The following is a 57,671-nucleotide window of genomic DNA, read 5'->3' as shown; positions in this document are numbered from 1 at the left end:
GCACGCCCCTAGGTGACCAGCTCTCCGACCTGCCGTGATCACCTGGCGCCCGATGAAAGCGATTTGAAAGCGGGGTCGGGAACCCTGGGGCGACTGTGAACGCCGAACGGGCTCAGGAGGAACCGAGAGATGGCTGGTCAGCGATGGGACATGAGTCAGGGCGCTTTCGACCAGGCGGCGAAGGGCACCGCCGGGCGGGCGCAGGACCTGGGCGGACTGGTCAAGCAGCTCGTGGAAGCCGCCGCCCCGCTGGAGGGGAAGTTCGGCGGTGAGGGCAAGAAGCAGTTCGACGCCTTCAAGCAGAACGTCGACAGCGTCGCCGCGAGCCTGAACGCGGGGATGGCGCACCTGGCCGTCGGCCAGCACGGCGTCGGGACCGCGATGAACACCGCGCAGAACGAGCAGGTGACCACGGCCAAGCAGAAGATGGGCAGCGCCGAGGGACAGTCGGCCGCCGCCCGCCGGTTCCGCGGCCGCTGACGCTGATCGCGACGAGGAGAGCTTGGGGACATGAACGAGCGCAACAGCTACGACATCGGCGCCTCCGAAGAGGTACAGACCCGGATCAAGCAGCTGTCGGGGCAGATCAACTCGCTGATCGGCCAGCACGAGCGATCGGTGCAGGCGTTGCTGTCGGACGCGTCGATGACGAACGTGACCGAGGAGTACCGCGGTATCGAGTCGGAGTTCAGCAAGGCCGCCGAGGACGTCCGGGCGATCATCAAACTGCTGACCGACACGTTGCAGGCCAACGACCGTACGGCGGAGGCCGCGCTGAAGAAGGCCAGCGCTGCCGTCAACCAGATCCCGCACTGACCGAGGGGCCATGACGGACTGGGACATCGACCCGGAAGGGGTCAGCCGGGTGCTGCAGGCGACGTACGACGAGGCTCTGAAGCTCGAGACGTACGCCGGGAACTACGGCTCGTACCTGGGGGGTGTGGCCGGTAACGCCGGCGGCCTGATCGCCGACGCGCTGAACGGGTTCGCGATCGCCTACAACGGATCGTTCAACGCGATCGCGGCGCAGATCATCGCGTCGATGACCGGGGCCAAGGACGCCACGATCGCCTACCTGGACGGGCATCAGGAGATGGCGCTGAACGCGCAGCGGGCCGCGAACGGTGTGTTCGACCGGGAGTCCGAGGTAGCGCAGCGCAAGTCGGAGGAGCAGATGAAGTCGCGGGAGGCGGAGCGCCCGGAGCCTGAGGCTCCCTCCACCGGTACGGGCAAGTTCGAGAAGTCCGGCGGTCTTGGTGGGGAGGAGTTGGGCCCGACCGAGCCGTACACCGGCACCGGGGCCACATCGACGGTGGACTCCGGCAAGACCCCGGGCGGAGCTGCCTGATGCCACTGGTCAATCCCGACGGTGTACCGGACCTGATCCCCGGCAACCTCGACTACGTCGAGTCCAACGGCAGGAATCTGTCGGACGTCGGGCAGTTCATCACCGACACCGGCGCGGCCGTCAGCCGGAACTTCTGGCAGTTGCAGGGCGTGTACGTCGCTCCGGAGGCGTACCAGCTGATGTGCACCATCAACCCGGCGTACAACGAATGCGCCCGGGTCGGGAACGCGATCAAGGACGCCGGTGACGCGATCCAGGCGTACGTGCGGGAGGTCCGGCCGCTGCACGAGCGGCTCGAGCGCACCAAGCGGGAGGCGTACACGTTCCTCGAGGTCATCGACCGCGAGGTCACGTCCGAGGGCGAGGACTGGAACGACTACGAGAACATCATTGCCGACAACAACCGGTTGGGCGAGGAGATGGGCAACCTCGTCCTGGCGATCCTCGACTGTCAGGTCAAGTGCGCCAACAAGATCGAGGCGTTGTACGGCGGAGCGGGCTGGAACCCGGAGACGCTCGACCGGAACTGGCAGCCGGGGATGCCGATGCGGACCGGCCCGAAGGTGCTGGTCCACAACGAGGATCCGGTCTACCCGCCGTGGGGCGGGTACGAGGACTGGGACAAGCCGTGGATCATGGACGTCGGCGATTTCGCCGTCGACGCCGTGGACGCGCTGACGGTGATGTTCGGCGTGCAATGGGCGGCCCGGGAGTGGTTCCACGTCGACTCGATGTTCGGGCACCCGCCGGCCGACATGTACCAGACGTTCGACGCCTGGGGCCAGGCCGCGATGGACTTCGTGTCCTTGCTGCACGCCATTCCCGGCGTCGGCGACGCGATCGACCTGGTCACTCCGGACAGCTTCGGCAAGGAGATGAACTCCAGGTTCGCCTCGCAGATCGACGACATCCGCGAGGACTGGAACTCCGGTAATCAGGCGCGTGCGGTGGCCGGCGTACTGGGCTTCGTCCCTGGGGTGGGCAAGCTCGCGACGCTCGCGACGAAGGTGGGCCGGTTCGCGGGGCTCGCGAGCAAGGTGCCGGCGATCGGCAAGATCGTCGATCACGCCGGCACGTACCTGGACTTCAAGGCGAACATCCGCGCCTCGGCGATCCGCGGCGCCACCAAGCTCCCGGTCCTCGGCGATGTGCTGAAGGGCATCTCCCATATCCCGATCCTGGGCGAAACAGTACGCATCGAACGCGGCGTACCTCTCACCAAGACCCTGACCCCCGAACTACCCCAGGTCCACATCACCGACCCCCACCACATCCCCCACAACCCAACCAACCCCCGCCACCCCATCGACCCCCACCAGCCCGTCAATCCCCCCGGAACGGTCGATCCGCGTGGGACGGTCGATCCGCGTCATCCGGTTGATCCGCGGGGGACGGTTGACCCACGCCAGTTGGCGGATCCGCGCAATCCTGTTGATCCACGTCACCCTGTCGATCCGCGCAATCCTGTTGATCCGCGCCAGACTGTCGATTCGCGCCACACCGGCGACCCGGGTCGGGGGGAGCCGGGGGACCGGCGCGGGCGCGAAGAGACCGAGGTGAAGCCGACCACGGTGGACCCGAGGGAGCGCCCCGACGGCCGCCACGAGCCGCAAGGCCGACCGAACGAGCCGCGCCGGCCCGGCGAACCTGAGCAGTCCGGCAGACCCGAGCAGTCGGGCAGGCCGGAGCAGCCCGGTCGCGAAGGTACGCCGACCCCGATCGGCAACCCGACTCCGATTCCGGCAGGCAGAGTCGACCCGCCCGCGCCGGTGGGTTCCCGACACGGCGGCGACGTGCCGTCCACCCACACCCGCCCCGACGACGGCCCGGACCAGACTCACCCGAACGACGACGGCAAACCCAACCGAACCAAACGCCGCCCCGAAACCCCCACCACACCCCGCGAACACACACGCCCGGACCACCCCAACCACCCGGACCACACAGATCGTCCGACCCGTCCAGACCGTCCGGAGCACACGGACCGTCCGACCCACCCGGACCGCCCCAACCGTCCGGAGCACACGGATCGCCCGACCCACCCGGATCGCCCAACTCGGCCGGAGCACCCGGATCGGCCGGATCGACCGGACCAAACGGATCGGCCGGATCGACCGGACCAAACGGATCGGCCGGATCACACGTCGGAGCCGGGCAAGACTATGTATCCCGAGCCTGCGCCGTTCGCGCCGGTTGCCGCGACGGCCGGGGTCGACACGGGTCGTGTGGCCCGCTCCAGCCAGGGCGGTTCGCCGGTCGACGACCCACACCACCGCGACCGAAGCGCGGACCACGAAGCCGACCGGACCGCGGATCGCAATCCCGACCCCGACGCGAGCGCGGATCGCAGTCCCGACCCCGACCGGAGCGTGGATCGCAATGTCGGGAACGGCGTGCCCGAGAAGGCGTTGCGGTTCATCAGTGAGCGGGTGCAGAGGTTCTACGAGCACCCGGGTGCAAGGGTCGAGCTGCTCGATCGCGGCAGCGAGCGGTACAAGAGGTTCGCTGAGCAAGCCCGCCGCGGGCTGGACACCGGCGACCTGCCGGAGCGTCAGCGCAAGGGCCGCGAGTACCTGTCCGAAGCCCTCGACGGATCGCATCCGCACGCCGTGGTCGCGAGCGTCGGCGACCGGATCGTGTCCGCGATCTCCCTCGACGTACGCCATGGTGAGGTCCAGCTCAGCAAACTCGGCAGCGCCCACACCGGCTTGAAGGGCGCGGCGACCGCGGTCGAGCACTTCGTTGCGCGGTACGCCGCGGACAACGGCGGCCTCGCGGTCACGTCGGAGATGCCGCTCGCCGATGCGCACGACTTCCACCACAAGATCGGCCGTCGTACGGACCGGATGCCCGGCAGCGGCCTGTCCGAATGGTCGCCGTCCGACGTGCAGCAGATCGCGCGGCGGGCGGATTCGATGTTCGACCCTCAGACGCTGGATCTGGTACGCCGGGATTTCGCGGAGCTGCACGCACGCCGTACGGAAGGTTCGCCGTACGGCATCGACCCGGGTGCGACCGCGAACAGACTGTCGCGCGCTGCCGACGAGTTCCGCCGTGAGGGCGGCCGCGTCGAGGTCGTCGAGAACGACACCGACGCCGACGCGCACGTCGATCTCGGCGACGGCAACGGCGTCAACGTGCCGGCGGGGGGCCGGACCTTCGTCTCGTACGGCCGGCACGGCCGCCCGGCGTCGGTGCTGGCGATCCGAGACACGCCAACGCACGTCGAGATCGAGGAGCTGCGGCTCGGCGGCACGCCGTCGCACGGTTCGGTGGAAGCCGGCGTACGCGAGCTGGTCCGGCACGCGTCCCGCAGCGGACGCGACATCCGCGGACGGGTGACCGGGGACGCGGGTACGGCGTTGGGCCGGGCACTCGGGACGGAGCACGGCCGTACGCCGACCGGAGGCCTGCCGTCCCGCTCGGCCACAGAAATCACCCACCACCTACCCGAAGGAGACCGCCCCCCAGTACACGTCGTACGAGAAGACGGCACGGTCCAACACCCCCAGCCGTCTCACGTCGGCGAGCCGTCTCACGCGGGTCAGCCGTCTCACGCGAGCGAGCCGTCTCACGCGAGCGAGCCGACTCACGCCGGCGAGCCGGCCCACACCGATGGACTGCATCGTGCTGATCGGCCGGGGCAGTCGGAGGGGCACGAATGGCCTGGTGCGGATCCGGATCATGTCGCGCCGCGTCGTGGCGACGGATCGGGGCACGGCGACGACGACGGTGGTATTGCGGAGATCGGGCGGAGGCTGTCGGGGGACGACGACGGCGGCTTCGCGGAGATCGCGCGGAAGCTGTCGGGGGATGACGACTCGAGTGCCCGTCCTGCGACGGAGGGGTCTGAGAGGTCGGAGGATCCGGGTCGTCATGCCGAGCAGCCCAAGCACGTGTGGCAGCCGGAGCATGCGCAGCGGTCGGGGCGGGAGGAAGCGTCGCGGCGTGCGGGAGAGCCGGGGCGCGCGGCAGAGCCAGGGCGCGCGGGAGAGCCGGGGAATGCGGACGGGTCTGGAGGTGCGAACGGGCCCGGGCGTGCGGACGGGCCGGGGCGTGCGGACGGGCCCGGGCGTGCGGAAGAGCCGGCGGATGGTGGGCAGGCTGGGCGTGGTGGGGATGACGACGGGCTGGGAGAGATTGCGCGTCGGCTTCTTGGGGAGGACGGGGGCAAGGGGCGACGTACGCAGGGGCGTTCTGAGGCGCCGGGAGGGGTAGGACGGCGCGGGGAGCGTGGCGAAGAAGCGAGTCAACGTGGTGCGGAAGCGGGTCGCCATGGTGGGGACTCGGCCCAACGTGGTGGGGAGTCGGCGCAGCGCCGTGGGGACTCGGCGCAGCGCGGTGGGGATCCGGCGCGGCGTGGTGGGGATCCGGCGCGGCGTGGTGGGGAGCCGGATATCGGTCGGGCTGCCAAGTGGCGGCCGGGTGATGAGAAGTTGATTGAGTCGTTGCGGTCGGATCGGCAGCGCACCGGGGATCCGGGGGAGCCGCGGTCGGACGTTCGGCCCGTGTTGTGGGAGAACCCGGATCCGGACGGCCGGAAGCTGGACCGGCTCCGGGCGGCTTCGGCCGGCGATCGGCTGGCGCGGGTCGACGAGTGGTCGCGCATCCTCGACGACGGGTCGCCCGACGCGCTCGCTACGCGGACGGCTTGTGCCGAAGCGTTCCGGGTGTTCGCCGACATGATGAACGGTGGCGAGCCGCGACTTGCCGTCGGCAACGCATTCGGTACGGGAGAGCCGCGGTCGGAGATGTGGGAGTGGTTCGGCGGCCGACCGGCGCATCGATTGCATGACCCGCGGCTCGGTACGCCGGAGCAGTTCACCGCCGACGCCTACCAGCAGTTGGAGCGGTCGTTGCGCGGGAGTCCGCCGGGGACCGTGGTCTATATCGGTGTCGATTGGCATGAGGGCAGCGGGCACGCCTTCGGTGCGTTCGTCGACCGAGGCGGGCGGGTTCGGTGGTGGGACAGGAATCAACGGCTGTACGACAAGCACGCGCCGGTGACCGGTCCGTGGCCGCCGCGGACCCGGGCGCTTCGGTCGATCGAGGTGGCGATGCGGCGACCGGGTGAGCGGTGGTTGACGCCCGGCGCCGATGGTCGGTGGGGCGAACTCGGGCCGCTGCCCGACGACTCGCAGTTGATCGACTATCGCTACCCGCGGCCGGAACGCCCGACGACACCAGGAACCACACAGCAAGCCGGCGAACCCCAGCACCCACAGGCCAACTCCGGGCCAGGCGAGCACGAGACACCGCGCCCGGCGGTTGGCTCGGCGAGTGGTGACGGCAGCTCGCCGCACCAGCCGGTTGGATCCGGTGATGGCGATCCGTCACGGCAGCCGGTTGGTTCGGTGGGTGGTGATGGTGAGTCTTTGCGCCGGTCGGTTGGATCCGGTGGTGGGGAGCCGTCGCGGCGGCCGGTTGGTTCGGTGGGTGGTGATGGTGAGTCTTTGCGCCGGTCGGTTGGATCCGGTGGTGGCGGAGGCGAGCCGTGGCGGCGGCCGGTTGGTTCGGTGGGTGGTGATGGTGAGTCCTCACGCCAGCCGGTTGGTTCTGGTGGGGATGTTGTGGCTTCGGGTTCGGTCGTTGGGTCTGAGGGGCCTGCGGAAGCTGGGGCTGTTGGGCGGTTGGGGCGGAACGAGTTTCGGGCTCGCGTACCGGAGGGTGGGGCGCCGAGGTTGTCGGTGACTGCGCGGGAGGCGGTGGGTGCCGATCCGTGGGGGCGGCATGTGCCTTGGTCTGCGGTGGATCGGTTGGTGCCGCGCGAGGTTCGGGTGAACCCGGCTGCCTGGGAGCGGATGGGCGACGAGTGGGACAGGTGGATCGCGTCCGGGCACGAGGTGCGGGCCGAGCTCATGCCGTCTGTGCCGGGCGCGGAGCCGGGTGCGCTCAGGGTGCGGTACGAGGTTGTCGACCCGCGTACCGGTCGGACCGTCTGGGACGGTGGGCGCGCAACGTTCGACCACACCGGCGGCGCCGTACTACGGCACCCGGACGGCAGCGTCGAGCAGTTCGAGCCAACCGGTACGTCGACGTACAACCAGCTCCCCGACCCGCAGCCGACGGCGCACAACAAGTTGCCCGAGGCGCCCAACCCGATGCCGGAGGTGCACAGCAAGTTGCCCGGGGCCGGGGTGCATGCCGCGGTGCCTCAGGTGCATAGAGGTAATGGGCGTGGGGTGGACTTCGAGCGGTTGTTCCCGGAGTTGGTCGAGATCAATCCGGATCGGCCGGGGTTGCCGGCCCGGAGGAAGTGGCAGAACTGTGAGGCTTCGGTGATTGCGGCCGAGTTGACCTTGCGGGGGCAGCCGTCTTCGGCGGTGATGGTTGAGCCCTGGGAGCTCGAGGGGAGTCAGCGGCTGCGGATGACGCAGCGGGTCGGTGTGCCGTACGCGACCTTCCGCGAGGTCGGTGACTTCGAGGAGATCGCCCAGGAGATCTATCACGCCGGTGACGGGGCCCGTGGCCTGGTGTGTGGTTATCGCTCGTTTCTCGGGATCCCGACGTCGGGACACGTGTTCATGGTCGTCAATCGCCACGACCGCGTGTACTTCGTCGACCCGCAACAGCGCACCTGGGCACGGCTCGAACGGTTCGGCGCCGGGCTCGAGTTCCTGCGGACGAACTACGGAAGCAACGAAGGACAGTCGCATGGAGCTGAGTGAAGCGCGCGCAGTCGCAGCCGCGTTCCTGGAGAGCATGGAGTCGCCGGGCGAACCGTTGCGGTTGGCAACGAATGACGAGCAGGTCGCGGATGTCGGCTGGGCGTGGGTCTTCGCCTGGTCGACAGCGCAGTGGTTCGACACCGGTCAGGGCAGGCCACCCGTCGGCGGCGGTCCGATCGTGGTCGTGAAGGCGACCCGCGACAGCTGGATGCTCGGCAGCGGTACGCCGTACGACGAGCAACTCACGGCGTATGCGGCCGAACGCGGCTGGGAGCACGTGGATCCCGGCGCAGAGCCGGCGACGAAGCTCGCTGCCTGGCTGACCGTGCAGTCACCGGCACGTCCGGATCCGGTGACGGCGGCCGACCTGGCGACCTGGCGCCGTCGCGAGGTCCAGGGCTGGTGGCTGTTCGAGATGCCTGGGTTCACCGACACGATGTTCCTGGTCGGGGACGGCACGGTTCACGAGTTCCACCCGAGCCGGACGTCCGTCGACGAGGCGCTGGCCGCGGCCGGCGGGACGGGGTGACCGGCCGTGCCTCGGGAGTACAACAACCAGGTCATCGAGTCGGTCAGCGTACGGCGGCAGCGGCTCCGTGATGCCGCTCTGTTCGGGGCCGACCGGGCCCGGCACAGCCTGGACGAGGGCGTCGGCAAGTTGTTCGCCAGTGTCGCGCTGGCCGCCGTGATCTGCGCCGGGTGCGTGGGCTGGTCGTTCATCGATCGCGAGCTGGCCAAGGAGAAACAGCACCAGAACCAGCCGACGCAGACGGTGGCCCCCAGCCCGTCACCAACCTCATCAGGAACGCCGTCAACCAGACGACCCACGGCGAGCCCAACCCAAACGCGCTGAGCGCCATATCTCCCGGAAGGAGATCCCCGTGTCTACCCTCGTGCACCGCCCGGCGCGGAGCACCCGGCATCTCGGCGAGCAGCCGCCGAAGGTGATCGAGGCGCCGCCGACGCTCGGCCAGGCCGGCGGCGGTGGCGGGGCGATGCAGGCCCTGCTGCCGATCACCGGCGTACTCGGCTCGGTCGGCATGATGGCGGTCACGCGGAGCACCTTGTTCATGGTGGTGGGCGCGGCGATGCTCGTGGCCACGCTCGCGGGCGTACTCGGCTCGGCGATGTCACAGCGCGGTCGTGCCGGCCGGGACAGGCGTAAGCAGCGCGAGCGGTACCTCGACTACCTGGAGCGCCTGCGCGACGAGTTCGCCAAGACCGAGCGGACGGTACGTTCGGAAGCCGGCCTCCTGGACCCGCCGAGCGACGCCCTGGTCGACTGCGCGCGCGACCCGGCGCGGTTGTGGGAACGCCGCCGTACCGACTCGGATTTCCTCAAAGTCCGCTGCGGCACCGGCCGGATCCCGGTCGGCCCGGCCACCGTGACGCAGAACCCCGGTGCCACCATGGATCCGCCCGATCCGTTCATGATGGCGGAAGCGCAGGCCGTCGTACGCCGTTTTGCGCTGATGCCGGAGATGCCCCTCACCGTGCCGGTGGACCAGGTCGGCAACGTCAGCATCGTCGGCGATCGTGACGGCGTGGTGAACGTGGCCCGGTCGCTGTTGCTGCAGACCGCGGTGTTCCACGCGCCGGAGGACGTCGAACTGGCGGCGTGTTTCCCGCCCGCGGCGATGCAGGACTGGGAATGGCTGAGCTGGTTGCCGCACGTGCTGGATCCGGAACGCCAGGACGGCCCGCACCCGTTCCGCAGGATCGCGCCGTCACCGGTCGAGCTGGCCGGCCTGATCGCGAACGACCTGGCGGAGCGGACGAAATGGGCGAGTGAGGCCCGCCGCGGGTCGATGGGCCAGCTCGACAGCCGCCGGCTGACCCAGCGTCTCTTGGTGCTCCACGACACCTACGGGCAGGTCAGTGCCGAGGTCCGCGCACCGGGCGAGAGCCAGGACACGGCGGCACTCGGCCTGACTGTTCTGCATCTGGTCGCCGACCGGACCCAGGAACCCAGCAACGTCGCGGTCCGGATCTCGGTCCAAGGCGACGAGCTGGTCGTCGAGGATCTCCGGGGCGCTCAGCCACTGGTCGCCACCGGCCAGCCCGACCGCACTGCCGCTGCCGTCGCCGAGGGGATCGCGCGGAGGCTGGCGCCGCTGCGGCTGTCGAAGGAGTCGGCCGAGGAGGACGCGTACACGTCCGACATCGACGTCATGGGCATGCTCGGCATCGACGACCCGGGCCGGCCCGACCGGGCGAGGATGTGGTCCGCCCGGAGCGAGCGCAACTTCCTGCGGGTCCCGATCGGTCTCGACCAGGCCGGTGCCCCGGTGATGCTGGACCTGAAGGAGTCCGCCCAGCTCGGGATGGGCCCGCACGGTCTGTGCGTCGGCGCCACCGGATCGGGCAAGTCCGAGCTGCTGCGTACGTTGGTGCTCGGGCTGCTCGCGACGCACAGTCCGGAGGACCTGGCGATGGTCCTGATCGACTACAAGGGCGGCGCGACCTTCGCCCCGTTCGACGGCGTACCGCATGTCGCCGGCATCATCACCAACCTGGTCGACGACCCGACGATGACCGAACGGGCGTACGCGAGCCTGGCCGGTGAGGTCCAGCGCCGCCAGCGGGTACTGCGGGATGCCGGGAACATCGCGAACATCACCGATTACCGGCTGCTTCGGCAGCAGCGGCCTGAACTGGATCCGTTACCGCACCTGTTCGTGATCATCGACGAGTTCGGCGAACTGCTGACCGTACGGCCCGACTTCATCGACCTGTTCTTGTCGATCGGCCGGATCGGACGATCGATCGGCGTCCATCTGCTGCTGTCCAGCCAGCGGATCGAGAGCGGTCAGCTGCGCGGGCTGGAGACCTACCTGTCGTACCGATTGGGCTTGCGCACGTTCTCCGAGGACGAGAGCCGCTCGGTCCTGGACACCACCGACGCATTCCACCTGCCACCGCTGCCTGGGTTCGGCTATCTCAAGGTGGACGTCTCGGTGTACCAGCGCTTCAAGGCGGCGTACGTCTCCGGCCCGTACACCGGTCGGATCGACCACGAGCCGGAGAAACCAGGCCCAGTGGTCCGGCCGTACCTGCTCACGCCGTACCAGCAGGACCTCGCAGCACTTGCGCCGGCAGCCGACGACGATGACGGCGCCACCGAGCGCACAACCGGCCCGACCGTCCTGGACATGTTCGTCGGCCAGATCAAACCGGCGGCCAAGAAAGTCAGCCAGATCTGGCTGCCGCCGCTGCCGGTTGCCTGCACACTGGACCAGCTCGCGGGCGACCCGAGGCCAGGTCCGCGGGGACTGCAGTTCCCGGCCGGGTCGCCGCAGCTGGCGCCGCCGATCGGGGTGCTCGACGACCCACGCAGGCAACGGCAGGAAGTGCTGCGACTAGACCTGACTGCGGCCGGCGGGCACTGCGCGCTGATCGGCGGTCCGCAGTCCGGCAAGACCACCACGATCCGCACGATCGTGACCGCCCTCGCCCACAGCCACACCCCTGCAGAAGTGGCGATCTACGGCCTCGACCTGGCCGGCGGCGGGCTGCAGCCGCTGCGCGATCTGCCGCACGTCGGCGGGATCGCGATCCGCACCGACCGGAACCGGCTGCGCCGGACGCTGGAGGAGATCCGGGGCATGATCGACCACCGCGAACGCGTTTTCCGCGACCGCGGGATCGACACCATGGAGACCCTGCGCGAACTCCATGGGGCGGGCGAGGTCCCCGAGCTGCCCTGTGCGGACGTGGTGCTGCTGGTCGACAACTTCGGCGCGATCCGGACGCAGTTCGACGAGATCGACGAGCCGATCGCGGACATCCTCCAGCGTGGCAGCGGGTACGGCGTTCACGTGGTGGCGGCCATGCTGCGTTGGAACGACGTACGGATCCAGTTGCAGTCGCTGTTCGGCACGGTGCTCGAGCTAAGGTTGAACGATCCGTCCGACTCCATGATCGACACGCGCCTGCAGAAGACGATGCGCAGCGCCCCGCCCGGGCGGTTGCTCACGCCGCAAGGCAAGCTGTTCGCCCAGGTCGCGCTGCCACGCGTCGACGGCCACGTCGACGACGATCGCCTCAGCCAGGTCCTCGAGGCACAGTCGGTCGCGATCAGGTCCGCCTGGAGCGGAGCGCTCGCGCCGCAGGTCAGGGTGCTGCCGTTCCAGGTCGGACGTCGGGCGCTGCCGAGCTCGGTGACCGAGCCGGAGCGGGTGCCGATCGGGCTGGACGAGGCCGGGCTGGCGCCGGTGCTGCTCGACCTGTCCGGCGACGACGGCAATTTGGTTGCCTTCGGCGACAACGAGTGCGGCAGGACGAACCTGCTCCGGCTGGTGATGCAGCAGCTCGCCGACCGGTACGCCGCGTCCTCGGAGCTCGTGTTCGGGGTGATGGATCCCAGGCGCTCCCTGACCGACGTGGTGAAGTCGCTGCCCGAGGACTACATCGGCGGCCACGCCACCAACATCCGGCAAGCCGCCGGGCTGGCGAGCGCGATCGCCGAGGAGCTGGAGCGGCGGATGCCCCACGGCTCCGGTACGCCGGCCGGCACCGGACCGCGGATCGTTGTCGTGGTCGACGACTACGACCTGCTCACCACCGGCGGCCAGTCGCCGCTCGAACCGTTGCTGCCGTACGTCGCGTCCGGTCGCGATCTCAAACTGCATTTCGTCCTCGTACGACGTGCCTCGGGCGCGTCCCGCTCGATGTACGAACCGTTCCTGCAGGCCGTGCTCGAGTCCGGTTGCGCCGGCCTGGTGATGGCCGGCGACCGCGGCGAAGGCCAGATCTTCACCGGCGCCCGGCCGGACAGCTACCCGGCCGGACGGGGACTGTTCGTCCGGCGCGGGGACAGCCCGGTGCTGATCCAAACAGCGCTTGCCGACGGCAACGGTCCGCTGAGACATGGAGGTTCTTCGTGACGTACGACGTGGTGGCGCTGCTGGAGCGGATGCCGTCGGACGAGGACGTGCTCGCGTCGCTCGCGGCCAGCGGCACCGAGCATCGGGTCCGGGCGGTGTCGGGCGGCATGGTGATCCAGCTCTGCGACGAGAACGAGGTACCGCTGGTGTCGATCGACACCCCGATGTACATCCAGGTGCCGGGCGAGCCGATGCGGCAGTTCGGGGCCGCGTACGCCGACGTACCGACGCCGACCTGGTGGGTGGAGATCCGCGCCGCGACGCACGACGCCGGCTCGCGGCTGGCGTGGCGGTACGCCGAGCAGCTCGTCGAGCGCGCCGGCGGCCGGATCTGGGCACCGCCGCCCGCCGCCGCGACCCGGAATGGAGCCGAGCATGCCTAACGCACTGGACTACAGCCCCGGCCTGGACCTCATCACCGACGAAGTCGCCGTGATGATGCAGGACCGCCCGGTCGTCGGCCTCTCCGCCTGGTTGCTCGATGCGGTGGCGGCCGCCGAACGTGAGGGTCGCGGCGTCCAATTGGTGACCCCCGCCGGCGTCCGGCTCAGCTATCCGGCACGGACCCGCCTGTTCTCGGGACGGAACACCCGCTGGGTGGTGCAGGCCGCCGGCGGTGACGAGGCGTACGACGGGCTGACGGGTGTGAAACTGAGCTGGGACGGGAAGAAGTTCGCCCCGGTCGCAGGGACCGACGGCCGCGGGGAACTGGCCACTGCGTGGACGGCCGATCCTCAGCAGCTCGATGTCCGCGCGAACCTTCAGGTGCTCGCGCGCGTCCGCTACCCGGCATTGGACAGCACGATCGTTGGCCGGGCCACCGAGTTGCTGTTCACCGAGCTGACCGGCGCGCCGCCGATCGGCTGGGGTACCGAGGAGCCGGTGAACCGTCCGTGGAACACCGAGGCCAGTGCCTCGCTGACGGCGTACTGCCATCGCCGGTCTCCGAGACCTTCGCTCCTCACCGTGGTCGGCGCATCGACCGATGGAGTCCGGCCCGCGACCGGATCCGCCGTGATCAGCAGCCGGCCGGCCGGCATCGAGGAGACCGTGATGCTCGCGGTCGCACAGCCGGGACTCGAACCGCCCGACGCCGACACGGTCCGGGACGTGATCGGGCAGCTCGCCGAAGAGGTGGAGCTGGTGACAGTGCTGGTGAGCGCGGCGGGTGCGGCCGCCGACACCACGTCGTACCCGCACTTCACCGGATTTCCCGGGCCGATCGGTCTCGCGATCGGTCCGCAGGAGGCGCGGATCGGCGCGACAACCAAGCCCGTCCCGATCGGACCGGCCTCGCGTCCGGCGGCCTGGTACGGGCTCGGTGACGGCACGCGGCTGCCGGACTGGGAGCGACTCGGCGACCTGCTGCGCAGCGTCATCTCCGGAACAAGCAGGGCCGGTACTAGCAGAGAAGGATGAGTTGATGGGCGCGACGTACAGCAGAGTGACAGTGGTCGGTCGGCGGCGGCGGATGGACGCCGTACTGCCGGTCGACGAGCCACTCGGCAAGCTGTTGCCGGACCTGATGCAGATGCTGGACGAGCCGGTGGAGCGGTGGCCGCGGCGCAGGTTCCTGACCACCGTCACCGGGGAGCAGGTGGCGCCGGAGTACAGCCTGGCCAGCGCCCAGCTCGGCGACGGCGCGGTGCTGCGGCTGATGGCCGAGGGCGAGCTGCCTCCGCCTCCGACGGTGTACGACATCACCGAGGAGACGGTCGACGACCTGGATCGGCGAGCGACCGCGTTCCAGCCGAGGCACCGCCGGGCGCTGGCCGGTGCCGCCTTGGTGGTCAGCGTGCTGGCCGGCGTGATCGCGCTGGTCACCCAGACGGACTCGGACCTGGCGTTGTTCCTGCTGCTGGTGCTCACCACGCTGACAGGCTTCGTCGGCGTTGTGCTCGGCCGCTATCAGCGACCGGTGGTCGGCATCCCGTTGCTGTCGATTGCCACCGGATGCCTCTCGATCGGGCTCGTGGTCTGGGCAGTCGCCGGCGGCTGGTCGGTGCCGATGGCGTTCGCGGCCGGTGCGGCCGGGGTCGGAATTGGCGCCGTACTGTTCGCCGGAGCCGGACTGGCCCGCGGCGGGGTGCTCGGCGGCACCGTCACCGTGGCGTTCGCGGTCTGCTGGATCGGTGGTGTGCGGCTCGGCATCGACGCGGATCGGGTCGGCGTGGTGGCCGGCGCGTTGTCCGTGCTGGTGCTCGGGTTGCTGCCGAGGCTGGGGCTGGCGATGTCGGGCCTGACCGCGCTCGACGACCGGCGGGCTCAGGGCGTCGAGGTCCAGCGCACCGACGTACATTCGGCGATCAACGCGGCGCACCTCGGGATCGCGCTGGCCACGGTTCCGGTTGCGGTGTCGTCGGTGGCGTCGGCCGTCGTGATGCTGCGGGCCTGGAACGGCTGGTCGATCAGCGTCGCGGTGCTGCTGGCGTTCCTGCTCGCGTCCCGAGCGCGGCTGTACCCGCTCCTGACCGAGGTCGCGGTCCTGTGCGCGGCGGCGCTGAGCATCATGCTGGTGCTCACGTTCGTCCTGTCCACGAAGGAAGCCGGAGGCGCGCTGATCGCCGTCGGCCTCCTGGTCGTGGTCGGTATGGTCGCCGCCTTCGGCATGCGCCCGGAGTCACCCCAACACCTCCAGGCCCGCGCCGCACAGATCCTCGACGCGATCGAGGTCGCCGCGATGATCGCCTTCGTGCCACTCGCGTTCGGAGTCTTCGACCTGTATGCGAAACTTTTGAACGTCGCCTAACAGGAGGTTCCCGCAGTGAGTGGTACTGCGGGATTGCTCCTCGGCGGGGTTGTCCTGCTCGGGGCCTTCGTTCAGTGGCTGACGGGCATGGGCTTCGCGCTGGTCGCGGTGCCCGCGCTCGTGATGGTGCTCGGACCGGTGGACGGCGTCTCGTTCTCGAACTGTGCGGCCGGAGTCGTATGCCTCCTGGGCCTGTCCCGCGGCTGGCGCCAGGTGCGCTTGCAGGCGATGGTCCCGCTGGTGATCGCGGCCGCGTGTACGGCGCCGCTCGGCGCCTGGTTCTCCCGAGTCCTGCCCGAGCCGGTGCTCCTCGTGGTGATGGGCGGCCTGGTGACAGTGACCGCGGCGCTGCTGATGAGCGGTCTGCGGGTGCCGGCGCTGAAAGGACTCGCCGGCGCGCTGACCGCAGGTGCGGCCGGCGGTTTCATGAACACAGCCGCCGGCCTGGGCGGACCTCCGGTGTCGCTGTACGCCGTCAACGCGAACTGGACGATCCGCGAATTCGTGCCGAACGCCCTCTTCTACGGCACGATCGTCAACGTCTTCTCACTCGTCACCCGCGGCGTGCCTCCACTCGCGGGCGACGAATGGCTCGTGGCGGCTGCCGGACTGATCCTCGGCGCGGGCCTGGGGGCACTGCTGGCCGGCCGGATCCCGGACCCGGTCGCCCGCGTGCTGGTGCTGTCCCTGGCCGTTGCCGGCGGCATCATGACGGCGATCAAGGGACTGTTGGCGATCTAAAGGTCGGTGAAGCCCAGCCGCAGCGACCCGGTGAAGGTTGCTGTCGGGGTTTCGAGGACCTCGAGCTCGAGTACGACGAGGTTGTTGGTGCCCTGCTCCAGGAGCGGCGCCGGGACGTAGAGGGTTTCCTGGGGGCCGCGGCGCCAGTAGCGGCCGAGACAGAAGCCGTTGATCCAGGCGAAACCCTTGCCCCAGGCATCGGTTCGCAGGAACAGGTCGGACTCGCCGTCGGTCTCGAACGTCGCGCGCCACGCGGTCGGCCCGATACCGAGCACGGACGGGGTCGGGCCGGCGGATTGCCACAGCTGCGGAACCCTGTCGAGGTCGATCCCGCAGGCGGTCCACCCGGTGAGTTCCTCGGCGCCGACGCGGACCGGCCCGATGAGGCCCTTGGGCTCACCGATGCGCGGGCCGTAGTTGACCCGGCCCTGGTCCTCGACGACGAGCTCGAGCCGTCCGCGGGTGTGGGGGAGCATGATCGCGCGATCGTGCCGTTCGCGTTCCAGGATGCCGACCGGTGCACCGTCCAGGAACACCTGCACGCGGTCGCGGACCTCGCCGAACGTCAGCAGCGCCGGCCCACCCTGACGCAGTTCGGTCCGGAAGATCGCAAGCCGCGCGTCCAGATCGTCGAGCGTCGGCAGTTCCTGGTGGTCCGACCATGTTCCACAGAAGCCCGGGAGGAGCCCGACCGGATCGGACAGGGCGACGGTGAACTCCGGCGCAGCCGGCTTCGGGGCCGGCACAGTGTCCGGCACCGGCGCGTATCGCGAGATCACCTCACGGAACGCGTGGAACTTCTCCGTCGGATTCCCGGCCTCGTCGAGCGGTGCGTCGTAGTCGTACGACGTCACGGTCGGCCGGTACACGCCCTTGTCGTTGGCCCCGCTGGACAGTCCGAAGTTCGTACCGCCGTGGAACATGTAGATGTTGACCGACGCCCCGGCCGCGAGCAGCGTGTCGAGCTCCGCAGCGGCATCGGCCGCGCTCGTCGTGTGGTGGCGTCCGCCCCAGTAGTCGAACCACCCGTCCCAGAACTCCATGCACATCAAGGGTCCGGTCGGCTGGTGCTTGCGCAGCGTCTCGAGCCGCGCCGTGACACGGGATCCGAACGAACCGGTCCGCAGTACGCCGTCCAGTCCGCCGGCGGCCAGCATCGAGTCCGTCGGCTGATCCACCGTGACGAGCGGAACGGTGACACCGGCGTTCCGGATCACGTCGGCCAGCGCCTTCAAGTAGGTCTGGTCGTCCCCGAATGCGCCGTACTCGTTCTCGACCTGAACGAGCAGCACCGGTCCGTCCTGGTCGATCTGCAGCGGCCGGACGATCTCCAGCACATCCTGCAGGTACTGCGTGACCGCGGACATGAACCTCGGCTCGTAGCGGCGTACGCCGACCCTGTCATCGGTATTGTCGTCGCGGAAGAGCCACGCCGGGAGCCCGCCGTTGTCCAGCTCCGCACAGATGTAGGGCCCGGGCCGCACGATCGCGTACATCCCGGCGGCCGCGACCTCGCGGAGGAACCGCCCGAGGTCGAGCATCCCGGAGGTGTCGAAGACGCCGGGGCGCGGGCTGTGCGCGTTCCACGGGACGTAGGTCTCGATGGTGTTGAGCCCCATCAGCCGCGCCTTCTCGATCCGGTCCGCCCAGCAGTCCGGGTGCATCCGGAAGTAGTGCAGCGCACCGGAGATGATCTGCAACGGACGGCCGTCCAGGACGAAGTCGGACTCACCGATGGCGAAGCCGGGCATGGGCTCTCCTTCTTGTTTACGTAAACATCTCTGACGGTAACCGGACCGGCCGGCGACTGTCCACCCGGGATCAGCGGCGGGTACGTCGACGCTTGCGAGGTGCTGCCGTGCTCTGCCGAACGATGAGCGGCGCGGGCACCGTGCCGTGGTATCCGGTCAGCTGCTCCCGCCCGCCGAGTTGCCGCATGATGACCTCGACGAGGTCGTGACCGATCTGGTGGAACTCCTGCCGGACGGTCGTCAGCGGCGGCCAGAGATGGGCGGCGAGGTCGATGTCGTCGAACCCGACGACGCTGACGTCGTCCGGCACCCGGCGGCCGGCTTCGTGCAGTGCGTGCATCAGGCCGGCTGCCATCTCGTCGTTCGCCGCGAAGACCGCCGTCACGTCGTCGCGCTGCGCGATCTCGTTCCCGATCTTGTAGCCGGTCTCCGCGGACCAGTCACCGCCGAACGGTTCCGGGACCTCCCGTCCGGCGTCGACCAGCGTCTGCTTCCAGGCGGTCGCCCGCAGGTCCGCGGGACCGGAATCGCTCGGCCCGGCGATGTGGTGGACCACTCCATGCCCGAGATCGAGCAGGTGCTGGACCGCGGCGCGACTGCCACCGACCTGGTCGGCGCCGACCGCCGGATGGTGCCCGATGAACCGTGAGTCGGACACCGCGACCGGCATGGTCGGCGGCAGCGCCAGAGCCGCCGGGGTCGCGGTTTCGGCCCGGATGATGATCAAGCCGTCGATCGCCTGGTGGCTGAGGTGCTGCACCGCCTCGCTGACGTCGCTCGACGAAGGACTCTCGACGTCGACGAGGCTCACCGAGTACCCCTCCCGCCGGGCGGCCTCGATCACCGCCTCGATGGTCTTCGACTCACCGGTCCGGATGACCTGGTGTGCGATCAGACCGATCGACCGGAAGTTGCCTCGGCGTAGCGCCCGGGCGGCGAGGTTCGGTGCGTATCCCAGCTGCCGCATCGCGTCGAGCACCCGTTCCCGGGTCTCGGCCTTGACCGGCTCCGAGCCCGTGGACACGCGGGACACGGTCTGCGACGACACACCGGCCAACCGTGCGACGTCGCCGATGGACGGTCCCGACTTCGGGTGTCCCTTGACCCCGCGGCGTTCGCCCCTGACCTCGCTCGACATGGCATCAGCATAGGTGGGGCGCTAGTTGTCACGGGCGACCATCAGCCAGCTGACCTGGATGTCGGGGGACCGGGTGGGCGCGATCGACATCGTGATCTTGCCGTCGGCCCCGACCGAGATTCCGCCGTACGACGCCGCGACGCCGGTCGCGGTGAACAGGCGCTGCTGGTCGACGACAGCTCCGTTGACGGTCACCTCGGCCGCGCGGTTGGCCCACGGCCACGGGTCGTAGTAGCCCGCGTGGACCGTGTACGTGCCCGGCTCGAGGCCTTCGAACGTGTAGACCAGCGGCTCGTGGTTCTTGGCGTACCGCAGGGTCGTATAGAGGTCACCAGTCCCGGCCGGTGCGCTGGACCCGGTGAAGCCCCACGTCGTCCCGGTGGCCGGGTCGGTGCCGAGCGGCTGTTCGGGTGCCGAGTTGAGCAATGGCTGTTCGGTCGACGCGACCTGGGTCAGGCGGGTCCAGTCGGGCGTGGCGGTCCCGCCGGCATTCACGGCGTACCGCAGACCGTGTGGCACGACGACGATCGAGCGGCTGAACGTCCTGCCGTCCGCCAACGTGCCACGCAGCGTCGCGGGTCCCGGCTGCGCGATGCTCGACGGGTCCCAGGTGACAGCGACCTGCTGCGACCCGCTCGCGGTCGTCACGGTGACGGTGGTGGGCAGTGTGCTGGTGTCGTTCAGCCAGACGTTGTCGGGGATCGTGCTCGTGACGGTCCAGCGGGTGTACGGCGTCAGGTCGCCCAACGTCCACTCGGTGTCCGGGCCGATCGTGAGTGCGCCGCCTTCGCCGAAGCTCATCGGCATCCAGACGTACGGCGCGTTCGCGAGGTCGCTCGGGGTCCACCGGTCACCCATGAAGACGAACTTGTTCTGCTTCGGGTCGACCGGGATCACGTTGGTGCTCTGCGACCGGTACGTGGTCGCCGCGCCGTCGCCGGTGATCGGGACCCCGCGGTCGGTGAACTGACCCAGGACGTTCTGCGAGGTCGCGTAGTGCGCCGGGTTCGGGTCCCAGCCGGTGGCACCCGACGTCACCAGGTAGTAGGTGCCCTCCGACTTGAACATCGCCGGCGCCTCACGCTGGTTGCACGCGAGCGTCCGCACGAAGTCCTTGCCCTGTACGGCGTTCTCCGGCGCCGCGGACAGGTACGTGTAGGACCGGTTCAGCTTGGAGATGTACATCGTCCGGTTCTCCTCGGAGGAGTAGATGATGTACGCCGTACCGTCGTCGTCCACGAACAGGTTCATGTCGCGCGCCATCCCGCCGGCCGGGTCGAACGCGGACGACGTACCGCACCACGGCACGGAGTCGCTCGGCACCCGGTTCAGGCGGTACGAGTCGATCCAGCGGAACGGGCCCTTCGGTGAGTCGGCGATCGCCACGCCGGCCTCGGCGCGGGCGTACGTCGACGTACTGGTCGGCGACGACGGGCCGTCGGAGTGCACCCACATCACCCACTTGCCGGTGCTCTTGTTGTAGATCACCTTGGGGCGTTCGAGGATCGACGGGCGGGCCCAGCCGTCGGTGCGGACGCTGTTGGTCGACAGGTCGCGCCAGACGACGTCCTTCTGCGCGGGCGTGTACTTCTTGTAGAGCTTCGCGAAGTACGGGTCGTTCTCGAACTGATCGGGGGAGTTCATCGCGCGGAGCGCGAGTCCCTGGTCCTTCCAGTTGTAGAGGTCGTACGACGAGTACAGGTGCACACCCGGGCTGTCGTAGTAGCCGTTGCTGCGATCCTCGCCGTACCAGTAGTAGATGCGCCGGCCGTCGTCGTCCTTCGACGGCACGACCTGCCCGCCGTGGGCCTGAACGACCTTGCCGCTGGTGTCCAGCCAGGGCTCACCCGGCCGGAAGGAGGTGTACGCCGATGGCTCGGCGGAGTTGGCCGGCGCCGCCGGCACGCTGACCCCGACTGCGGCGAGCACCACGCTCACCACGGCCCCAATCACTCTTCGCTTCACAGGCTGACCTCCGGGCGGGGAGAATGTTTACGTAAACAGAATGCCTCTGATTACAACGCCCGGCTCCTCCAGCGTCAAGAGCCCACCTGCCCCCTAGTCTGTTGCAATGATTGCAATAGTCGTCGCGGCGGTGTTCTTCGCGGGTATGGGGATCTACGGGCTCGTCATGCCCGCGACGCTGGTGCGGCCCTTCGGGATCGTGGCGGCGGGGCCGGACGCGCGTAACGAGGTGCGCGCCGTGTACGGCGGGTTCGGGCTTGCGGTTGCGGGGCTGCTGGTCGCCGCGGCGCTCGACGAAGGGATCCGGCGCGGGGCAGTGATCGCGGTTGCGGTCGCGCTGGGCGGAATGGCCGCAGGGCGATTGATCGGTGCGTTGCGGGACCGCCCGCGAGCCTTCTATCCGTCGTGGTTCTACTTCTGCGTCGAGGTTGTCCTCGGCGGAGTGTTGTGGATCGCAGTGAGTTGAGCCGCGCATTCGGCGGCTACTGCGATCGCGAGGGTCTCCGCGGTGTCGGTGTCGTGTTCGGGGACCAGGTGGTGGATGGTGCCGGCGGCGTGCAGGTCGGGCGCGGTGATGTGCTGGGCGGCGGCGAGCTCCGGAGCATGAGCGGTGTCGCGGTACACGATCGCGCTGGCTCCCTCCGGCGGAAGTGGCGCGAGCCACGCGTGCTCCGCCGCGATGACGGTGGTTGCCGGGAGCAACGCCAGCGCGCCGCCACCGGTGCCTTGACCCAGAAGGACCGACAAGGTCGGCACGGTCAGCGTCGTCATCGTCGAGATGCACAGCGCGATCTCGCCGGCCAGGCCGCCTTCTTCCGCGGCGCGGGAGAGTTCGGCGCCGGCGGTGTCGATGACCGTGACGAGTGGGAGGCCGACGGTTTGAGCGAGGTTCATGCCGCGGCGGGCCTGGCGTAAGGCCGCCGGTCCCATCGGCTTGCTCTGCGAACGGTCTTGTCCGACCAGTACGCATGGTCGACCGTCGAGCCGGGTCAGCGCGACGAGGACGGCCGCGTCCGGTTCGGTCAGCCGGAGTGTTCCGGTCGCTCCGTAGCGGAGCAGTTCGCGGACCCCGGCGCGGTCGGGCTGACGAGTACGCAGGACGGAGGTCCAGGCGTCAACCGGTCCGGCGGCTCCGGTACGGCGGGGGAGCGTCGGAGCGACCGGGGGATCGACGAGGACTCCAAGCGCCCGGTCGAGCAGGAACGGGAGATCGCTCGTCTCGACGACGCCGTCGATCACCCCGTGCGCGGCGAGGTTCTCGGCCGTCTGTACGTCGGACGGGAACGGTTCGCCGTGGAGTGCTTCGTAGACCTTGGGGCCGAGGAAGCCGATCAACGCTCCGGGCTCCGCGACGGTGACGTGACCGAGGGACCCCCACGAGGCGAACACGCCGCCGGTCGTCGGATGCCGGAGATGGACGAGATAGGGGAGGCCAGCCGCGCGGTGATCCATCAGCGCCTTGGAGATCGTGATCATCTCGACGAAGGCGGCCGCTCCTTCCTGCATGCGGGTCCCGCCGGACGCGGTCGACGCCACGATCGGCAGCCGTTCGGCCGTCGCACGCCGTACCGCCGCGGTGATCCGCTCCGCGGCAACCCGGCCGATCGACCCGGCCAGGAACGCGAACTCGCTGACCAGTACGGCGACCTGTCGCCCACGGACCGAACCCCGGCCGGTGACCACCGACTCGTCCGTCCCCGCCCGCTCGGCGGCCCGCCGCAACTGCTGCTGATAGGTGTCGTCGGCCGACTGCGTGCCTGGCCGATCCCACGACTGGAACGATCCTGGGTCGAGGACGGCGTCGATCAAGTCGCGGGCGCTCATTCGTCCAGCCAGGCACGGATCGAGGCGCCGTGCTCGTCGAGTGTCGGCGGCGGCCGGTGGTCACCTCGGGTGGTCTCCTGCGATCCGTCGAAGAACCGCAGCGGCGGACCGGGCAATCGCAGCGGCCCGAGCGTCGAGTGCTCGACGTCGATCAACAGCCCCTGGCTCGCGGTCTGGTCCCAGGTGTACACCTCGTCCATACTCCGGACCCGCCCGGCGGGAATGCCGGCGTCAGCGAGTTTCGCGAGCAACTCGGCACTGGTCAGACCACTGAATGCCGCCTCGATCACCGCGATCAACCGGTCCCGGTGCGCAACCCGGTCCGCATTGGTCGTCAGGCCGTCCGTGGCGAGTTCGAAGGCGGCGCTGAACCGTTCCCACAGTCCCTCGCTGCCCACCGCGATCTGCACCGCACCGTCCGCGCAACGGAACAGTCCGTACGGCGCGATCGACGGATGATGGTTGCCCTGGGCCACGCCGACCTCGTCGGCCACTGTGTACCGCGTGCCCTGAAACGCGTGTACGCCGACGATTGCCGCGAGCAGCGACGTACGGACAATGCAGCCGACACCGGTGGCCGACCGTTCATGGAGCGCCGCGACGACGCCGTACGCGCCGTACATCCCGGCCAGTAGGTCGCCGATCGGTACGCCGACCCGTTGCGGATCCTCCGGCCCGGACCCGGTCAGCGACATCAGTCCTGCCTCACCTTGAGCGATCTGGTCGTAGCCGGCTCGTCCTCCTTCCGGTCCGTCGTGGCCGAATCCGGTGATCGACAGGACGACGAGGCGTGGATTGCGTTCGCGCAACAGGTCGAGGCCGAGTCCCAGCCGGTCGAGTACGCCGGTCCGGAAGTTCTCCACGAGTACGTCGGCGCGCTCGATCAACCGGAGTACGACGTCGCGATCGGCGTCGTCCTTGAGGTCCAGCGTGATGGATTCCTTGTTGCGGTTGGCGGACAGGAAGTATGTCGACTCGTCGCCGGCGAACGGCGGCCCCCAGCCGCGCGTGTCGTCGCCGCGGCCCGGTGCCTCCACCTTGATCACGCGCGCGCCGAGGTCACCCAGCATCATCGTGGCGTGCGGCCCGGCCAGTGCCCGGGACAGATCCACGACCAGTACGCCGTTCAACGGCCCGTGCATCCGCATCACCAGCCCGGGAGTACTAGCGCGGCCCAGACGAGCAACGGGCCGGCTACGACCACGATCACGCTGTAGGTGAGAATCTGCTTGTAATACACGGGTTCTGCGATCGTGTCCGGCCGGTTCGCGAGCATCAGCGCACCATTGGTGGAGAACGGACTGACATCGACGATCGTCGACGCGATGGCCAGGGCCGCGACGAAGAGACCGGCGCTGATCCCACCGTGACCGATCAGCGGTACGGCGATCGGAATGATGACCGGCAGCAGTGCGGTCGACGAGGCGAACGCCGACACGACACCGCCGACGTAGCACAGGACGAGCGCGCCGATCACGGCCGCTCCGAGTCCGGCGGCCCACTTGCCGACGAACTGCGGCGCGCCGGATTCGGTGAGGATCGCGGCGTACGTGCTGACACCCGCGACCAGCAGGACCGTCGGCCACGCGACCTGCTTGACGGCATCCTTGTGCTCGGTCGGCGACAGGATCGCGAGCAGTACGGCGGCGGTGATCGCGACGAACCCGATGTTCCTGTCGAACGCGAGTGCGACCACGGCCACGCCGACGAAGGCGATCAGCGTCAGCACCTGGTCCCGGCGTACGCCGCGCGCGAGCGTGCCGGTCGGCGCCGAGGCGCCGGTCCCGCGGGCGGTGACTGTCGCGCCGCCGTGGTGCAGATCTTCGGTGAGATGGTCCGGACTGTTCGGGTCGACGCGCTGGTCCATCAGCTTCCGGCCGCCGAACAGGATGAACAGGATCGTCGCCATCACCAGGTTGACGACGAGGCTGGCCAGGAAGACGGTCAGCTCACTGGACGGCAGCTTGGCGTCCTCCATCACCGAGTTGGTGATCGTGCCGTAGATGCTGATCGGCGAGAACCCACCGCCCTGGGCGCCGTGCACGACGAACATGCCCATCATCAGCGGATTGATCTTGTACCGCGCGGCGAAGCCGAGCGCGATCGGCCCGATGATCGCGCACGCGGCCGGGCTGGCGGCGCCGATCGCGGTCAGTACGGCGGTGACCGCGAACATCACCCACGGGATCAGCGCGACCCGGCCGCCGACGGCGCGGACGGCGCTGGCGACTATCAGGTCGACGGTGCCGTTGTTCTTGGCTATCGCGAACAGATAGGTGACGCCGATCAGCGTGAGGATCAGGTCGCCACTGACGCCGGCCAGGATCTCCTTCTCACTCAGGTGCAACGAGTACATGCCGACCAGCCACGCCGCGACGTACGCGAGCGCGCCCATGTTGATCGGCAGGACCGTTCCGATGACGAACAGCGCGACGAGCGCCAGGATCGCAACCCACTCTGGTCCCATGACGGAATCCTCTTCCGGGCGGTTGACGGGGACATACCAGTTAGTAGCTGGCTCAGTGGCCTAGCCAATAGCCCAATGGGCCACTTGTCAATAAGCTGTGGGTATGGAGTCGCCGCCAGCTCGTCCCGCACCGCCTCGACCGGTCCCGCGATCGCGCCTGTACGAACAGGTCGCGGACCAGATCAGCACCTGGATCATCGAGAACGGTCTGGTGCCCGGCGATCGGCTGCCGCCGGAGCGGGAGCTTGCCCAGCGACTCGGCGTGAGCCGGGCGACGCTGAGCCAGGCGTTGGTGGCGCTCGAGGTCATCGGTGCGGTGGTGGTTCGGCACGGCGACGGCACGGTGCTGACCGAGCGCGCCCGGACCGCGCCGGTGATCGAGGCGATCCGCGCGCACGCCGACCGGCTGCCCGAGATCATCGAGGCCCGTGACGCGCTCGAATCGAAGCTGGCCGCGCTGGCGGCATCCCGTCGTACCGATGCCGACCTGACGGCGATCCGGGCCGCGCTGGACACGATGGAGCGCGACATCGAGGCCGGGGGCCGGGGCGTCGAGGGCGACGAGGCGTTCCACGGCGCGGTGACCGCGGCGGCGCGATCGGAGTTGCTGGCGCAGATGATGACCGCCATCCACGACCTGATCCGGGAGACCAGGCTGGAGTCGCTGTCCCAGCCGGGCCGGCCGCGTGAGTCGCTCGCCGGGCATCGGAAGGTCGCGGATGCGATTGCCGCCGGTGATCCGGTCGCCGCTACGCAGGCCATGCACGAGCACGTCATGCTGGTGTCCGACGTCGCGTTGCTGCGAGACAGGCCGTGACCGGTGTCGAGCATCTGGCGATCGTCGCGGCAGGTCTCGGAGCCGGCGTGCTCACGTCGACCGTCGGAGTCGCGTCGCTGATCAGCTTCCCGGCCCTGATCGCGCTGGGGATTCCGCCGGTCGTGGCGAACGCCTCGAACACGATCGGCCTCCTTCCCGGCGCGCTCAGCGGCTCGTTCGGCTACCGCCGTGAGCTCCGCGAGGTCTCCCGTCCCACGACGATCGCGGTCGTGCTGACGTGTGCGATCGGCGCGATCGGTGGCGCCGTACTGCTGCTTGCGCTGCCGCCAGGCGTGTTCGCGGCGGCGGCTCCGTGGCTGATCCTGTTCACCTGCCTGATCGTCGGCGTGCAGCCGTGGATCTCTCGCTGGCTGCGGTCTCGGCACGAGGAACCGCAGGAGACGCGGACGACGATGACACCGGCGACGACGTTCTTCGCCGCTCTGACCGGCGTGTACGGCGGGTACTTCGGCGCCGGTGCCGGCGTGATGATGATGGCGGTGCTCGGCCTCGGCCTGGACCTCGAATTGCGCGTCGTGAATGCCCTCAAAACCCTGTCCCTGCTGGCCGCGAACCTCGTCGCCAGCGTCATCTTCGTCTTCATCGCCGATCTGAACCCGACCGCGATCGTGCTCCTCGCGATCGGCTCCGTGGCCGGCGGGTACGTCGGCTCACACATCGGCCGACGGCTCCCGAGCGGCCTGCTCCGCATCCTGATCGTCCTGGCCGGCATCACCACTGCCGTCCTGATGCTGACGTAACCAACGATCTCTGGCCGATGGTTGCCCCAGAGTCAGCGGGTGACGCGGTCTACTCGGTGGCCGGTGCGGTCGAAGAGGTGGATCCGGGAGGTGTCGAGGGCGAGGTGGACGCGGGTTCCGCGGGCCAGTTCGGTATCGACCGGGAGCTCGACGACGAGATCGGCGCGGCGGTGGGTGGCGCCGTGGGTCTCAGGCGGGGGAGCGGGCGGCGTGGCCAGCCCGAGCCGGGAGCGGATCCTGGTCAGGAACGACGGTGCATGCTCGGCCGCGGGGGACGCGTGCGCCGGTGCGACGCGGCCGATCTTGTCCGGGTCGACGACCTCGATGCCGCACTGGACGAACGCGATCGACTGCTGGCCGTGGAACTCGAAGGCGCGGATCGTGCCGGTCAGCTGGTTCGGCGCGTCCTCGGTCGTGATCAGGCTGAACGCGCTCGAGCGGGCGCCGACGATCACCTCGGCGCCGTCGTGGTGCCGCAGGATCAGCGAACGGCGATCGGTGGGGTCCAGAGAGATCGACTGGCTGCCGAGGTCGAGGGCGACCCGGTGGTGGGCGGTGACGCGTACGGTCGCGGCCATCAGATTGATCCGCGGCGTCCCCAGGAAGCCGGCCACGAACGCGGTAGCGGGGTCGTTGTAGACCTGCGTCGGCGTACCGACGTCCTCGATCCGGCCGTCCCTCATCACCGCGATCCGGTCGGCCAGCGTCAGCGCCTCGACCTGGTCGTGCGTCACGTAGAGCGTGGTCACGTTGAGGTCCCTGGTCATCGCACCGATCTCCTGACGGAGCTCGGTGCGCATCGTGGCGTCGAGGTTCGACAGCGGTTCGTCGAGCAGGAACACCTGTGGCCGCCGTACCAGCGCCCGCCCGATCGCGACCCGCTGCCGTTGACCGCCCGACAACGTCCGCGGCATCCGGTCGAGCACCGACTCGATGCTGAGGATCTGCGCGAGCCCGGCCGCGGTGGACCCGGCCTGTACGTCGTCCTGCCCGGCGATCTGCAGCGGGAACATGATGTTCTCCTGCACCGTCCGGTTCGGGTACAGGGCGCCGGTCTGGAAGACCATCGCCACACCGCGCTCGCGCGGCGCGAGCCGGGTGCCGAGGGTCCGCCCGAACCAGATCTCGCCGGCGGTCACGCGTTCGAGGCCCGCGATCATCCGCAGCAGCGTCGTCTTCCCGCACCCGGACGGCCCGAGCAGCACCATGAACTCGCCGTCGTCGATCTGCAGCGACAACTCGTCCACGGCCAGGTGTTCACCCTCGAACACCTTGGACACCGCATCGAGCCGGATCGCCGTCATGTGAGCCTTATACGGGAAGTTCCGGTTCACCGGCAAGCGCTGAGCGCCTGGCGAACTGGTTGCGGCCGGCACGATCCAGAACTCAACTGTTGCCGGGGGCAATCAATCTGCCGTTGACAACGACGGTGACGAGGTCGCCGACGGCGCGGTCCGGGGTGCTGGTCAACTGGACCAGGTCGGCGCGGGCGCCGACGTCCAGGCGACCACGGTCGTGCAGACCAAGGAGGTCGGCGGGGGTCGTGGTGGCCATCGTGACAGCGGTTTCCAGGGGCAGTCCGCCGGGGCCGGTGGCCCAGCGGAGGCAGTCGAGGAGGGAGGCGCCGCTACCGGCCAGGTACGGCGTACCTTGCAGGCGGAGGCTCCCGTCGGAGCCGACGGTGACTGCGCCGCCGACCGCGGTTCGGTAGTCACCGGGGGCGCACCCGGCCAAGGCGGCGGCGTCGCTGGTGAGGACGCAGCGCGTCGCGCCCTTGGCGCGGACGAGAGCGGCGAACGTGTCGGCGGGGAGATGATGGCCGTCGGCAATCAGCCCCGCGGTGAGCGCATCCTCCGTCAGCTGGGGCCAGATCGGGTTCTCGTGACGGTCGATCTGAGCGGGCAGTCCATTACCGAGGTGGGTCGAGAGCCGTCCGCCGGCGGCGGCGAACGCGTGGACGTCGGCGGCGGTCGCCAGCGAATGCCCGACCGAGGGAACCACCCCGCGCGCCGCGGCCGGCCCTGACGACGGTTGTACGAGGTGGCGGGTGAACTCGATGGCGCCCTGGCGTTCGGGGGCGAGAGTCATGATCGCGATCGCGCCGCCGGCCGCGGCCTGCCAGCGGTCGAACTCGTCGGCATCCGGGTCGCGGATGATGGCCGGGTCGTGCGCACCACGGGCGCCCTCCGCGGACGAGATGTACGGACCCTCCAGGTGCAGGCCTGGTACGCCGTACGCCACGTCGGAGTCGGTTGCGCGCGCGGTGGCGGCTCGCCTGACGAGCGTGGTCGTGGTCGCGTCGTCGGCGGAGATGATCGTCGGGTAGACCGTGGTCACCCCCTGTCCCCACAGTGCGCGGACGAGGTCAGCTAGTTCACTCGCCGGGCGGGACGGGTCGTTGACGTCCAGTCCGCCGTACCCGTTGAGCTGGATGTCGACGAGACCGGGAATCAGGAGCAGGTCCGGTGCCGACGGATGGTCGGTGATCTCCTCGATGCCGTCGGCCGAGAACCGCACCCGCACACCGCGCCCACCGGCCGTGCGACCTTCCAACACCTCGCTCATGACACTTGGCCTCCTAGGGCTTTCAAGGTTCGGAGCTGGCGGCGGGAGGTGATGCCGAGTTTGGCGAAGGTTTTGCGGAGGTGCCACTCGACGGTTCGGGGGCTGATGAACAGTTGCGCGGCGATCTCCGGGTTGGTCAGGCCGTCGCGGGCCAGGCCGGCGATCTGGGACTCCTGCGCGGTCAGGTCGTTGGTGGTCTCGGGCGTGCGTTTCCGGACGGTCTCACCGGTGGCGAGCAACTCGTGGCGGGCGCGTTCGGCGAAGGCATCGGCACCCATCGCGGCCAGCTGTTCGTGGGCGGTGCGGAGGTGCGCGCGAGCATCCTGGCGGCGGCCTTCGCGGCGCAGCCATTCGCCGTACAGCAGTTCGGCGCGGGCCGACTCGATGCGGAGACCGGTCCGGCTCAGGTGGTCGATCGACGCGCGGTACGCGTCCTCGTCGTTGCTGAGCAGCGCTCGCGTACGGGCCTCCATCCCGCGACCCCAGTCCGACGGCGTGGCGGCGACTCGCTCGTTCAGCCAGGCCAGTGCCGTCTCGACCAGCTTGGTGTCGCCGGTCCGCGAGGCCGCCTCGACCAGTTCGCCGATCACGAGTGCGCCGTACGCGACGACGTCTTGTTCGAACACCTGCAGCGCCGCGTCCCGGGCCGCGTCGTACCGGCCGAGGCCGTTGTTCAGCAGTGAGCTCGTGTACGTCGCGATCGCGGTCATCCGGCCCTGGTCCTGAGCGCGTGCCTCGCGGATCATCGCGTCGATCAGCGGTGCCGCCTCGGCCTCGTTCCCGCGCAGCGCGGCCAACTGCATGCTGCCGATCCCGAGCACGCGGTTCCCTGTCGCGGCCGCGATCTGCCGCTCTTCCTCGACGTACGCCGTGGCGGCTGCGAGGTCGCCGGTCATCGACACCACGTTGGCGCGGAAGTTCAGCGCCCACTGGAGCTGGACGAGCGCACCGCTGTCGCGGGCGATCCGTTCGTGCCGTGCGGCCAGTTCGAGCGCGGCGTCGAGGTCCCAGACGTCGATCGCGACGATGCCGCTGGCTCGGTTGCCGGCCAGCCACAACCAGCCGCGGACGTCCTCGGCGTCGCTCTCGCTCTGCCGCGCCTGGTCGACAGCTTTGACGAGTTGCGTTGCGGCAGCGGCGTACCCGCGGGTGAAGCGGAGCGCGAGCGCCTGGAGGAGGAGGTCGCCCGGCGGGTCCGACGGTGCCGGTGCGGGTGCGGTGGATGCGGCCTCGCCGAGGATCCCGGGTGTCTCCGGGCCGCTCGCCCAGATCGCGGCCGACATCGCCTCCAGGTACGCGACGCGCGCCTGCTCGTGGTCGAGCGGGTCCAGCTGCTTGGCGGCGACGACGAGCGTTCGGGCCGCCTCGGTCGCGTGTCCGCGGTCGAAGGCGATCTCGCCGCGCAGGCGCATGACTTCTGCCTCCCGTACGGCGTCCGCGGGGCCGGCGGACGCGGCGCCGAGCAGGTCCAGTGCTGCGTCGAGTGCACCGGCGCTGCGTTTCGCGGTGGCGGCGGCGAGCAGGCGGTCGGCTCGGAGACCGGGGTCGATGGTCAGCGCGGCCGAGCGTTCGAGGAACGTGGCGGCCGCGAAGAACCCGCCTCGTGCTCGCGCGCGCTGCGCGGACCGTTCGAGTTCGGCGGCGACGCCCTCGTCGGGGGCCATGGTCGCCTGCGCGCGATGCCAGGCCCGGCGGTCTGGGTCGGTCTCGGGATCCGTGACGTCGGCGAGTGCCCTGTGCACGGCCAGCCGTTGCTGCGGCGTGGCCGTCCGGTAGGCCGCCGAGCGCACCAGCGGGTGCCGGAACCGGATGTGCTGGTCAAAGGTGATCAGCCCGGATTCGACCGCATCCACCGCAGCTTCAGCGCCGAGCCCGAGTTGCTCAGCCGCTCGCCACAACAGCGTCGGGTCGCCGAGCGGCTCGGCGGCCGCGGTCAGCAGGAGCAGCCGGGTATCGGGCTGCAGCGCTTCGATGCGCCGTACGAAACCGTCTTCGAGCCTGCTCGTCAGGGTGCCTGCGGTGAGGCCGTCGGCCAGCTCCGCCGCGGTCCAGGCGCGGGGGAGCTCGAGCAGGGCGAGCGGGTTGCCGCGGGTCTCGGCCACGATCCGGTCGCGGACCCGCGGGTCGATCGGTCCGGGGAGTACGGAGTCCAGGAGATCGCGGGCGTCGGCGTCGTCGAGGCCGCGGATCTCGAGTTCGGTGAGCCCGCTGAAGGCGTGCTCGATGCCGTCGCGGACCGCGAAGACCATCAGCACCGACTCGGCCGCGAGCCTGCGAGTGACGAACGCGAGGATCCGGGCAGACATCAGGTCCAGCCATTGCGCATCGTCGACCACGCACAGCACGGGCTGCTCCGCGGCCGCGTCGGCGAGCAGGTTGAGTACGGCGAGACCGATCAGGAACTTGTCCGGGGCGGGGCCGCTCACCAGGCCGAACGCCGTACCGAGCGCTTCCCGCTGCGGTGCGGGCAGCCGGTCGAGGTGATCCAGGAACGGCTGGCACAACTGGTGCAGACCGGCGTACGCGAGCTCCATCTCGGACTCGATCCCCGCGGTCCGGGTGACCCGGCAACCGTCCGCCCCGGCGACCAGTGCGTCCAGCAGAGCCGACTTGCCGACCCCGGCCTCTCCGGTGAGCAACAGCACCTGGCTACGCCCGGCCTTTGCCTCGCGAACCAACCCGTCCAGTACGCCGGTCTCCCGCCGCCGGCCCCGAAGCCCTCGATCCGCGATCCCCACAGCGGGCAGCCTATCCGGGCCGCCCGGCGTGCACTGGTCAGACCAGTACTACCGGACCTCCGGCGAGTCGGGCGACTGTCGCGCTGCCGGTCTGTTGGAGCCAGGTGCGGTCGGCCGTCAGGACGGTGAGGGCTGCGGCGGTGGACTCGGCCAGGACGGCGCTTTCGACCGTTCCGGTCACCGGGCTTCGGCGTACGTCGACCTCTGGGTACGCCGTTTGCCACGCGGTCACGTCGGCGGGAGTGGTTTGCAGGATGGTCAGGCCAGTGCCCCGGCGGCGTGCCGCACCGAACGCGAAGCCCAGGGCGTCGGGGCGGTCGTGGCCGCCGACAGCTACGACGACCCGGCCCGTGGACGGCCCAACCGTGTGGTCCGACGTCAGCCCGACAACTGCCAGCGAGGCCGTCGTACGGCGGGCCAGGCGGCGGGACAGCGCCCGCTCGAACCGCCGGCCGCGGCTGATCACCACAAGCGCCCCGGTGCTCTCCCGGGCCTCGTTCAGCAGGGCGGTCAGCGGGCGGCCGGGGAAGACCGTCGACGAGATGCGCAGGCTCGGAAAGATCGTCTGCACGTGCTCGATCGCCTCGTCCACGACTGCGTCTGCCGCTTCGAGGTCCCGCTCTTCGACGGTCAGCTCGCCGAGCGGGTCGAGCAGATGCGGCCACCGGAACGCGTACACGATGCGCAGTTCGGCGCCACGGGCCGCAGCCTCGGCCGCCGCCCACTCCAAGGTGTCCTGGCCGTCGTTCTCGAGTAGGACCACCACTGGGCCGTAGTACTGCTTCATCGGACTGCCTCCCTGGACGTTCTTCGGTGTGACACCACCGTCTCGTCGCAGGCAGGTGCATCACACCAGGGAGAACCACGGGTCGTTACCCCAGGGACTCACGTGTCCAGCAGCCGCAGCGCCTCCGTGATCGAGGCGGTGACCGGTGCACCTGTGGCCTGCAGGGCCTCCAGGGTCATCGCGCCGGTCGTGACGAGGACGCAGCGGGCGCCGGCTGCCTGGGCGGCGTTGGCGTCGTCGACGACGTCACCGATCAGCACTACATCGGACGGGTCGAGCTGCTGTGCCTCCAGGTGGCGGATCAGGCAGTCAGCCTTCGAGCCGCCACCTATCTCTCCCGGCAGACCGTCGACCCGGGTGAAGTACTGCGTGAGGCCGTAGTGCTCGACCGTCGGTGTGAGGCGCGAGTGGAACCACATGGACAGCAACGACTGAGTCCGCCCGCCGGCGGTCCAGGCTCGCAGTACGTCGTGGGCGCCCGCGGCGAGCTCACAGGTGTGCAGGAGAGCGTCGTACCGGTCGTGGTAGAGCTTGTCGACCTGCGCCCACTCCTCCTCGTCGAGCGCGCGCTGCAGGATCTGCTCGTACGAGAGCCGCATCGGCCGCGCGTACGCCGCCTGCCACTCGCCCCAGCTCAGCTCCGCGCGCCCGAACCCCGCACAAACCTCGTTGACGGCAGCCAGTACGGCGTGATTGTCATTGAGCAGCGTCCCGTTCCAGTCCCACACCACATGTTTCACCGGGCAACTGTAGACGGGCACACCGAGGCGAAAGGCTCGCGAATGGGACAGATCACAGAGCTGGTGCGGCTGATTCCGGCGGACCCCGGCAAGCCGGCCCGTAAGGAGGCGGCCGCCAGCCGGCGGATGTCCCTCGACCTGGCACTGCATCCGTCCACGTGGTCCGCCGAGCAGGCTGAGGAGACGGTACGGCGCTACACCGAGCTGGCGCCGGTCTGGGACGACGAGCGCGGTGGCTACCGGCCTGTGCCACTCGCTGACGCGTTGGAGCGTGGTGGTCCGTGGCCGCAGGGCCTCTGCCTGGAAGTCGGCTGCGGGACCGGTCTGCTGTCCGGTCTCCTCCACGGCGTCTGGTCCGAAGTGATCAGCCTGGATCTGACGTGGGCAATGCTCAGCCGCTCGACGGAGCCGTGGCGGATCGTGGGTGATGCGTCGCGGCTGCCTGTCGCAACTGCGTCGGCGCGGGCTGTGGTGCTGGCCGACGTACCTCTCTTTGCTGACGAAGTCGTGCGCACCTTGGCGCCGGACGGCGTACTGGTGTGGTCCAACGCGCTAGGGGAGGACGCGCCGCATCACGTGCCGATCCCGACGGTGCTCGCCGCGTTGGAGAGTGTGTCCGGTGAGTCTTGGTCTGCGGTCACGTCCCACGCTGGCTGGGGCCTGTGGGCCGTCCTTCGGCGCAATGGCTGAGTTCCGGCAGGCGGCTGAGGTCGCGGAAGGGTTCCACGCCGAGGTGGTCGCGCCTCTGGTGGGAGACGTGGACTACGCGGCCGGGCTGCTCGGGTGGGGCTCGGACGTGCTGGGGTACGACACCGTGCGCTCGACGGACCACGGGTGGGGGCCGCGGCTCGTCCTACTCGTAGACGCGGGCCAGGTCGAGAGGGTGCGTAGGGCTGTCGACGACGGGCTGCCGGACGAGTACGCCGGATACCCGGTCCGCTTCGGCTGGGACAGCTACGAGCCGCGGCACCACGTGACGGTCACAACCGTGGGGGACTGGTTGCGCGAGCAGCTCGGGTTCGACGCGTCGCAGGGGATCGGGGTCGACGACTGGCTGGTCACGCCGCAGCAGCAGCTCCTCGGAGTGGTGGCGGGACGGGTGTACGCCGACGACGGCCGGCTGGCACGGGTGCGTGACGCACTCGCGTGGTACCCGGACCAGATCTGGCGGTGGACGCTCGCGTGCCAATGGTCGCGAATCGCACAGGAGGAGGCATTCGTCCAGCGCACGCACGAGGTGGGTGACGAGCTCGGGTCACGTGTCGTGGCCGGTCGGCTGGTGCGGGACCTCATGCGGCTGGCGATGCTGCAGGCACGGACCTATGCGCCGTACAGCAAGTGGCTCGGTACGGCGTTCGCTCGCCTCGGTCACCCGGACGGGCTCGACGTGGCGCTGGCCGACGCGGTGGCAGCCGAGTCGTACGTCGATCGCGAGCAGGCGCTCGTCACGGCGTACGAGCTGGTCGCCCGTCGCCACAACGCGCTCGGGATCACCGACGAGCTCGACCCGGCGCCGCGGCCGTACTTCGACCGGCCCGCGCAGGTGCTCCATGCTGGGCGGTTCGCGGACGCGTGTCTGGCGACGGTGACCGACGACGCGGTCTCGCGGCACGGGCTGATCGGGTCGATCGACCAGTTCGCGGACAACACCGACGTACTCAGCAACCCGGCCGCGTTCCGGAAGCTGATTGCTGTCTATCGTTGACCGATGACCCTCGCCAGGCACGTCATCAGCTCCGTCACGACCACCGAGATCCGCTACGAGTACCTGCGGACGATCGGCCGTAACGCGTTCCTCGGGAGCCACGGGAACGGCGGCAGCACCACGGCGTACGTCGTGGAGACCGACCGCGGCGCGACGGGTTGGGGGCTGCCGTTGTACGACGCGGATCCCGGGCAGCTGCTGGGGCGGTCGTTGGCCGAGCTGATCGATCCGGAGCAGGGCGTGATCGACCCGGCGGCGGAGTTCCTCGACTATCCGTTGCACGATCTGGCGGCGCGGATCCTCGACGTGCCGGTGTACGCGATGCTCGGCGCAGCCGGGTCGCCGCGGGTGCGCTGCTACAGCGGCGGCATCTACTTCGACGACCTCGACGGCGGTCTCGAGGCGATCCGGGCGAATCTCGCACAGGACCACGCGTTCGGGTTCCGCGACTTCAAACTGAAGATCGGCCGCGGTCATCGGTGGATGGACACCCGCGCCGGACTGCAGCGCGACATCGAGGTGACCCGGCTGGCGCGCGAGCTGTACCCGGACGCCGGGATCCTTGTCGACGGCAACGACGGCTTCACGCTCAACGGCCTGTTCGAGTACCTGGACGGCGTCGCGGACTGCGATCTGTACTGGATCGAGGAACCGTTCGCCGAACGCCGCCCGGACCTGGAGGCCCTCCATGATCACCTGCAGACCATGCCTTCCCGCCCGAAGGTCGCCGACGGCGAGTACGACCCGAACGTGGAGCACGTCCTCGAGCTCGCTCGCGAAGGTCTCGTCGACGTGGCCCTGATGGACGTCACCAGCCACGGCCTCACGGCCTGGCGCCGCACCATGCTGCTCCTGAAGGCCGAAGCCTCACCTCACGCCTGGGGCCAGCCCCTCAAAACCTTGTACGCCGCCCACCTCGCAGCCGGCCTCGGCAACACCCCCATCATCGAAGGCGTCCCCGGCCCGGGCTACTACGTCCTGGAGGACGGCCACGTCGTACTCCCCGAAACCCCCGGCTTCGGCCTCAACCTGCCGTAGCCCGGCGGATCACATGTCCAGGATGAGGTCGGTTGTCGGGCGGGAGCAGCAGATCAGGGCCTGTCCCGCCGGGGGAGGTTCTAGCGGGGTGGGGGAGTAGGTCAGGTCGCCTGAGAGCAGTGGGGTGATGCAGTTGTGGCAGACGCCGGTGCGGCAGCTCCACCGGGCCGGTACGTCGCAGGCCTCGGCCAGCTCGAGCAGACTGCCGTCTTGCATGGGTGTAGAGATACCGCTGCGGGCGAACGTGACCAGTGATCCTGTGCCGAGTACATCTGGTTGGTGCGGCGGTCTGCTCGTCTGCCCGACCACACCTGGGTTCAGCGACGCCAACGCTCCGAACAGCTCCGTCCGGATACGCGTCACCCCCAGCGCGTTCAGCGCCTCCCGCATGTCCGCCATGAACGATTCCGGCCCGCAGACGTACGCCGTCGCGTCGGTCGGCAGCGCCAGTCCGGCCAGCTTGTCCTTGGTCAGCCGGCCGTCGACCGAGCTGTAATACACGTGCTCGTGGGCGCTAGGAAGCCGGGCGAGCAACTCATGTGCCTCGGCCGCGAACGCGTGCTCGCCCGGCCCGCGGGCCGCGTGGATCCACCAGACCTCACGGGAACTACCGGCAAGGCTGTGGAGCATCGCGAGCACAGGCGTCACGCCGATGCCCGCTGAGATGAGCAGCACCGGCTCGGTCCGGTCATCGAGGACGAACTCACCACGTGGTGCTGCGACTTCCAGCAGACTGCTGGGTGTCAGCTGCGTGAGGTATTCACTCCCAAGACCATGAGGTTCGCGCTTGACGCTGACGCGATAGCCGCGGGAGGTGGAGAGCGAGTAGCTGCGCACCCCACCTGGCAACCGAAACGTGAGGTACTGACCGGCCCGAGTCGCAGGCAGCTCACCACCGTCAGCTGCCGCGAGGTGCACCGAGAACACGTCGCTGGTCTCGGCGACGACATCTGTCACCCGCAGCGGCCGAAAGCCGTTCCAGGCTGGCTTGGGCGCGTCAGCCTCCTCCAGCAGGTCGCGGAACGACCCCTGCCAGCCGGGACTCATCGCGGGGATCTGTACGGCGAGCCGCAGCTTCTCCTGGTCCCGGTCGGGCAGATAGAGCAGCGCGTCGGTGTCCGACACGCTCAACGCACCAGGGCCGGTCGCCGTCCTGACGATCGAATCACCGGCCGAGATCTCGCCTTCCGTGATCACCCGGCAGTAGAAGCCCGGCCGATGATGGCTGACGAGGAGCGCGGGCAGCTCCGGCTCACCCATCCGCAGGCCTACCCGGTAACAGGTGACGCGCGGCTGAGTGACCTCCAGTTCGACGCTGCCGATCCGGTACCGGTCCCCGATGCAGACCTCGTCGTCGGGCAGTCCATCGACCGTCAGGTTCTCGCCGAACTGCCCGTAGCCGAAGTCGTCTCGACCGAAGTACTTCTCCCAGTAGCGGTAGGAATCGAGCTGGTACACGAGCACCGCGCGCTGCTCACCACCGTGGCCGGCCGTGTCGCCCTGGCCGTCGCCGGCCAGGTTCAGCCGCCGGACCGTCACCGGCCCGTCGACCGGCTGCTTCCACACGCCGGTGTAGACGGTCTTCCCGTTCCACTCGACGTTCTTCGGCAGTCCGACATTCACCGACAACACAGTCGCTTCACTCATCCGGACCCCCTCCACGGTCCTAAGCTACGCCTCCTGGGACAGGCGCTTGGTGTACTCGGCTACCTGGCGGAGGGACTTCTCGTCTGCCCATGACCAGGTTGGCGCGGGTGTTGACGGGCCTTCGTAGGGGAGGTCCTCGTAGTGGGCTTGTAGCTCGGCTAGCTGGGCGGTCAGGGCAGCGCGTGTGTCGGCGTACGCCGGGTCGTCGGCGACGTTGACCAGCTCCTGCGGGTCTTTGCGCAGGTCGTACAGCTCCCACTCGGACTCGAAGAGTCGCTCCGACGACCCCGGTACGCCGAGACCGGCGCCGTAGTAGTGGATGAGCTTGAACTCCTTCGTCCGTACGCCGTAGTGCGCGGGAGCGTGGTGGATCGGGTCATCGTGCTCCCAGTACCGGTAGTACACGGCTTCCGGCCAGTCCGGGACCTCTTCACCACGCAGTACCGGCAGGAAGCTCCGGCCCTGCGAAGTGGGCAGCGCCGGCGCGCCGGCCATGTCGAGGAACGTCGCCGCGAAGTCGACGTTGGTGACCATCGCGTCACAGGTGCTGCCGGCCGGGATCACCGACGGCCAGCGGATCATCATCGGCATCTGCAGCGACTCGTCGAACATGAGCCGCTTGTCGAACCACCCGTGATCGCCGAGGAAGAACCCCTGGTCGGACGTGTAGACGACAACGGTGTTGTCGCTGACCCCCTCCTCGTCCAGTACGTCGAGGAGCCGCCCGACGTTGTCGTCGATGCTCTGGACGCACTGCAGGTAGTCGCGCAGGTAGCGCTGGTACTTCCACCGCATCCGCGCCTCCCGGTTCTCCGGGCCGCGTAGCTCGTCCGGCAGCTCCTCACCGAGCTCGTCCGCTCCCAGGTCGTCCGCAACGGACATGCGGACGCCACGGACCGCCTGACTCCGCGTGCTGTGGTCGTCGAACAGTGTGCTCGGCTCCGGGATCGAACCGACCGGGTAGAGGTGCTTGTGCTTCTCGTCCGGTACCCAAGGCCGGTGCGGTGCCTTGTGGTGCACCAGCAGCAGGAACGGCCGGTCCGGGTCCCGCTGCCGGATCCAGTCGATGCTCTGGTCAGTCACGATGTCTGTCGCGTATCCAGGGACCGACGAGGCACCGTCCGGTCCGAGCATCAGCGGGTCGACGTACTCACCTTGCCCGGGGAACACGCGCCACGCGTCGAAGTGCCGTGGCGCGGACTCCGGTCGCTCACCCAGGTGCCACTTGCCGAACAGCGCGGTCTGGTAGCCGGCCTCCTTCAGCACCTCGGCGAACGTCGGCACGCGGTAGTCGATCTCGGTGAAGATCGACGCGACCCCGTTCACGTGGCTGTACGTCCCGGTCAGGATCGACGCCCGCGACGGCGAACAGATCGAGTTCGTGCAGTACGTCGCGTCCATCCGCACCCCGTCCTGCGCCAGCCGGTCCAGGTGCGGCGTGCTGTTGATCTTGCTCCCGTACGCCGAGATCGCATGAGCGGCATGGTCGTCGGACATGACGAAGACGATGTTGGGACCGGAGCTCGAAGCAGACATCGTTTCACCCTAAATCACCCGCGGCCGGTTTTGGACATCGCTTTCCGCCGGATGCTTGGTGGGCGTAGGTTTGGCGCTTATGGCCATGTTCGACCTTTCCCTCGACGAGCTCCGCGAGTACCGGCCCGAGGTGGCCGCTCCCGCCGACCTGGTCGACTTCTGGCGCCGGTCCATCGAGAAGGCGCGCACCGACGACCTGTCCGCCACGTTCACCCCGATCGACAACAAGCTCGCGGTGATCGACACCTACGACGTCACGTACGCCGGCTTCGGCGGCTCGCCCGTGAAGGGCTGGCTGCACGTTCCGGCCGGCACCGACGGCCCGCTGCCGACCGTGGTGCAGTACCACGGGTACTCCGGTGGCCGCGGCTTCCCGCACGCGACCACGCTGTGGGCGCAGGCCGGCTACGCCCACTTCGTGATGGACACCCGCGGCCAGGGCTACAGCTCCGGCGGCCCCGACGGTACGCCGGACGACACGCCGTACGCCGGTCTGAACCACACGCCCGGGTTCATGACGGCGGGGATCACCGACCCCGAGACGTACTACTACCGCCGCGTGTACATCGACGCGGTGCGGGCCATCGAGGCGGCGCGGACGTCGCCGTTCGTGGACCCGGGCAAAGTGATCGTCAGCGGCGGTAGCCAGGGCGGCGGCATTTCGATCGCCGCGGCCGGCCTCGCGCCGATCGCGGGGATCGAGCTGCTCGGCTGTGCTCCCGACGTACCGTTCCTGTGCCACTTCCAGCGGGCGCTGCAGATCACCGACAAGGACCCGTACGGCGAGATCACGCGGTACCTGAAGGGATTCCGGCACGACGTCGACGCGGCGCTGAACACCCTCAGCTACTTCGACGGCGTCAACCTCGGCCGGCTGGCCACGGTGCCGGCGCTGTTCTCGGTCGCGCTGATGGACGCCACCTGCCCGCCGTCGACGGTCTTTGCGGCGTACAACCACTGGGGCAGTGCGGACAAGCAGATCGAGGTCTACCACTACAACAACCACGAGGGCGGGCAGACGTACCAGCAGCTCGCGCAGCTCGACTGGTTCGCCGGGATCTTCGAGGCCGCCGGAAAATAGTCATCGGCGGACCGATGAGTTTTCGGTCCGGGCGGCGTTACACGGTCATCGATGTCGGTCAGACTGGACCGACCGTGACCGCGGGAGGCCGCAATGGACTGGAAACTCGAGCTCGTGATCGTGCCGGTGTCGGACGTGGACCGGGCGAAGAAGTTCTACACCGACCAGCTCGGGTTCGCCGAGGACGTCGACCATCGGGTGGGCGACTCGTTCCGGGTCGTGCAGCTCACCCCGCCCGGGTCGGCGTGCTCGATCACCATCGGCGTCGGGGTGACCTCGGCGACACCGGGCAGCTACCAGGGCACGCACCTGGTGGTGACCGACATCGAGGCGGCGCGGGCCGAGCTGGTCGAGCGGGGCGTCGACGTGAGCGAACCGTTCCACTTCGGCGCCTCGGGGAAGCAGCCCGGGCTCTCGCCGAATCGCGCTGACTACGAGACCTTCCTGTCCTTCGAGGACCCGGACGGCAACGGCTGGACCGTCCAGGAGGTAGGACACCAGCCGTGACAACTCTGGAGGAGGCGGCGTTCGCGGGTGATGAGTCCGCGTTCGCCGCCCTGGCCGGGCGGTACCGGCGGGAGCTTCATGTGCACTGCTACCGGATGCTCGGGTCGTACGACGAGGCCGAGGACGCGGTGCAGGACACGCTCTTGCGCGCTTGGCGCGCCCGCGACTCGTACGACGGGCGCACGTACTTCCGGGCTTGGCTCTACAAGATCGCGACCAACATCTGCCTGGACGTCGTACGGCGGCCGACCGCGCGAGACCTGGTGTGGCTGCAGCCCTACCCGGACCGGTTGCTCGACGAGATCGCCCCGTCCGACGATCGGCCCGACATGGTCGCCGTGGACCGGGAGACGATCGAGCTGACGTTCCTGATCGCGCTTCAGGCGTTGCCTCCTCGACAGCGGGCCACTCTGATCGCCCGCGACGTACTCGGCTGGTCGGCCGCGGAGACTGCCGGGCTGTTGGACACCAGCGTTGCCGCGGCGAACAGTGCACTCCAGCGTGCCCGGGTGACGATGCAGCAGCGCTTGCCGGTACGTCGGAGCGACTGGAGTGCGCCGCAGCCGACAGCTGAGGAGCGAGAGGTGCTGGCGCGGTTCATCGACGCGCACCAGCGGTGTGACGCGGCTGCGGCGATAGCGATCGCGGCCGAGGACCTGCGGATCTCGATGCCGCCCGACCGGTTGTCCTTCGACGGCCTCACCGCATGCCTTCCGCTGTTCGAACGTGGACTCGGGCCGAACCGCGACGGCGAGTGGCGGCTGGTGCCGACCTCGGCGAACCGGTTGCCCGCGGCAGCGTCGTACCTGCTGCGCCCGGGGGACACCGTGTGGCGGGCGTTCAAGCTGGACGTACTGCGCGTGCACGACGGCAAGATCGCCGAGATCATGACCTTCGGCTACTCCCGCTTCCCCGCCTTCGGCCTACCTGACCGGTTGACGCCCTAGCGGCCGCTACTGTGGGAAGCATGCTGGGACTACCTACGGGGATCCAGGCCTGTTTGTTCGACCTGGACGGTGTGCTCACCGATACCGCTGCCGTTCACGCCGCTGCGTGGAAAGAGATGTTCGACGAGTTCCTTCGCGACTATGCGGCGCAGCACGGGATCGCCTTCCAGCCGTTCGACGCGCGCGCGGAGTACGACGCGTACGTCGACGGCAAGCCGCGGGCCAACGGCGTCCGGGACTTCCTCACCGCGCGCGGCATCACGCTGCCGGAGGGGACCGCCGACGATCCACCGTCCGCGATGACCGTGAACGGCCTCGGCAACCGGAAGAATCAGGCCGTGCAGCGACGGATCCGGACCGAGGGCGTGCACGTGTTCGAGGGCTCCCGGCGGTACCTGCAGGCCGCGGAGAAAGCCGGGCTCCGCCGGGCCGTGGTGTCCTCGAGCGCCAACACCCGCGAGGTACTCGAAGTCACCGGTCTCGCGCAGTACGTCGAGCAGATCGTCGACGGCGTGACGATCCGGACCGAGGGCCTGAAAGGAAAGCCGGCGCCGGACACGTTCCTCGCCGCGGCCAAGGGCTTCGGCCTCGAGCCGTCGGCGGCGGCCGTCTACGAAGACGCACTCGCCGGCGTGTCCGCCGGCCGTTCAGGCCATTTCGGGCATGTCATCGGAGTAGACCGCGTCGGCCAGGCGGCCGACCTGAAGTCGCACGGCGCCGACGTGGTGGTCCGCGACCTGGCTGAACTGTTGCCAGCAGATGTGGAGAACAAATGATCGACCGAGGCCACCACCCGATCGAGCCGTGGCGGCTGCGGGAGACACGGCTCGCCATGGACAAGCTGGCCCAGGCGGAGTCCCTGTTCGCACTGTCGAACGGCCACATCGGACTGCGCGGCAACCTCGACGAGGGCGAGCCGTACGCGATTCCCGGCACCTACCTGAACTCGTTCTACGAGCAGCGTCCGCTCCCGTACGCCGAGGCCGGCTACGGCTACCCGGAGTCCGGGCAGACCTTGGTCGACGTCACCAACGGCAAGCTGATCCGGCTGCTCGTCGACGACTCGCCGTTCGACGTGCGCTACGGCTATCTGTCGAAACACGAGCGCTCGCTGGACTTCCGGACCGGAATCCTCGAACGCGACGTGGACTGGACGTCACCCGGCGGCAAGCGGGTCAAGGTCCGCAGCCGCCGCATGGTGTCGCTCACCCAGCGCGCGGTGGCCGCGATCGAGTACGTCGTGGAGCCCGTCGACCAACCCGCCCGCTTCGTGATCCAGTCCGAGCTGGTCGCGAACGAGGCGCAGCCGAAGCTGTCCGACGATCCGCGCGTGGCCGCCGTACTGGACAACCCGTTGAAGCCGGTCAGCCACGACGGCGGCGAGCACGGGACCGTCCTCATCCACCGGACGACGCGGAGCCAGCAGTTGATGGCCGCGGCGATGTCGCACGAGGTGGAGACGTCGGCCCGCTACGCGATGGACCAGGACGTCCGCGAGGACTGGGCGCGGACCACGGTGATCTGCCAGCTGCAGCCGGGCGAGAGCCTGCGCGTGGTGAAGTATCTGGCCTACGGCTGGTCAAGCCTGCGGTCGGAGACCGCGATCCGGGACCAGGTCGCGGCCGCGCTCGCGAGCGCCCGGTTCTCCGGCTGGGACGGGTTGACCAAGCAGCAGGCCGAATTCCTGGACGACTTCTGGGACGGCGCCGACGTGGAGGTGCAAGGACACCCGGAGTTGCAGCAGGCGGTGCGGTTCGCGCTCTTCCACGTCCTGCAGGCCGGTGCGCGCGCCGAGCGGCGCGCGATCCCCTCGAAGGGGCTGACCGGAGCCGGGTACGACGGGCATACGTTCTGGGACACCGAGGGCTTCGTGCTGCCGGTGCTGACCTACACGATGCCGGACGCGGCCGCAGACGCGCTGCGCTGGCGACATTCGACGCTGCGGATGGCCAAGCAACGGGCCGAGGAGCTGGGCTTCCAGGGCGCCGCGTTCCCGTGGCGGACGATCCGCGGCCAGGAGTGCTCCGGCTACTGGCCCGCGGGTACGGCGGCGTTCCACATCAACGCCGACATCGCCGAAGCCGTCATGCGCTACTACCGGGCCACCGGCGACGACGACTTCCTCGACGAGGTCGGGTTGGAGCTGCTGGTCGAGACCGCCCGGTTGTGGATGTCGCTGGGCCACCACGACCGCGAAGGCCGTTGGCATCTGCCCGGTGTGACAGGTCCGGACGAGTACAGCGCTGTTGCCGACGACAACGTTTTCACCAACCTGATGGCAGCGCGCAACCTGCGGTCCGCGGCCGAGGCCGCGGCGAAGTTTCCGGTCAAGGCGCGGGAGTTCGGTGTCGACAGCGAGGAAGAGGCCCGCTGGCGGGACGCGGCGGCTGCCGTGTACGTGCCGTACGACGCGGATCTCGGCGTACACCCGCAGTCCGAAGGTTTCACCGGGTATGCGGTGTGGGACTTCGATGCCTACAAGGGCCGGTATCCACTGATGCTGCATGCGCCGTACTTCCAGCTGTACCGCACCCAGGTGGTGAAACAGGCCGACCTGATGCTGGCGACGTACTGGTGCGGCGACGCGTTCACCGCCGAGGAGAAGGCGCGCAACTTCGACTACTACGAGCGGCTGACGGTCCGCGACTCGTCGTTGTCGGCGTGCGTGCAGGCCGTGATGGCGGCCGAGGTCGGGCATCTGGATCTGGCCTACGACTACGCGTACGAGGCCGCGCTGATCGACATGCGGAACCTGCACCACAACACCGGAGACGGGCTGCACATGGCGTCGCTCGGCGGCGCGTGGAGCGCGCTGGTGGCCGGTTTCGGCGGGTTGCGCGAGCACAACGGCGGCCTGTCCTTCGATCCGGCGCTGCCGATCGGCCTGGCCGGGCTGAGTTTCACGATCCGGTGGCGCGGCGTCCGGCTGAAGGTGGAGATCGATCCGGTGGCGGTTAAGTACTCGGTGCACGACGGGCCGGACGCGTCGATGAGGATCCGGCACGCCGGCGAGGAGCTCACGGTCACCGCGAAGCAGCCGGTGGTCCGGACACTGGAGAAGCGCCGGCCGTTGCTGCCCCGGCCGCCACAGCCGCCGGGCCGCGAGCCGCGGCCGGCGCTGGGGGTCAGCGAGGACAGCTGAAGGCCGGCGCTTCGCGACGAGTCAGGGGATCGCTGGTCAGTTCTTCTTGCGGGCGGCCAGCGACTCGGCGGTGCCGACGAGCATCACCGACGAGATCACGGCGACGATGAACCCGAGCACGTTCAGCTCGAAGATCCCGCCGGTGCCGAGGAAACTCGCGATGGTCCCGCCGATGACCGAGCCGGCCAGTCCGAGCAGCAGCGTGGCGAGCAGGCCGAGCTTCTGCCTGCCGGGCGTGAAGAGCCGGGCCAGCGCTCCGATGATGAGTCCGGCGATGATGAAGCCGATCATGGCTGATGTCCTCCGAGAGTCGAACGGTAGGACTTCAGTCTGCCGTCGCGACCGGGTCTGCGGCAGTGGAGTTCTCCCTGAGCGGACCCGGACCTGACCCTGGGCGATCTAGGGCAGGTCAGGGGCGGGCGGTGAGGGTGGAGAGCTGGCTGTTGGCGAGCAGGCGGGGAGCGCGGCCGAGCCGTTCGATGACAGCGGCCTCGAGTTGCTCGGTCGCGTGTACGTCGTCCCGCAGCAGGGCCTGGTAGCCGGCCCGGCACGGGTAGCGGGGGCTCAGGATCTCGACGTACACCTGGATGTCCGACAGCTTCGGGAACTTCTTGAGCACGCTCAGAGTGGTCTTCGCGCAGCGGATGAGTGCCGGCCGGGTCTCGTTCGAGCTGGTGCCGTTCCGGACGATCAGTTGGTCGGCCAGAGCCTTCGTGATGAAGTACTGCGCGCTGGGCGCCTTGACCTGGAGGTAGCGGACGCTCGCGGTCTGCTTGACGTCGCCGGTGAGCGCGCAGACCGACCATTGCGGCGGCACCTTGATCACTTGAGTCCGGGGGACGTACGGCGGGATGCCGGGCAGCTTCCCGCCGCTGTTGTTGACGGCGATCAGCGCGGCCCGCGACGCCTGGTCCTGCGGGTTGGCGAACGGAGCGGCCACCAGGTGGCTGCTGAAGTTCGCGTCGGGGATCACGACGACCAACAGGCCGCCGGTGTTCTTCACGAGCAACGACGTGCCGCTGGGATCGGTGCTGAGTGTTAGTTGGACGCCGTCGATCTCCGACGCCGTCGGGAGCGGCACGGTCGAGTGGGCGCAGTCGGTCGCCGGCTTGTGAGACGCCTGCGTGCGCGGCGCGACGATCGTCGGCGTCGGCGGCTGTGTGGGCGGCAGGCCAGACCCTTTGACGACCGAGCAGCCGGCCACGACGAAGGACGCCAGCACCACAGCACAGGCCATGAGCGCCCGACCACGTACTGCCACCATGACCCCCTGAACTCCGAGTACCAGGTCCCCACCCACTCGGGTACAACCACAGATTCATCCCAGGATACTGTCCGCGCCATGGCCTAGCCTCAGATCGTGACCATTCATCAGCTCTCGAAGCGAGATGCCCGGCGACTGGCCGTGCGCGCGCAGCTGCTGACCAACGAGCGGCCGGCTGATCTGTTCGAGGTTGTCCGCGGTCTGAACGTGCTGCAGCTCGACCAGACGGCGTACGTCGCGCCGAACGCCGATCTGGTGGCCTGGAGCCGGCTCGGTTCGTCGTACGACCCGGCGGAGCTGGCCGACGCGCTGGCCTCGCTCGAGCTGCTGGAGCTGCGCGGGTTCGTGCGCCTGCCGGAGACGCTGGCGCTGTTCCGGGCCGAGATGGCGGCGTGGCCGAGCGACGGGGAGCCGCTCGACTGGCAGGAGTACCGGCGGGACTGGGTGCGGGCGAACGAGGGCTGCCGCGTCGACATCCTCGAGCGGTTACGGCAGGACGGTCCGCTGGTGATGCGCGAGCTGCCGGACACCTGTGTGCGGCCGTGGAGGTCGAGCGGCTGGACCAACAACCGGAACGTGTCGCAGATGCTCGAGTTCATGATGCAGCGCGGCGAGGTGGCGATCGCCGGCCGCGACGGCCGGGACCGCCTGTGGGATCTGGCGTCTCGGGTCTACCCGGACGATCCGGCGGTGCCGATCGCGAAGGCGGCCCGGATCCGGGACGAGCAGCGGCTGCGTTCGATGGGCCTGCTGCGGGCGAAGGGACCGGCGTGCCCGGGCGAGCCGCTCGACGCCGGCGAGGCGGGGGAGCGGGTCGTCGTGGACGGCGTCCGCGGCGAGTGGCGGATCGATCCGGAGCTGCTCGACCGGCCGTTCACCGGGCGTACGGCGATCCTGTCGCCCCTGGACCGCTTGGTGTACGACCGGAAGCGGTTGCTGGAGATCTTCGACTTCGACTACCAGCTGGAGATGTACAAACCGGTCGCGAAGCGCAAATGGGGGTACTTCGCGTTGCCGATCCTGCACAACGACCGCCTGGTCGGGAAGCTCGACGCGATGTCGGACCGGAAGGCCGGCGTCTTCCGCGTCAACGCGATCCACGAGGACGAGCCGTTCTCCAAGACCCTCACCGCCGCTGTCCACCGCGAGATCCGCGATCTCGCGAAGTGGCTACGGCTGGAACTCGTGCTGAGCTCTTGACCTGCGGCTCTGTTCACGTAAACATCGCGGGGTGAGATCAACCGTCCGCAGTCTCCTCGCCGTCCTGTTGTGCTTCTTCGCGCTGTCCGCCGCGGCGCCCGGCGGGGCGGCCGCGGGTCCGCCGCGCACGAACGACTTCCGCGGCGTCAACTGGGCAGACCCGCGCGACAACTACGCCGACGACGCGGTCGTCCCGTCCGGACTGAGTACGGCGGACGACTACGCGACGACGTACACCAAGGCGCTCGGGATCGTGGGGGAGTTCCGCAAGGAACTGAGGGCGAACACGATCCGGCTCCCGATCAACCCGTCGAGTGTGGGCACCGACTGGTGGCGCTCCTACCGCGCGGCGATCGACGCGGCGGCGGCCAGTGGTTTCAAGGTCATCCTCAGCTACTGGGAGGCCGACAACGCCAAGGACGGGCGAGTCGACGATCCGGCGGCGTACGCGGCGATGTGGGACACGGTGGTGAAGGCGTACCAGCGGAATCCGCACGTGTACTTCGAGCCGATGAACGAGCCGTTCGGGTACTCGCTGAACGAGTGGGTGTCGCTGACCTCGTCGTGGATCGCGCGGCACAGCGACGTCCCGCGCGGACGGATCGTGATCTCCGGGACGGGCTACAACGACAACGTGACCGGCGTCGGTGCGGCGCCGGAGCTGAACGGGACGTTGCTGTCCCTGCACTTCTACGGGTTCTGGGCCTCCGACACGACCGAGGCCGCCTGGCTGGCGAACCTGCGGCCGCGGATCGGTTCGTACGGCTGGCGGACGATCATCGACGAGGCCGGCTCACCGATGACGATCGGCCTGAACTACGGCAACCACGAGGGGAACGTCTACACGTCGTACCTGGCCGCGCTCACCCAGGTCGCCCGTGAGAACCAGATGGGCATCGTCTACTGGCCGGGTCTGCGCACCGGCGACTCGTACTCGATGACGACGCAGGTCGGGCCGGCCGATCTCCAGGTCAACAGCATCAGCGGACGCGACCAGCTGTGGTGGGGCTGGGGCCTCCTGCGGGACGAGCCGACGAACAGTGAACCGCCCGCCCCGCCTGGTGAGCCCCTGCGTGGCGTGGCCAGCAACCGCTGCGTCGACGTACCGGGCTTCTCGACCAGCCCAGGTACGGCGCTCGACCTGTGGGACTGCAACAACGGCGGGAACCAGTCGTGGAACCTCACCGCTGACAACCAGCTGACGGTCTACGCCGACAAGTGCATGACCGCGGGGACCTCGGCCGTGACCATCGAGACCTGCACCGGCGCCGCCGATCAGGTCTGGCAGCTCAACGCGGACCAGACCGTCACCTCGACGGCGGGCTGTCTGACAGCGAACGGGACGGGGAACGGCTCGGCCGTTGTCGTTGCTGCCTGCAACGGTTCCGCCGATCAGAAGTGGACCCGTTCCTGAGTCGATGAGTGCGTTCGATGGATTGGCCCCAGGTGGTGCCGGCCAGCATGAGGACCGCGCCGACGACGGCCGGGACGGTGAGGCGCTCACTGCCGAGGCTGATGCCGATGGCAACGGCCCAGATCGGCTCGGTGCCGAGTAGCAGGCTGGCTCGGCTGGCGGACGTGCGCTGCACCGCCCAGGTCTGGGCAAGGAAGGCGAAAACGCTGCAGAACAAGGCGAGATAGACCATCTGCAGCCAGGTGCCGATACCGGCGTGCGTCGGCAGGTGCGGTACGGCGGGCGCCACGAACAACGCCGTACCGACGAGGGTCTGGACCGTCGTCAACTGCAACGGGCGCACACCGACGGACAGGCGACCGACGAGTGTGACGTGACCCGCGCGGACGACTGCGGCAGCGAGCATGAGCAGGTCACCGGTGCCGGGGGAGTGGAGGCCGTCGGCGGACATCAACAGTCCGACGGCAACCATGCAGCTCCCGGCCGCGAGATAGAACCGCGGCGGCAGGCCGCGACCGTCGAGCAGCGGTGTGAGGACCAGCGTGAGGCTGATGATCAGTCCGGCGTTCGCGGCGGTGGTGTGCGTCACGCCGTACGTCTCCAGCACCAGGACCGACGCCTGCGTGAGGCCGAGGACCAGCCCGGCTTTCAGCTCCTTGCGGGTGATGCCGCGAACCAACGGGACCAGGGCAAGTGCGGAGATGGCGTAGCGGAGGAAGAGAACAGTCAGCACCGGTGCGCTGCTGGTCGCGGTCTTGGCGGCGAGATAGCTCGAACCCCAGACGACGGCGACCAGAAGCAGGACGAGATCGGTACGGCGGGATCCGGGCACGGGTTCAACGGTGAGGGCTCGCGTCGTTGAAGCCAAGTACCAATGTCTTCAGCAACGGTGTAGGACAGCTAAAGTATCTGGATGGACGAACGGCAGCTGCGAGTGCTCCGGGAGGTCGGCGAGCTGGGCAGCGTCACCGCGGCCGCCGAGGCGCTGCTCGTGACGCCGTCGGCGATCTCACAGCAGTTGCGGTTGCTGCAGCGATCGATCCCGGTGCCGCTGACCGAACGCGACGGTCGGAGGGTTGTGCTCACCGCAGCCGGACGCGCGTTGGCCGGGGCGGCCGCGGACGTGGAGTCGGCGCTGGCAAGGGCCCGTCAGGTAGTGGACGAGTTCGCCGAGCAGCCGGACGCGGTCGTGTCGGTCGCCGCGTTCCACAGTGCGGCCGCGGCGTTCTTTCCGTCGTTGTTGCAGGCGGAGGACGGGCCGCGGGTCAGCTTGCACGACGAAGACGTGCCGCAGGACGAGTTCCCGCCGTTGACCCGGGAGTACGACGTGGTTCTGGCGCATCGGCTGGATCATGCCGCCGCCTGGCCGCGGACCGTTGCGGTCACGCCGTTGCTGCACGAGCCGTTGGATGTCGCCGTACCTGTTGATCATCGGTTGGCGTCGAAGCCTGCGCTGTCGCCGCGGGATGTGGCGGGCGAGCCCTGGATCACGGTGCACGACGGGTTTCCGTTGATGGCGACGATCGAGGCGATCGGGGCGGCGGCCAACCGTCGGCTCGAACTGGTGCACCGCGTGAACGAGTTCACCGTGGTCGCCGAGCTGGTGGCCGCCGGCGCGGGGCTGGCGCTGATCCCGCGATGGACGGCCCGCTCGCATCCCGGCATCGTGCTCCTCCCGATGCGGGGCGTGCATGCGCGACGGCACATCGACGCGCTGCATCGGCCGGAGCGCACGGCCCGGCGCGCGGTGCGTACAACACTCGCCAACCTCCAGGCCGCCGCCGCGACGATCCGCAAAACGTGACGCCGAACGACCTGATGTTCTACGAGTTCTGGTTGCTGGTGGGGACGATGTGGGCGTCCGGGCCCGGGAAGAACAGTGACTCGGTGTCGGTGTCATTCCAGTGCACGAGGTACGGCGGTGCGCCGTTCGGATCGTGCACCTCCACGATCTGCCCTTCGCGCCGGTGTGCCGACAGGTGGGTACTCTCCACCACGACCTGGTCCCCTGCTGCAGCTTTCACCACACTCACCTCCTCCACCCCAGCTTGGTCCCACCGAGCGACGCGCACCACCCCTCAGGACCTAGTGGATGTCGATGGCGAGTCGAGCGGCGAGTCCCGCGAAGATCGCCGCCGTGACGCGCTCGAGCCGCTGCCGGATCCTGCTCCCGGTGCGGAAGAACCTCTCGGTGAGCGTCCCGGCCAGCAGCGCAGCGCTCGCGTCGACGGGGAAGCCGACCAGGATGAACACCGCCCCGAGCACCAGGAACTGCACCGTCGCCGGCCAGCTGCCGCTCCCGGTCGTGATGAACTGCGGAACGAACGCCAGGTAGAACAGGATGACCTTCGGGTTCGCCAGATTGGTGAGGGTGGCCATCAGGTACGTCCGCCGCAGCGTCCGCCGGGGGAGCTCCGGCGCGTCCTCAGGCGCCCCGACCTCCTGCCGGCTCGCGCGCCAGGTCAGATAGGCCAGATAGAGCAGGAACGCCGCTCCCGCGATCCGTACGCCGTTCAGGACCTGCGGAGCCGCCTGGATCAAGGCGCCCAGCCCGAGTGCTGCCGCAACGCTGTGCACTGCCAGGCCTGTCGACATCCCGGCCGCCGCGACGACCCCGGCACGTCGTCCGCCCACCGCCGCGTTCGCGACGATGAACAGCATGTCCGGTCCTGGTACGACGCTGACCAGGAAGACCGCTACCAGGAACCCGAGCACAATCGACACGTCCATGCATTCCATCCTGACCCACGGCTGCGCCGGGTCGCCGGGGTTTCCGGTCTGTGGTCAGTTCGGGAGGGTGACGGTGGCCGTTGTGCCGCCGCTCGCCGAGGAGGTCAGGGCGATGGTGCCGTTGTGGGCGTGGGTGATCTCGCGGGCGATGGACAGGCCTAGTCCGGAGCCGCCGCTGGCGCGCGAGCGGCTGGTGTCGAGGCGGACGAAGCGTTCGAAGACGCGCTGCCGGTCCTGCTCGGGGATGCCGTCGCCGTCGTCCGACACCGTGATGATCGCGGAGCCGTTCTGCTCGGCCGCGGTCAGGTGCACCGTGGTGTGGGCGGCGCGGGCGGCGTTGTCGACGAGGTTCCGCAGTACCTGGCTCAACCGCGCCGGATCGCCGACGATCCGGACCGGATGGACGTCGCCGGTCACGGTCAGCTCAGGCGCCGAACTCCGCAGCCGCTGGATCTCGGCGGCGACCAGGTCGTCGAGATCCACGTCGACCTGCCGCATCCGGATACCGGTGTCGTCGGCCTTCGCGAGCAGCAGGAGATCCTCGACCAGCTGCCGCATCCGGTCGGTCTCGGTCGCCATCACCTGACGCAGCTCGTGCCACGCCTGCCCGGTGGTGTCCGCCTCGATGACTTCCAGCGCCGCGGTGAGCGTGGCCAACGGCGACCGCAACTCATGGCTGGCGTCCGCCACGAACGCCCGCTGCGTCGCCTGCCCGGTCTCCAGCCGGTCGAGCATCTCGTTCATCGTCACCGCGAGGCGGGCGATCTCGTCCCGGGTCTGCGGCACCGGGACCCGCTCGGTCAGGTCCCGGGTTCCGATGCGCTGGACCCGGCCGCGGATCCTTTCCACCGGGTGCAGTGCCTGCCCGACCATCAGCCACCCGGCGACCCCGACAACGATCAGCAACGCGGGGAAGCCGATCGCCAGGTACTTCGCCACGGTCGCGACCGTCTGCCGCTGGGTCTCCACGGACGACGCGACCACCACGGTGTACGTGCGGCCGCCGTACGCCGCTCCCTGCGCGACGATCAGGAAGGAATGGTCGTCGTCGATGAGCGGCATCTCGCCGACCTGCGAGCGGAGCAGCGCATCGGCAGGTGGGCGGAGATCGGTGAGCGGCGTGGTGTCGACCCGGGTCGACGAGGCGGCGACGACCCGGCCGGACGGGTCGAGCACCTGGATCAGTTGGCCGGCGCGTGTGGTCTCGGCGAGGTCGTTCGTGAGTCCCGACGTACCTTTCGCGCTGACTTGCCGGGCTACGTCACCGACGCGACCTTCCGCGGCGTCGGAGACCTCGGTGATCAGGGCGCGCTGCAGGAGCAGCAGCAGCGCGGCCGCGCCGAGCATCATCGCGACGGCGACCACGATCACCGCGGCCGCGGTCGAGCGGCTCCGCACACTTGCCTGCCGCAGACCGCCGGCGGTCCGGTACCACCCGTCGACGCGACGTCGCACCACCGTACTCACGCACTCAGTCTGGCAGGCTCATCCGCCCTCGGGATTCAGCCGGTAGCCCATACCGCGGATGGTCTCGATCGCGTGCCGGGCGAACGGGGTGTCGATCTTCTTCCGCAGGTAGCGGACGTAGACCTCGACGACGTTCGGGTCGCCGTCGAAGGCCGGATCCCACACCCCGGCGAGGATCTCGGCCTTGCTGACGGTGTCCCCGCGGTGCCGCATCAGGAACTCCAGGAGCCCGTACTCGCGGGGCGTGAGGGTGATCTCCCGTCCGTCGCGCTCCACCCGCCGCCGGGCCACGTCGAGTGTCAGGTCTCCGGCCGCCAGCACCACCGGGCGCTCCGGCCCGCCGCGCCGGATCAAGGCCCGCAGCCGGGCGACCAGGACCAAGAAGCTGAACGGCTTGGTCAGGTAGTCGTCCGCGCCGAGATCGAACGCGTCGGTCTGGTCGTACTCGCCGTCCTTCGCGGTCAGCATCAGCACCGGCGTCCAGATCCCGCGCGCCCGGAGCACTTCGAGCACGCGGTACCCGTTCAGCTTCGGCAGCATGATGTCCAGCACGATCACGTCGTACTTGTGCTCGGTCGCGGCCCACACCGCGTTCTCGCCGTCGTGGACCAGTTCCACCACGAAACCGGCGTCGGTCAGCCCACGGTGCACCGTGTCGGCCAGCCGCAGTTCGTCCTCGACCATCAGCACTCGCATCCGCACAGTCTCACCGCAGACCCCTGAGAGTCCGCTGAGAGGTGACAACTTGACGCCGTGAAGTGGCCGTACCTACCGTTGTCGAAGCGCTTCGACAACCCGCCGAGAGAGGCTTGCTATGAAGTTCACCGATGGGTACTGGCAGCTTCGGGCGGGGCTCAACCGGCTACGGCCGGCTGAGGTCGAGAGTGTGCAGGCGGGGGAGCGGGATCTGACCGTGTTCGCGCCGGCCAAGCGGATCGAGCGGCGCGGTGACACTCTCAACCAGCCGATGTTCACGGTGACGTTCTCCTCGCCGGCGCGCGGCGTGATCGGGGTCCGGATCGCGCACCATCTCGGCGGGTTGCCCGCACACCCGTCGTACCAGCTGAACACCGACTACGAGCATCCGGTGAAGGTCGAGGTCGGTGCCGCCGAGGCGCGGCTGACCTCCGGTGAGCTGAGCGTGGTGATCGCGCTCGACGGGCCGTGGGACGTGCGCTTCGAGCAGGACGGGAAGCCGCTGACGAATTCGGGGGAGCGCAGCGTCGGCCTGATCACCGATGCCGACGGCAGGCATTACGTGCACGAGCAGCTGGCGCTCGGCGTCGGCGAGACGATCTACGGGCTCGGTGAGCGGTTCGGCGCGTTCGTCAAGAACGGTCAGGTGGTCGACAGCTGGAACGCCGACGGCGGTACGTCGAGCGAGCAGGCGTACAAGAACGTCCCCTTCTACCTGAGCAGCAAGGGGTACGGCGTACTTGTCGACAACCCCGCCCGCGTGTCGTTCGAGGTCGGCTCGGAGGTGACGTCGCGCAACCAGTTCAGCGTCGAAGGCGAGGAGCTCGCGTACTACGTCTTTGCCGGCCCGACGCCGAAGGACGTGTTGCGCCGTTACACCGGCCTCACCGGACGGCCCGCCCGCGTCCCCGCCTGGTCGATGGGGTTGTGGCTGTCGACCTCGTTCACCACGGACTACACCGAGGAGACCACGAGCGCGTTCGTCGACGGGATGGCAGCACGTGACCTGCCGCTGAGCGTCTTCCATTTCGACTGTTTCTGGATGCGGCAGTTCCACTGGTGCGACTTCGTCTGGGACCCGATCGCGTTCCCGGATCCGGCCGGGATGGTTCGCCGCCTGAAGGAGCGCGGTCTGCGGGTCAGCCTGTGGATCAACCCGTACATCGCGCAGCGCTCGGTGCTGTTCGAGGAGGGCCGCCGGCTCGGGTACCTGCTGAAGCGCCCGGACGGCTCGGTCTGGCAGTGGGACATGTGGCAGGCGGGGATGGCGATCGTCGACTTCACCAACCCGGACGCGACCGCGTGGTTCCGTTCGAAGCTGCAGGCCCTGATCGACATCGGCGTCGACTGTTTCAAGACCGACTTCGGCGAACGCATCCCGACGGACGTCGTCTGGTACGACGGTTCCGACCCGGACCGGATGCACAACTACTACGCGCAGCTCTACAACGCGGCCGTGTTCGGACTGCTCGAGGAGAACCGGGGACAGGGCGACGCGGTCCTGTTCGCGCGCTCCGCGACGGCCGGCGGACAGCAGTTCCCGGTGCACTGGGGCGGCGACTGCGAGTCGACGTTCGAGGCGATGGCGGAATCGCTGCGCGGCGGGTTGTCGCTGGCCTCGTCGGGATTCGGCTACTGGAGTCACGACATCGGCGGGTTCGAGGGCACGCCGGATCCCGCGATCTTCAAGCGCTGGGTGGCATTCGGGTTGCTCTCGTCGCATTCGAGGCTGCACGGTTCGTCGTCGTACCGGGTGCCGTGGGCGTTCGACGAGGAGGCGGTCGACGTACTGCGGAAGTTCACCAAGCTGAAGCTGTCGTTGATGCCGTACCTGGTCGCCGCCGCTGACGAGGCGCATCGTGACGGGGTGCCGATGATGCGGCCGATGGCGCTGGAGTTCCCGGACGATCCTGCGGTGGCCTATCTGGACCGCCAGTACCTGCTGGGACCGGACCTGCTCGTCGCGCCGGTGATGAGCTTCGACGGCGAGGTCTCGTTCTATCTACCGCAGGGGCGGTGGACGTCGCTGCTGACCGGTGAGGTGGTGACCGGACCGGCGTGGGTGCAGCAGACGCACGGGTTCGATTCCTTGCCGCTGTTCGTGCGGGAGGGAGCGGTGATCCCGATCGGCGCCGTCGACGACCGGCCCGAGTACGACTGGGCAGACGGCGTGGAACTGCGCTGGTTCGAGCCGGCCGACGGACAGGTCTCCACGGTCACGCTCGGAGATGTCGTGATCGAGCTGGCGTACCGGGCCGGAGAGGTCGAGTCCCGCGTGGTCGAAGGCTCTTGCGAGCGCTACACGGTCAAGCTCTCCAGTACGACGTCGGCCGCGGAGAACACCGTGTAGAGCGTGTGTACTCCGGTCACCGGGGCGAGCTCGCCTGCGATTGCGACGAGCTCGTCCGTCGGTGACACCTGCACGGTGCTCAGGAGCTCACCGTGCAACGGATCGTCCAGACGGAGCTCGATGGTGGCGAGTCGGTCGCCGCGGTTGGCGACGCGGGCCTGGTACGTCGTCGGTTCGAGCATGAGGTCGTCGAAGGCCAACCAGGCTTGCGGGTCCAGCGAGACCACCGCGTCGCCGCGGTCACGTGATGCGGTGGTCAGCGTGACGGCGCAGTAGTCGTCGAAACTCGTAGCGGCAAGGTGGGTGAGCGTTCGGGGCGGGATCTCCTCGCCGCGCACGTCGAGGGTCGCGGTCAGTCGCAGATCGGTGCTGGACCGGCCGATCATGATGCTGTGCCGAGCTGTCTCGACACAACGCCGGTCGCGCGTCACGTCCCAGAAACCGAGGTCCGCCGCGGCCACGGTCAGCTCGACCTCCACGGTCTCGCCCGGCTCGAGCGCCACGTGGCGGAAGCCGCGCAGCTGCCGCAACGGTTGCTTGACCCGTGAACGCTGCTGCCTCGTGTACAGCTGAGCGATCTCCGTGCCCGGGCGATCACCTGTATTGGTGACGGTGCACCTGACGCGAACCTCTCCGTCCGCCGAGACGGACGGGGTACTCAGCTGCAGGTCGCCGTACGCGAAGGTGGTGTAGCTGAGGCCGTGGCCGAAGGGATAGAGCGGTGTGCCCCGGTAGTACAGGTACGTCGCGTCGGTCGCGATGATGTCGTAGTCGAGCAGACCGGGCAGGTCCGCGGCCGAGTGGTACCAGGTCTGGGGCAGCCGGCCCGCGGGGTCGTGGTCGCCGAAGAGTACGTCGGCGAGCGCGCGACCGTACTCCTGCCCGCCGTGCGCGGACCACAGGATCGCCGGAAGGTGCTGCTGCGCCCAGCCGATCGCGTACGGGTAGCTGCTGCTCAGGACCAGCACAGTTCGCGGGTTCGCCGCGTACACCTGCCGGATC

At 69.2% G+C, this 57,671-nt stretch carries 48 protein-coding genes (2 of these 48 running past the window's edge); 27 read left to right on the top strand and 21 right to left on the bottom strand.

Going from position 1 to position 57,671, the window contains the following annotated elements; all coding sequences use genetic code 11:
• From EV137_RS34580 to EV137_RS34525, 12 genes are all read left to right on the top strand, one after another.
• Positions 1–38, top strand: the 3' portion of a protein-coding gene (locus EV137_RS34580) for an ArsR/SmtB family transcription factor (protein WP_134132299.1). It extends 910 nt beyond the left edge of the window; 38 of the gene's 948 nt are visible here — the last part of the coding sequence; its start codon lies beyond the left edge, outside the window; its stop codon occupies positions 36–38.
• A gap of 91 nt (positions 39–129) precedes the next feature.
• Positions 130–480 carry a hypothetical protein gene (locus EV137_RS34575; RefSeq protein ID WP_238175759.1) on the top strand — a complete coding sequence of 117 codons (351 nt, stop codon included), beginning with the start codon at positions 130–132 and terminating at the stop codon, positions 478–480.
• A gap of 30 nt (positions 481–510) precedes the next feature.
• The gene (locus tag EV137_RS34570) at positions 511–816 is read left to right on the top strand and encodes a hypothetical protein (RefSeq protein ID WP_134132297.1); all 306 of its coding nucleotides are present in this window, start codon (positions 511–513) and stop codon (positions 814–816) included.
• A gap of 10 nt (positions 817–826) precedes the next feature.
• Positions 827–1,348: a DUF6507 family protein gene (locus EV137_RS34565; RefSeq protein WP_134132296.1), complete on the top strand. Its 522-nt coding sequence runs from the start codon at positions 827–829 to the stop codon at positions 1,346–1,348.
• A complete protein-coding gene (locus EV137_RS34560; protein WP_134132295.1) occupies positions 1,348–8,016 on the top strand; it encodes a toxin glutamine deamidase domain-containing protein in 6,669 nt (2,222 codons plus the stop codon). Before EV137_RS34565 ends, EV137_RS34560 begins: the two co-directional genes overlap by 1 nt.
• The gene (locus EV137_RS34555) at positions 8,003–8,545 is read left to right on the top strand and encodes a YrhB domain-containing protein (RefSeq protein ID WP_134132293.1); all 543 of its coding nucleotides are present in this window, start codon (positions 8,003–8,005) and stop codon (positions 8,543–8,545) included. The genes EV137_RS34560 and EV137_RS34555 overlap by 14 nt, the downstream gene beginning before the upstream one ends.
• 6 nt (positions 8,546–8,551) lie before the next feature.
• Positions 8,552–8,869, top strand: coding sequence for a hypothetical protein (locus tag EV137_RS34550; protein WP_134132291.1), 318 nt, complete (start codon positions 8,552–8,554; stop codon positions 8,867–8,869).
• Between the two features lie 28 nt (positions 8,870–8,897).
• Positions 8,898–12,902, top strand: coding sequence for a type VII secretion protein EccCa (eccCa, locus tag EV137_RS34545; protein ID WP_134132290.1), 4,005 nt, complete (start codon positions 8,898–8,900; stop codon positions 12,900–12,902).
• Positions 12,899–13,285: a hypothetical protein gene (locus EV137_RS34540; RefSeq protein ID WP_134132288.1), complete on the top strand. Its 387-nt coding sequence runs from the start codon at positions 12,899–12,901 to the stop codon at positions 13,283–13,285. The genes eccCa and EV137_RS34540 overlap by 4 nt, the downstream gene beginning before the upstream one ends.
• The gene (locus tag EV137_RS34535; protein WP_134132287.1) at positions 13,278–14,321 is read left to right on the top strand and encodes a DUF6177 family protein; all 1,044 of its coding nucleotides are present in this window, start codon (positions 13,278–13,280) and stop codon (positions 14,319–14,321) included. Before EV137_RS34540 ends, EV137_RS34535 begins: the two co-directional genes overlap by 8 nt.
• 4 nt (positions 14,322–14,325) lie before the next feature.
• The gene (eccD, locus tag EV137_RS34530; protein ID WP_134132286.1) at positions 14,326–15,651 is read left to right on the top strand and encodes a type VII secretion integral membrane protein EccD; all 1,326 of its coding nucleotides are present in this window, start codon (positions 14,326–14,328) and stop codon (positions 15,649–15,651) included.
• Positions 15,652–15,666: 15 nt separating this feature from the next.
• Positions 15,667–16,392, top strand: coding sequence for a sulfite exporter TauE/SafE family protein (locus tag EV137_RS34525; protein WP_202871273.1), 726 nt, complete (start codon positions 15,667–15,669; stop codon positions 16,390–16,392).
• Here EV137_RS34525 and EV137_RS34520 read toward each other — a convergent pair.
• The 3 genes from EV137_RS34520 to EV137_RS34510 all read right to left on the bottom strand — a co-directional run bounded on the left by EV137_RS34520 (position 16,389) and on the right by EV137_RS34510 (position 21,246).
• Positions 16,389–18,143: a glycoside hydrolase family 35 protein gene (locus tag EV137_RS34520; RefSeq protein ID WP_134132284.1), complete on the bottom strand. Its 1,755-nt coding sequence runs from the start codon at positions 18,141–18,143 to the stop codon at positions 16,389–16,391. The genes EV137_RS34525 and EV137_RS34520 overlap by 4 nt on opposite strands.
• A gap of 70 nt (positions 18,144–18,213) precedes the next feature.
• Positions 18,214–19,281: a LacI family DNA-binding transcriptional regulator gene (locus EV137_RS34515; RefSeq protein ID WP_134005850.1), complete on the bottom strand. Its 1,068-nt coding sequence runs from the start codon at positions 19,279–19,281 to the stop codon at positions 18,214–18,216.
• 21 nt (positions 19,282–19,302) lie between these two features.
• A complete protein-coding gene (locus tag EV137_RS34510; protein WP_134132283.1) occupies positions 19,303–21,246 on the bottom strand; it encodes a glycoside hydrolase family 43 protein in 1,944 nt (647 codons plus the stop codon).
• 106 nt (positions 21,247–21,352) lie between these two features.
• Here EV137_RS34510 and EV137_RS34505 point away from each other — a divergent pair, with 106 nt between their 5' ends.
• Positions 21,353–21,712, top strand: a complete 360-nt coding sequence (locus EV137_RS34505; protein WP_134132282.1) for a DUF4345 domain-containing protein — start codon at positions 21,353–21,355, stop codon at positions 21,710–21,712.
• Here EV137_RS34505 and EV137_RS34500 read toward each other — a convergent pair.
• The 3 genes from EV137_RS34500 to EV137_RS34490 are packed head-to-tail and all read right to left on the bottom strand — an operon-like array spanning position 21,658 to position 25,537.
• Positions 21,658–23,070 carry a carboxyl transferase domain-containing protein gene (locus EV137_RS34500; RefSeq protein WP_202871272.1) on the bottom strand — a complete coding sequence of 471 codons (1,413 nt, stop codon included), beginning with the start codon at positions 23,068–23,070 and terminating at the stop codon, positions 21,658–21,660. The genes EV137_RS34505 and EV137_RS34500 overlap by 55 nt on opposite strands.
• Complete coding sequence (locus EV137_RS34495) at positions 23,067–24,212, bottom strand: CaiB/BaiF CoA transferase family protein (RefSeq protein ID WP_134132279.1); 1,146 nt, start codon at positions 24,210–24,212, stop codon at positions 23,067–23,069. The genes EV137_RS34500 and EV137_RS34495 overlap by 4 nt, the downstream gene beginning before the upstream one ends.
• 5 nt (positions 24,213–24,217) lie before the next feature.
• Positions 24,218–25,537 carry an SLC13 family permease gene (locus tag EV137_RS34490; RefSeq protein ID WP_134132278.1) on the bottom strand — a complete coding sequence of 440 codons (1,320 nt, stop codon included), beginning with the start codon at positions 25,535–25,537 and terminating at the stop codon, positions 24,218–24,220.
• 103 nt (positions 25,538–25,640) lie between these two features.
• Between EV137_RS34490 and EV137_RS34485 the strand changes: the two genes are divergently transcribed.
• Together EV137_RS34485 and EV137_RS34480 are read left to right on the top strand one after the other, a co-directional pair.
• Positions 25,641–26,354 carry a FadR/GntR family transcriptional regulator gene (locus EV137_RS34485; protein WP_134132276.1) on the top strand — a complete coding sequence of 238 codons (714 nt, stop codon included), beginning with the start codon at positions 25,641–25,643 and terminating at the stop codon, positions 26,352–26,354.
• Positions 26,351–27,115: a sulfite exporter TauE/SafE family protein gene (locus EV137_RS34480; protein WP_134132274.1), complete on the top strand. Its 765-nt coding sequence runs from the start codon at positions 26,351–26,353 to the stop codon at positions 27,113–27,115. Before EV137_RS34485 ends, EV137_RS34480 begins: the two co-directional genes overlap by 4 nt.
• 32 nt (positions 27,116–27,147) lie before the next feature.
• Here EV137_RS34480 and EV137_RS34475 read toward each other — a convergent pair whose 3' ends face one another.
• From EV137_RS34475 to EV137_RS34455, 5 genes are all read right to left on the bottom strand, one after another.
• Positions 27,148–28,419 (bottom strand): ABC transporter ATP-binding protein, encoded by a 1,272-nt coding sequence (locus EV137_RS34475; protein ID WP_134132273.1) that lies wholly within the window; start codon positions 28,417–28,419, stop codon positions 27,148–27,150.
• A gap of 82 nt (positions 28,420–28,501) precedes the next feature.
• Positions 28,502–29,680 carry an N-acetylglucosamine-6-phosphate deacetylase gene (locus EV137_RS34470; protein WP_134132271.1) on the bottom strand — a complete coding sequence of 393 codons (1,179 nt, stop codon included), beginning with the start codon at positions 29,678–29,680 and terminating at the stop codon, positions 28,502–28,504.
• The gene (locus tag EV137_RS34465) at positions 29,677–32,418 is read right to left on the bottom strand and encodes an ATP-binding protein (RefSeq protein WP_238175758.1); all 2,742 of its coding nucleotides are present in this window, start codon (positions 32,416–32,418) and stop codon (positions 29,677–29,679) included. Before EV137_RS34465 ends, EV137_RS34470 begins: the two co-directional genes overlap by 4 nt.
• Positions 32,419–32,455: 37 nt before the next feature.
• The gene (locus EV137_RS34460; RefSeq protein WP_134132270.1) at positions 32,456–33,205 is read right to left on the bottom strand and encodes a universal stress protein; all 750 of its coding nucleotides are present in this window, start codon (positions 33,203–33,205) and stop codon (positions 32,456–32,458) included.
• Positions 33,206–33,303: 98 nt separating this feature from the next.
• Complete coding sequence (locus EV137_RS34455) at positions 33,304–33,945, bottom strand: HAD family hydrolase (protein ID WP_238175757.1); 642 nt, start codon at positions 33,943–33,945, stop codon at positions 33,304–33,306.
• A gap of 42 nt (positions 33,946–33,987) precedes the next feature.
• On the opposite strand from EV137_RS34455, the gene EV137_RS34450 reads away from it, so the two are divergent.
• From EV137_RS34450 to EV137_RS34440, 3 genes are read left to right on the top strand one after another with little or no spacing between them, the layout of a single operon-like run.
• Positions 33,988–34,635, top strand: coding sequence for a methyltransferase domain-containing protein (locus EV137_RS34450; RefSeq protein ID WP_238175756.1), 648 nt, complete (start codon positions 33,988–33,990; stop codon positions 34,633–34,635).
• Entirely contained in the window at positions 34,628–35,650 is a 1,023-nt protein-coding gene (locus EV137_RS34445) for a DUF4037 domain-containing protein (RefSeq protein WP_134132267.1), read from the top strand. Before EV137_RS34450 ends, EV137_RS34445 begins: the two co-directional genes overlap by 8 nt.
• A 3-nt stretch (positions 35,651–35,653) precedes the next feature.
• Positions 35,654–36,688 (top strand): enolase C-terminal domain-like protein, encoded by a 1,035-nt coding sequence (locus EV137_RS34440; protein ID WP_134132265.1) that lies wholly within the window; start codon positions 35,654–35,656, stop codon positions 36,686–36,688.
• Positions 36,689–36,697: 9 nt separating this feature from the next.
• Here EV137_RS34440 and EV137_RS34435 read toward each other — a convergent pair whose 3' ends face one another.
• A complete protein-coding gene (locus EV137_RS34435) occupies positions 36,698–38,335 on the bottom strand; it encodes an MOSC and FAD-binding oxidoreductase domain-containing protein (RefSeq protein ID WP_134132264.1) in 1,638 nt (545 codons plus the stop codon).
• A gap of 24 nt (positions 38,336–38,359) precedes the next feature.
• The gene (locus tag EV137_RS34430) at positions 38,360–39,871 is read right to left on the bottom strand and encodes a sulfatase family protein (protein WP_134132263.1); all 1,512 of its coding nucleotides are present in this window, start codon (positions 39,869–39,871) and stop codon (positions 38,360–38,362) included.
• A 79-nt stretch (positions 39,872–39,950) separates the two neighbouring features.
• Between EV137_RS34430 and EV137_RS34425 the strand changes: the two genes are divergently transcribed.
• The 5 genes from EV137_RS34425 to EV137_RS34405 all read left to right on the top strand — a co-directional run bounded on the left by EV137_RS34425 (position 39,951) and on the right by EV137_RS34405 (position 45,548).
• A complete protein-coding gene (locus EV137_RS34425; protein ID WP_134132262.1) occupies positions 39,951–40,952 on the top strand; it encodes an acetylxylan esterase in 1,002 nt (333 codons plus the stop codon).
• Positions 40,953–41,045: 93 nt separating this feature from the next.
• Positions 41,046–41,459 (top strand): glyoxalase superfamily protein, encoded by a 414-nt coding sequence (locus EV137_RS34420; protein ID WP_134005813.1) that lies wholly within the window; start codon positions 41,046–41,048, stop codon positions 41,457–41,459.
• Positions 41,456–42,406: a sigma-70 family RNA polymerase sigma factor gene (locus EV137_RS34415; RefSeq protein ID WP_134132260.1), complete on the top strand. Its 951-nt coding sequence runs from the start codon at positions 41,456–41,458 to the stop codon at positions 42,404–42,406. The genes EV137_RS34420 and EV137_RS34415 overlap by 4 nt, the downstream gene beginning before the upstream one ends.
• Positions 42,407–42,426: 20 nt before the next feature.
• On the top strand, positions 42,427–43,182 hold the full coding sequence (locus EV137_RS34410; RefSeq protein WP_134005809.1) for a beta-phosphoglucomutase family hydrolase: 756 nt from the start codon (positions 42,427–42,429) through the stop codon (positions 43,180–43,182).
• Positions 43,179–45,548 (top strand): glycoside hydrolase family 65 protein, encoded by a 2,370-nt coding sequence (locus EV137_RS34405; RefSeq protein WP_134132259.1) that lies wholly within the window; start codon positions 43,179–43,181, stop codon positions 45,546–45,548. The genes EV137_RS34410 and EV137_RS34405 overlap by 4 nt, the downstream gene beginning before the upstream one ends.
• A gap of 36 nt (positions 45,549–45,584) precedes the next feature.
• On the opposite strand, the gene EV137_RS34400 is transcribed toward EV137_RS34405, so the two are convergent.
• Positions 45,585–45,839 (bottom strand): GlsB/YeaQ/YmgE family stress response membrane protein, encoded by a 255-nt coding sequence (locus EV137_RS34400; protein ID WP_131339587.1) that lies wholly within the window; start codon positions 45,837–45,839, stop codon positions 45,585–45,587.
• Positions 45,840–45,957: 118 nt separating this feature from the next.
• A complete protein-coding gene (locus EV137_RS34395; RefSeq protein ID WP_166680094.1) occupies positions 45,958–46,812 on the bottom strand; it encodes a hypothetical protein in 855 nt (284 codons plus the stop codon).
• Positions 46,813–46,908: 96 nt separating this feature from the next.
• On the opposite strand from EV137_RS34395, the gene EV137_RS34390 reads away from it, so the two are divergent.
• Together EV137_RS34390 and EV137_RS34385 are read left to right on the top strand one after the other, a co-directional pair.
• The gene (locus tag EV137_RS34390; protein ID WP_134005803.1) at positions 46,909–48,012 is read left to right on the top strand and encodes a DNA glycosylase AlkZ-like family protein; all 1,104 of its coding nucleotides are present in this window, start codon (positions 46,909–46,911) and stop codon (positions 48,010–48,012) included.
• A gap of 31 nt (positions 48,013–48,043) precedes the next feature.
• A complete protein-coding gene (locus tag EV137_RS34385; RefSeq protein ID WP_134132256.1) occupies positions 48,044–49,426 on the top strand; it encodes a ricin-type beta-trefoil lectin domain protein in 1,383 nt (460 codons plus the stop codon).
• On the opposite strand, the gene EV137_RS34380 is transcribed toward EV137_RS34385, so the two are convergent.
• Entirely contained in the window at positions 49,320–50,258 is a 939-nt protein-coding gene (locus EV137_RS34380) for a DMT family transporter (RefSeq protein ID WP_134132254.1), read from the bottom strand. The two genes, EV137_RS34385 and EV137_RS34380, sit on opposite strands and share 107 nt — an antisense overlap.
• Positions 50,259–50,339: 81 nt before the next feature.
• Between EV137_RS34380 and EV137_RS34375 the strand changes: the two genes are divergently transcribed.
• A complete protein-coding gene (locus EV137_RS34375) occupies positions 50,340–51,230 on the top strand; it encodes a LysR family transcriptional regulator (protein ID WP_134005797.1) in 891 nt (296 codons plus the stop codon).
• A gap of 19 nt (positions 51,231–51,249) precedes the next feature.
• Here EV137_RS34375 and EV137_RS34370 read toward each other — a convergent pair whose 3' ends face one another.
• The 4 genes from EV137_RS34370 to EV137_RS34355 form a co-directional block, all read right to left on the bottom strand.
• Complete coding sequence (locus tag EV137_RS34370) at positions 51,250–51,450, bottom strand: DUF1918 domain-containing protein (protein WP_134005795.1); 201 nt, start codon at positions 51,448–51,450, stop codon at positions 51,250–51,252.
• 61 nt (positions 51,451–51,511) lie between these two features.
• On the bottom strand, positions 51,512–52,156 hold the full coding sequence (locus EV137_RS34365; protein ID WP_134132253.1) for a LysE family translocator: 645 nt from the start codon (positions 52,154–52,156) through the stop codon (positions 51,512–51,514).
• Between the two features lie 54 nt (positions 52,157–52,210).
• A complete protein-coding gene (locus tag EV137_RS34360) occupies positions 52,211–53,623 on the bottom strand; it encodes a sensor histidine kinase (RefSeq protein ID WP_134132251.1) in 1,413 nt (470 codons plus the stop codon).
• Between the two features lie 18 nt (positions 53,624–53,641).
• Positions 53,642–54,319, bottom strand: coding sequence for a response regulator transcription factor (locus tag EV137_RS34355; protein ID WP_134005789.1), 678 nt, complete (start codon positions 54,317–54,319; stop codon positions 53,642–53,644).
• Positions 54,320–54,437: 118 nt separating this feature from the next.
• On the opposite strand from EV137_RS34355, the gene yicI reads away from it, so the two are divergent.
• Positions 54,438–56,669, top strand: coding sequence for an alpha-xylosidase (yicI, locus tag EV137_RS34350; protein WP_134132250.1), 2,232 nt, complete (start codon positions 54,438–54,440; stop codon positions 56,667–56,669).
• On the opposite strand, the gene EV137_RS34345 is transcribed toward yicI, so the two are convergent.
• Positions 56,618–57,671, bottom strand: the end of a protein-coding gene (locus EV137_RS34345; RefSeq protein ID WP_134132248.1) for a glycoside hydrolase family 3 protein. Its footprint extends 1,730 nt past the window's final position; 1,054 of the gene's 2,784 nt are visible here — the last part of the coding sequence; its start codon lies off the right edge, out of view; it ends in the stop codon at positions 56,618–56,620. The two genes, yicI and EV137_RS34345, sit on opposite strands and share 52 nt — an antisense overlap.

This window comes from Kribbella pratensis (assembly GCF_004366075.1).
GTDB lineage: Bacteria > Actinomycetota > Actinomycetes > Propionibacteriales > Kribbellaceae > Kribbella > Kribbella pratensis.
This window is presented reverse-complemented; position numbering and strand designations above follow the sequence as displayed.

What these genes read in the sequence shown, in the direction of transcription:
- EV137_RS34575 (WP_238175759.1), top strand. Translation starts at nt 130, where the DNA reads ATGGCTGGTCAGCGATGGGACATGAGTCAGGGCGCTTTCGACCAGGCG.
- EV137_RS34570 (WP_134132297.1), top strand. Translation starts at nt 511, where the DNA reads ATGAACGAGCGCAACAGCTACGACATCGGCGCCTCCGAAGAGGTACAG.
- EV137_RS34565 (WP_134132296.1), top strand. Translation starts at nt 827, where the DNA reads ATGACGGACTGGGACATCGACCCGGAAGGGGTCAGCCGGGTGCTGCAG.
- EV137_RS34560 (WP_134132295.1), top strand. Translation starts at nt 1,348, where the DNA reads ATGCCACTGGTCAATCCCGACGGTGTACCGGACCTGATCCCCGGCAAC.
- EV137_RS34555 (WP_134132293.1), top strand. Translation starts at nt 8,003, where the DNA reads ATGGAGCTGAGTGAAGCGCGCGCAGTCGCAGCCGCGTTCCTGGAGAGC.
- EV137_RS34535 (WP_134132287.1), top strand. Translation starts at nt 13,278, where the DNA reads ATGCCTAACGCACTGGACTACAGCCCCGGCCTGGACCTCATCACCGAC.
- eccD (WP_134132286.1), top strand. Translation starts at nt 14,326, where the DNA reads ATGGGCGCGACGTACAGCAGAGTGACAGTGGTCGGTCGGCGGCGGCGG.
- EV137_RS34520 (WP_134132284.1), bottom strand. Translation starts at nt 18,143, where the DNA reads ATGCCCGGCTTCGCCATCGGTGAGTCCGACTTCGTCCTGGACGGCCGT.
- EV137_RS34515 (WP_134005850.1), bottom strand. Translation starts at nt 19,281, where the DNA reads ATGTCGAGCGAGGTCAGGGGCGAACGCCGCGGGGTCAAGGGACACCCG.
- EV137_RS34505 (WP_134132282.1), top strand. Translation starts at nt 21,353, where the DNA reads ATGATTGCAATAGTCGTCGCGGCGGTGTTCTTCGCGGGTATGGGGATC.
- EV137_RS34500 (WP_202871272.1), bottom strand. Translation starts at nt 23,070, where the DNA reads ATGAGCGCCCGCGACTTGATCGACGCCGTCCTCGACCCAGGATCGTTC.
- EV137_RS34495 (WP_134132279.1), bottom strand. Translation starts at nt 24,212, where the DNA reads ATGCACGGGCCGTTGAACGGCGTACTGGTCGTGGATCTGTCCCGGGCA.
- EV137_RS34490 (WP_134132278.1), bottom strand. Translation starts at nt 25,537, where the DNA reads ATGGGACCAGAGTGGGTTGCGATCCTGGCGCTCGTCGCGCTGTTCGTC.
- EV137_RS34485 (WP_134132276.1), top strand. Translation starts at nt 25,641, where the DNA reads ATGGAGTCGCCGCCAGCTCGTCCCGCACCGCCTCGACCGGTCCCGCGA.
- EV137_RS34475 (WP_134132273.1), bottom strand. Translation starts at nt 28,419, where the DNA reads ATGACGGCGATCCGGCTCGATGCGGTGTCCAAGGTGTTCGAGGGTGAA.
- EV137_RS34470 (WP_134132271.1), bottom strand. Translation starts at nt 29,680, where the DNA reads ATGAGCGAGGTGTTGGAAGGTCGCACGGCCGGTGGGCGCGGTGTGCGG.
- EV137_RS34460 (WP_134132270.1), bottom strand. Translation starts at nt 33,205, where the DNA reads ATGAAGCAGTACTACGGCCCAGTGGTGGTCCTACTCGAGAACGACGGC.
- EV137_RS34450 (WP_238175756.1), top strand. Translation starts at nt 33,988, where the DNA reads ATGGGACAGATCACAGAGCTGGTGCGGCTGATTCCGGCGGACCCCGGC.
- EV137_RS34445 (WP_134132267.1), top strand. Translation starts at nt 34,628, where the DNA reads ATGGCTGAGTTCCGGCAGGCGGCTGAGGTCGCGGAAGGGTTCCACGCC.
- EV137_RS34440 (WP_134132265.1), top strand. Translation starts at nt 35,654, where the DNA reads ATGACCCTCGCCAGGCACGTCATCAGCTCCGTCACGACCACCGAGATC.
- EV137_RS34435 (WP_134132264.1), bottom strand. Translation starts at nt 38,335, where the DNA reads ATGAGTGAAGCGACTGTGTTGTCGGTGAATGTCGGACTGCCGAAGAAC.
- EV137_RS34430 (WP_134132263.1), bottom strand. Translation starts at nt 39,871, where the DNA reads ATGTCTGCTTCGAGCTCCGGTCCCAACATCGTCTTCGTCATGTCCGAC.
- EV137_RS34425 (WP_134132262.1), top strand. Translation starts at nt 39,951, where the DNA reads ATGGCCATGTTCGACCTTTCCCTCGACGAGCTCCGCGAGTACCGGCCC.
- EV137_RS34420 (WP_134005813.1), top strand. Translation starts at nt 41,046, where the DNA reads ATGGACTGGAAACTCGAGCTCGTGATCGTGCCGGTGTCGGACGTGGAC.
- EV137_RS34410 (WP_134005809.1), top strand. Translation starts at nt 42,427, where the DNA reads ATGCTGGGACTACCTACGGGGATCCAGGCCTGTTTGTTCGACCTGGAC.
- EV137_RS34405 (WP_134132259.1), top strand. Translation starts at nt 43,179, where the DNA reads ATGATCGACCGAGGCCACCACCCGATCGAGCCGTGGCGGCTGCGGGAG.
- EV137_RS34400 (WP_131339587.1), bottom strand. Translation starts at nt 45,839, where the DNA reads ATGATCGGCTTCATCATCGCCGGACTCATCATCGGAGCGCTGGCCCGG.
- EV137_RS34395 (WP_166680094.1), bottom strand. Translation starts at nt 46,812, where the DNA reads ATGGTGGCAGTACGTGGTCGGGCGCTCATGGCCTGTGCTGTGGTGCTG.
- EV137_RS34375 (WP_134005797.1), top strand. Translation starts at nt 50,340, where the DNA reads ATGGACGAACGGCAGCTGCGAGTGCTCCGGGAGGTCGGCGAGCTGGGC.
- EV137_RS34365 (WP_134132253.1), bottom strand. Translation starts at nt 52,156, where the DNA reads ATGGACGTGTCGATTGTGCTCGGGTTCCTGGTAGCGGTCTTCCTGGTC.
- EV137_RS34355 (WP_134005789.1), bottom strand. Translation starts at nt 54,319, where the DNA reads ATGCGAGTGCTGATGGTCGAGGACGAACTGCGGCTGGCCGACACGGTG.
- yicI (WP_134132250.1), top strand. Translation starts at nt 54,438, where the DNA reads ATGAAGTTCACCGATGGGTACTGGCAGCTTCGGGCGGGGCTCAACCGG.